Source organism: Pseudomonas sp. RW409 (assembly GCF_003184125.1).
In the GTDB taxonomy this organism is placed as follows: domain Bacteria; phylum Pseudomonadota; class Gammaproteobacteria; order Pseudomonadales; family Pseudomonadaceae; genus Aquipseudomonas; species Aquipseudomonas chlororaphis_I.
Map to the genome: position 1 here is coordinate 514,362 of NZ_QHHP01000041.1, position 55,336 is coordinate 569,697.

The following is a 55,336-nucleotide window of genomic DNA, read 5'->3' on the forward strand; positions in this document are numbered from 1 at the left end:
CCCCATGAGCCGTCATGAACATGGTCACGCCAACCTGCTGCAAGCCTTCAGCTCGCTGACCCTGGAGTTGCAGCGCCTGGCGCAGCACAAGGACATCGAACATTTCCATGGCCATGCGCTGAACCGCATCGGTCAGTTGCTGCCCTTCGACAGCGCCTGGTGGGGCCGCGCCGCGTTGATCGACGGCCTGCCGGAAGAACACAGCTCCTACCTCCACCGCCTGCCCCCGAGCTACCTGCCGGACTGGCAGTCGATCAAGCACGTCGACGTCACTGTCGGCCGGGTCCATGCCCACCCTGGCCAGGCGGTGATCGTCGACATGGGCGACCCGGCCAACGGTCCCGGCCTGAACTGGCTGGGCAAAACCTACGGCATCGGCGAGCTGCTGTGCGTGGTGTACATCGATCCGCAGACTCACCTCAGCGACCACCTGGCGCTGTACCGCGCCCCCGGCGCCAAGCGCTTCGACGCCGACGACTGCCTGCTGCTGAACAACCTGATGCTGCACCTGGTGGCGGCGGTGTCGGCCAACCAGATCCGCACCCTGGTGGCCATGCGCGAAACCCTCACCAGCCCGCGCAACCTGGCGCTGGCGGTGTGCGACCAGCGTGGCACCCTGCATTGCGCCGAACGCGGCTTCGTCGACCTGCTGCTCGGCGAGTGGCCGGACTGGAGCGGCCCCTGCCTGCCCGGGCCCGTGGTCGACGGCGGGTATGAAGGCCGGCACCTGCAAGTCGAGGCCTCGCCGGTGGGCGACCTGTTCCTGCTCGCCGCCCGCGGCCGCACGCTGCTGACCCAACTGAGCCCACGGGAGAACGACGTGGCCCTGGGCTTCGGCGAAGGCAAGACCTACAAGGAAATCGCCCGCGAGCTGGGCCTGTCGCCGAACACCGTGCGCCATCACATCCGCGCCATCTACAACAAGCTCGGCGTCAAGGACAAGACCCGCATCGCCCATCTGCTGCACGCCCCACCCGACTGACGCTTACCAGGCTCTGTACGAAAAGTGGCTGCACGCTGGGCGCCTTCGGCGCTACGCAGGTCATGCTGCGTTAAAAACAGGCTCGGAATGCTCATTTAGGTCCCTAAAGTCGAACGCGACCCCGGCCGTTCCTCGCCTGTTTTTGCCTTGCCTGACCTTCGCTCGCCGACTTTTCGTACAGACCCTCGCTTCCACCACTGACTTTCGCGCTGTCGTTTTGACGGCCACGGGACGCTTTTGCCCTTTTTTCAGCCACTGCCGCGTACCGGCGAGCGCTTCGCCGCACAACAACTCAAAAAAGAGAGGTTACGCCCATGACCACAACGCTTGCGCGCCGCACCGCCCTGGCCTTCACCGGCGCCCTGCTGAGCCTGAACGCCAGCGCCGCCGACCTCAACGCCCGCGACTTCTTCGGCGCCCCCCCGGGCACCAGCCTCGGCGTGCTGTACCTGCCGGCGACTCGCGCCGACGATTTCCACGGCCCCGCCGACAGCACCGGCAAGGCCGAGCTGAAGGTCAACGCCCTGGCCTATCGCCAGGTGTTCTTCAGCGATATCTGCGGCACCCTGTGCACCCCGCAATTCATCGTGCCCTTCGCCGATATCGACGCGCGCCTGCCCGGCGCCGCCCGTCGCACCGGCGAAAGCGGCTTCGGCGACCCGCAGGTCGGCGGCACCCTGTTCTTTATCAACGACCCGGCCAGCCGTACCTACAGCGGCCTGCTGACCCTGATCACCCTGCCGGTGGGCGAATACCACAGCGACAATCCGGATGTCTCGCCGGGCGCCAACCGCTGGGGCGCGACCTTCGTTTACAACTACACCCAGGGCGTCGGCGAGAAGTGGGTGCTGGAAGCCAACCTCGAAGCCCAGCTCTATGCCAAGAACGACGACTATTTCGGCAGCGACCTGAAACAGGACCCGCTGTACCGCCTGCAAGCCTTCGCCTCCTACGACTTCACCACCAGCACCTACGGCGCCCTGCGCCTGATCCACGCCGACGGCGGCGAGCTGCGGATCAACGACCAGCGCATCGACGACACCCACAAGCGCTACACCCAGGTCGGCTTCGAGGTCGGTCATTGGCTGGATAAGCAGAACCAGCTGATGTTCGGCCTCTCGCAAAACGTCGCCACCCGCAATGGCTACCACGGCACCGACGCCTTGCTGCGTCTGGTCCACGTGTTCTGAAGCGCTTTTCCCGGAGCTACCCCACCATGACCACTCCCATGATCGACAAGAGCCAGGCGCTCACCGGCGACCAGCCGAACACCGCGTCCCCCCTGGCCTTGCTGGCGGCCATCGTGCTGTTCGCCGCCATCACCCCGACCATCCTCATGACCGCCCCGGCGGTGGCCGCGCAACTGGCCAGCCAATGGCAACTGAGCCCGTCGCAGATCGGCGACCTGTTCTCCACCGAGCTGGGGGCCATGAGCCTGGCCACCCTGCCCGCCTTCTGGTGGCTCAAGCGCGTCGACTGGCGCCGCGCGGCGCTGCTGGCCGGGGCGTTGTTCATCGTCGCCAACCTGCTGTCGATCTGGGCCCAGGGCTATGGCGCGCTGCTGGCCCTGCGTTTCTGCAGTGCTCTGGCCGGCGGTTCGCTGATGATCATCTGCCTGTCCAGCGCCGCCTCCACCGCCAACCCCAGCCGGACCTATGGCCTGTGGGTCATGGGCCAGCTGGTGGTCGGGGTGCTGGGCCTGGGCATTCTGCCGCGGTTGTTCGAGCACTACGGCCTGGCAGCCTGCTACCTGCTGCTGGCGCTGCTGATGAGCCTGTGCCTGCCCTTGGCGCGCTACTTTCCCCAGGGCGCGCCGGTCAAAAAAACCGCGCAGCAGGCCGCCGCCGTGGCGCAGTGGAAGGTGCTGTGCGGCATTCTCGGCATCCTCGGTTTCTATATCAGCCTCAGCGGGGTCTGGACCTTTATCGGTTCGATCAGCGCCAAGGCCGGCATCTCCGCGCAAGCCAGCGGCGAGCTGCTGGCCGTCGCCACGGTCATGGGCATCGTCGGCGCCGGCTGCGCCTCGCTGATCGGCAATCGCCTGCCGCGCCTGCCGTTGCTGCTGCTCGGCTACGGCCTGATGGCCGGCTCGGTGCTGTTGCTGCTGGGGGCGCCGACCCTGGCGCGCTTCGCCCTCGCCGCCCTGGTCTTCAAGTTCACCTGGACCTTCATCCTGCCGCTGATCCTCGCCTGCCTGGCCGACCTCGACCGGTCCGGCAAGCTGATGAACGCCTCCAACCTGGTAATCGGCGGCGGCCTGGCCATCGGCCCCGCGCTGGCCGGCCGGCTGATCGAAGGCAGCGGCGGCTTCCAGCCCCTGCTGATCGGCGGCGCCTGCCTGACCCTGCTGTCGCTGGCGCTGATCCTCGGCTGCCGGCGCAATCCCTGAACCCCTGAACCCCTGTAGCCGCTGCCGAAGGCTGCGATAGGTCCGAAAGACCTCTGGCGCCCGGGAGATCGCAGCCTTCGGCAGCGGCTACAGATTCCCCCATAGATGGAGATGCCCATGACCCGTAAAACCGCGTTTTTCTTCGATGAACTCAGCCTCTGGCACAGCGCAGGGCCACATGCGCTGACGCTGCCGGTGGGCGGCTGGGTGCAACCGCCTGCTGCGGCCGGGCACGCCGAATCGCCGGAAACCAAGCGCCGCCTGAAAAGCCTGCTGGACGTCTCCGGCCTGACCCGCCAGTTGCAGGTGCGCAGCGCCATGCCCGCCAGCGAAGAGGACCTGCTGCGGGTGCACAGCACCGAGTACCTGCAACGCTTCAAGGCCCTGAGCGAGGCCGGTGGCGGCGAACTCGGCCCACAAGCGCCGATCGGCCCGGGCAGCTACGAGATCGCCCGACTCTCCGCCGGCCTGGCCATGGCCGCGGTGGATGCGGTGCTCGGCGGCGAAGCCGACAACGCCTATTCCCTGTCCCGCCCGCCGGGACACCATTGCCTGGCCGACGGCGCCATGGGCTTCTGCTTCCTGGCCAATATCGCCATCGCCATCGAGGCGGCCAAGGCCAGGCGCGGCCTGGGCAAGGTCGCGGTGATCGACTGGGACGTGCACCACGGCAATGGCACCCAGTCGATCTTCGAGGAGCGCGGCGACGTGCTGACCATTTCCCTGCACCAGGACGGCTGCTTCCCGCCCGGCTACAGCGGCGAGCAGGACCGCGGTCGCGGTGCCGGGCTGGGGGCCAATCTCAATATCCCGCTGCTGCCCGGCAGCGGCCACGATGCCTACCTGCATGCCTTGCAACGCATCGTGATTCCAGCCCTGGAGCGCTTCGAGCCGGAGCTGATCATCGTTGCCTGCGGCTATGACGCCAACGCGGTCGACCCGCTGGCGCGGATGCTGCTGCACAGCGACTCGTTCCGCGCCATGACCCGCCAGGTGCGCGAAGCCGCCGAGCGTCTGTGCCAGGGGCGCCTGGTACTGGTCCATGAAGGTGGTTATTCCGAGGCCTATGTGCCCTTCTGCGGGCTGGCGACGGTCGAGGAACTGGCCGGCGTCAGGACCGCGGTGACCGATCCGATGCTGGAATTCGTGCAGATGCAGCAGCCCAATCCTGGGTTCCAGGCCTTTCAGCGCCAACTGATCGACGATCTGGCGCAAACCTTCCTCAACGACCACTGACCCTGTAGCCGCTGCCGCAGGCTGCGATAAGGCCGAAGGCCTTCAGCGATCTTGAGACCATGCGCCCGCTTCGTCGGTGTGCCGCCCAGGCCGATCGCAGCCTGCGGCAGCGGCTACAGGGAGGCGCGCACTTCGCTTGGGGTCTGGCCGTAATGGGCCTTGAACGCCCGGGCGAAGTGGGCCTGGCTGGTGAAGCCGTGGCGGTAGGCGATTTCGCCGATATCCAGGCCTGTTCCCCGCGGGCTGCCCAGCAGGTCATGGGCCTGCTGCAGGCGTTTTTCCAGGATAAAGCGGCTGGGCTGGGTGCCTTCCAGGGCGAACAGCCGGCTCAGGTGTCGCGGCGAAATGCCGGTTTGCGCGGCCACCCGCTCGCAGCTCAGCTCCGGGTCGGCCAACTGTTCGTTGATGCACTGCTTGGCCGCCAGCAGGTAGGAGGCGCTCAGCGCATTGATCCGCCGCTCGCCCACCTGCCCGGCGATCAGGCTGCCCAGCAACTCCAGCGCCTGGTCCTGATAACCGCCGGCGTCCTGGCTCAGGGGCTGCTGGAAAAAGCCGCGGGTGCGTTCGCCCAGGGTGCGCAGCAACAGGCGCTGCACGCCGCTTTGCCCACCAATCTTCAGCGGACGGTCGAAACGCTTGAGGCAGCGCTCGGCGAACAGCTCCTGGGGAATGTCGAAAATGAACTGGCGCATCGGCCCGGAGAACCCGAACAGATAGGGTTTGTCGGTGCGGTAGACGATCAGCTCGCCCGGTTCGAGCAACTGACAGGCACCGTCCTGATAGAAAAACGAGCCGCTGCCGGTGACGAAGGACACGAACACCGATTCCTTGGGCACCGAGCGGATCATCGAGTTGTCACGCTCGACCACGTGCTCGTTGCCCTCGATCTGCGCCAGGCGCATGCCCTCCAGCTGCAGGTTGTCCTGGCTGGCGGCAAAACCGCTTTCACAAAAGGAGCTGCATTTGAGGCCGACCAGGGTGGAGGCGTTGTAGTCCTCCCAGAAGGCCAGCCGCTGATCCAGGGCGATGTCCTGGGTGCAGGCATGCCGGGTTTCGAGCAAGGCGCATGGAGACATTTTTATTCTTCTCATGGGCAGAAAATTCGCCGGTCGGCAAGGCAGTGACCGGATCCCGAGGCCGTGGAACACACCGGTCGCGGCCGTTCATTAATATATGAAGCTTATGCCCTGTCAACGTGAAACGCAGTGGGCACAAGTCGATTGCCAGGGTAAACGGCGTCCCTGAAACCTGTAGGAAAACGCTCGTCCGATCCAGTCAACAATCCTGTCCGATTCGATAAAACCCCGCCTGCGCGCCGCGCCTAAAGTCGCCTCGACTCCCACAACGAATAGAGGCCGACCATGCCCGAAGCCGCCAGCCGTGAATTCTGGAAAGACCTGCAACCGATCGCCAATTGCTTCAAGCCGGACGCCAAGCCCGAGGTCTACCTGGCCAATGCCGCCAGCGACGACCTGAAACTTTATGTGCCCTTCACCGAAACCGTGTCCTCGCGGCCGCTGTGGATCTCGCCGAGCGAGAACCGCTGGTGCGACATCCTCATGGCCAGCAGCGCCGGGCTGGTGAACCGGCATTACCACCCCCACGAAGTGTTCGCCTACACCCTGTCCGGCAAGTGGGGCTACCTGGAGCACGACTGGACCGCCACCGCCGGCGACTTCGTCTACGAGACCCCGGGCGAAGGCCACACCCTGGTGGCCTACGAGCACGAGCAACCGATGCGCGCGTTTTTCATCGTCAAGGGCCCGCTGATCTGGCTCGACGAACAGGGCGAGCCGGAGGGTTATTTCGACGTGCACTCCTATATCGCCATGTGCCGCGCGCACTACGAAAAGATCGGCCTCGGCGCGGCCTATATCGACACGCTGTTTCGCTGAGCTCGCGACTTTCACCTGTCCCTCCCGCGGAGAACGACCATGGCTTACAACAACAATAAAGCCGGTTACGAGAACATCCTGCTGGGCGTGCTGTTCCTGACGTTCGGTTTCGTCTTTTTCGATCGCCTGGCCCTGGCCTTCCTGTTTCCGTTCATGGCCGACGAGCTGCAACTGAGCAACAGCCACCTGGGCATGCTGTCGTCGGTCCTGGCCCTGGCCTGGGCGGTGTCCGGCGCGCTGGTCGGGGCCTGGTCGGACCGGCGTGGCAAGCGCAAGCCGCTGCTGATCGTCGCGGTAATCCTGTTTTCCCTGTGCTCGGCGCTGTCGGGGCTGGTCACCGGCTTTCTCAGCCTGCTGCTGTTCCGCGGCATCATGGGCCTGGCCGAAGGGCCGATCCTGCCGCTCTCGCAATCGCTGATGGTGGAGGCCTCCTCGCCCCATCGCCGGGGCCTGAACATGGGCCTGCTGCAAGGCTCGGCGGCCGGGCTGCTGGGCGCGGTGATCGGCCCGCCGGTGCTGATCGGCCTGGCCGAGGCCTACGGCTGGCGCCATGCCTTTATCGTCTCGCTGATCCCCGGATTGCTGATCGCCCTGCTGATCTGGCGCTACGTGCGCAACGACGCGCCAGCACCAGCAACCACCAGCGACAACGACAAAGCACCGGTCAATCGCCTGGCCCTGCTGAAAAGCCGCAACATCGTGCTCTGCACCTTGATCAGTTGCGTGTTCCTCACCTGGTTCGTGATCCTCATCTCCTTCACCCCGACCTTCCTGGTCAAGGTCCGCGGCTACAGCCCGGCGAGCATGGGCACGGTGATGAGTTGCCTGGGCGGCGCCTGGGTGCTGTGGGGCTTCGGCGTGGCGGCGATTTCCGACCGCTTCGGCCGGCGCCCGACCCTGGTGCTGTTCTCGCTGATCGCCGCCTGCTGCCCGATCGCCCTGCTCTACGCCAACAGCCCGCTGCTGATGGGCGTGCTGATGCTGCTGACCTACACCGGCCTTGGCTGCTTCACCCTGTTCATGGCGACCATCCCGGCGGAAACCGTGCCCCGGGAAGTCATGGCCACCGCCCTGGGCATGATCATGGGCATCGGCGAGCTGGTGGGCGGCTTCGTCTCGCCGACCATCGCCGGCTTCGCCGCCGACCGTTTCGGCCTGTCCATCGTCATGTGGATCTCCTGTGGTGGCGCCCTGCTGGCCGCGCTGCTGGCGCTGTTCCTCAAGGAAACCGCGCCGGCGGTCCTCGCGCGCGGGCGCCGCGCCGAACCTTCCCTGTCTTCCGCCCTGCAAGGAAACCAGCCATGAAAGCATTGCGTTGGCATGCCGCCCGCGACTTGCGCCTGAGCGATCTGCAACTGCCACAGCCCGGCCCGGGCGAGGTGCTGGTCCAGGTGGCCTACTGCGGTATCTGCGGCAGCGACCTGCACGAATACGCCGACGGCCCGCACTCGATTCCCCAGCAAGAGCCCCACCCGCTGTCCGGTTGCCGCGCGCCGCTGACCCTCGGCCACGAATTCTGCGGCCAGGTGCTGGCGGTGGGCGCGGGCGTCGACCGGGTGCGGATCGGCAGCCGGGTGGCGGTGGAACCGGAGTATCGCTGCGGCGATTGCCAGTACTGCCGCGCCGGCCAGTACAACCTCTGCCAGTCCATGGGTTTCATTGGCCTGATGGGCGACGGCGGTTTCGCCGAACAGGTGCTGGTGCCGGCCTACATGCTGCACCCGCTGCCGGACTCGGTGAGCTTCAAGCAGGCCGCGGTGCTGGAGCCGGCGGCGGTGGCCTTTCACGCGCTGAACCAGAGCAGCCTGCTGGCCGGCGACAGCTGCGTGGTGTTCGGCCTCGGCCCCATCGGCCTGCTGCTGATCCTGTTGGCGCGGCTGCGCGGCGTGGAGCGGATCTTCGCCGTGGACATCAGCCCGGAACGCCGGCGACTGGCCCGCGACTTCGGCGCCCAGGAAGTGCTCGATGGCCACGCCGCCGACCTGTCGCAACGCCTGCACGAACTGAGCGGCGGTGGCGTCGACACCGCCTTCGAGGCCGCCGGCAGCCAGCAGACCCTGAGCCTGGCCCTGCATGCCCTGCGCAAGGGCGGCGAGGTGGTGCTGGTGGGGCTGATGGGCGAGGTCAGCGTCGATGCCTTCCACCTGGTCAATAACGAACTGCGCCTGCTCGGCAGCGTGGGTTATCGCAACGCCTACCCGCCGCTGATCGAACTGCTGGCCAGCGGCCGCCTGGACCTGACCCGCGCCGTGACCCGCTGCGTGACCCTGGACCAGGCCGTGGAGCATGGCTTCGAAGCCCTGCTGCGGGACAAGAGCCAGATCAAGGTGCTGGTCAACCCCAACCCCGAACTGGCCAAGGCGTGACCCTGTAGCCGCTGCCGCAGGCTGCGATCGAGGACGCAGTCCTCGCCAGCACCATCGGCAGCCTCCTGGTAACCCGTTGGCGAACGCTGCGCGTCCGATCGCAGCCTGCGGCAGCGGCTACAGACCTGAACAACTCATTACAAAAACAACAAGAAACGAGTACCGACCATGAAAAGCACTCCCCTGCTGTGCCCGCTGCTGGCGGCTGTCCTGTTCACCCCTTTGTGCCAGGCCGGGACTCCGGCACCCAGCCGCGAAGGCCCGCTGGCCGGGCTCGGCGAGCAACTGGCCGGCTACGGTATCCGCCCCCATGTGCAGTTCTGGAGCCTGTCGATGAACAACCTCGACACCGGTCCGCGCGAACACAGCTTCGGCAACAGTGGCGACCTGTTCGTCGGCGCCGACTTCGACCTCGATACCCTTGCCGGCCTCGAAGGCGCGGCCGTTCATTTCGAGGAAACCTTCTTCATCCTCGACACCGCCACCGGCCAGCCGACCTCGCGCAACTGGCAAGGCGCCGCCGGCAGCTATTTCGCCGGCGCGCCGATCCACAACGACATCACCAGCAACCAGCTGAGCCTGCTGACCTACCAGCAGACCTGGCTCGACGGCCAAGTCGACATGAGCCTGGGGCGCACCAACGCCCGGCGCTACTTCTATATCTACAACTGCGAAACCGTGGTCACCTGCAACGACCCGATCATCGATTCGTCCACCGGCATCCTGCCGCCGCCCTACGGCAGCTGGGGCGGCTACCTGAAGTACCAGCCGACGCCGGGCTTGTATGTGCATGCCGGCGCCTTCGAATCGAACCCGGTGGACTACCTGAAAAAACGCAAGGGCCTGGACTTCAGCACCGACGACGCCAGCGGCACCAGCCTGCTGCTGGGCATCGGCAGCAAGCACGACGGCGCCTATAGCGCCCACTACGAACTCAACGGCTACTACAACACCTCCAGGCAGTACGACCCGCTGACCGGCGCCAGCGAGCACGGCACCGGCGGCGCCTTCTTCAAGTTCCAGCAAGGTTTCTGGCGGGCCGACGGCGGCCAGGGCACCGCGCCCCAGGCCCTGCTGGCGTTCGGTTCGCTGTCCCTGGCCGCCGACGACAAGCAGCCCTTCAGCCACTTCGCCGAAATCGGCCTGACTTACCTGGCGCCCTTCGACCGGCCCCAGGACAAGCTCAACCTCAAGGCCAGCTACCTGCGCCTCAACGACCACCAACTGCGCTTCCAGCAACAGGCGCGGATCGCCAACGGCGGCGACCCCAGCCTGGGCGAACGCAATGTCTACGCCATCGAGGCCAACGGCCACTTCGCCCTGACCCGGCACCTGGCCCTCGAGCCCAGCGTGCAGTACCTGATCAACCCGGACAATTTCTACAACCCCGAGGCCCGCGAGCTCAGCGGCAACGGTTTTGTCGTCGGCCTGCAAGTCATGTACGACGTCGGCGCGGCGCTGGGGTTGTGAACCTGCTTCTCACTGCCAACGAGGTATCTCCCATGACTGACTCTGCCCCGCGTTCGTTCGACTACATCGTGGTCGGGGCCGGCTCGGCCGGTTGCGTGCTGGCCAACCGGCTGTCCGCCGATCCGCAGCTCAGCGTCTGCCTGATCGAAGCCGGCCCCAGCGACCGCAGCCTGTTCCCCGGCGCCTATGTGCGCACCCCGGCGGGCATCATCCGGCTGATCGCCAACCCGAGGTGGAACTGGATGCACCAGTTCAGCGCCCAGGCCGCCAGCGGCGACCGTCCGATCCCCTGCCCCCGCGGCCGGCTCTGGGGCGGCTCCAGCGCGATCAACGGCATGATCTACATCCGCGGCCACCGCAGCGACTACGACCGCTGGGCCGCGGCCGGCAACCAGGGCTGGAGCTACGACGAACTGCTGCCGTACTTCCTGCGCTCGGAGCACTTCGAGCCCGGCGCCTCGCCCTGGCATGGGCAAGGCGGCGAACTCAACGTCGCCGCGCAACGCAGCCCGAGCCCGATCAATGAGGTGTTCTACCAGGCCGCCCAGGAACTGGGCTGGCGCTACAACCCGGACTTCAACGGCGAGGAGCAGGAAGGCTACGGCCCCTTCCATGTCACCCAGATCAACGGCGAACGTTGCAGCGCCGCGCGGGCCTTCCTGCACCCGGCGCTGCCGCGGCCCAACCTCAGCGTCCTGAGCTCGACCCTGACCCACCGCGTGCTGCTGGACGGCAACCGCGCCTGCGGCGTCGAGGTCAGCCAGGACGGCGCGGTGTTCCAGCTCCAGGCCCGGCGCGAAGTGATCCTCAGCGCCGGGGCGATCAACTCGCCGCAGGTGCTGCTGCTCTCCGGCATCGGCCCGGCCGCCGAGCTGGAGCGCCATGGCATCGCCCAGCGCCATGAACTGCCGGGGGTTGGCCACAACCTGCAGGACCATCAGGACGTGGTGCTGATGTACCGCTGCGACAGCGAGCTGACCTACGGCGTGTCGGCCAAGGGCCTGCTGCCCCTGGCGCGCTCGCCCTGGCAGTACCTGAGCCGGCGCAGCGGTCCGCTGACTTCCAATACCGTGGAGTCCGGCGCTTTCCTGCGCCTGCAGGCCGAGGACGCCGCGCCGGAACTGGGCCTGATCGTCGCCCCGGCGCTGAAGAACCAGCCCCAGCGCCTGGTGCCGCTGGGCCATGGCGTCAGCCTGCACATCGCCGTGATGCACCCGCAAAGCCGTGGCCAGGTCCGGCTCAATTCCGCCGATCCCCATGACAAGCCCATCATCGACAGCAACTTCCTCAGCCACCCGGAGGACCTGCGCAAGCTGGTGGCGGGCGTGCGCCTGGTGCGCCAGCTGGCGGCGAGCCAGGCCTTCGCCCGGCGGCTCAAGGGCGAGCTGGTGCCCGGCCCGCACATCGAGAGCCAGGCGCAGATCGAGCAATGGATTCGCGACAGCCTGGGCACCGTGTTCCACCCGGTCGGCACCTGCAAGATGGGCCACGACGAACAGGCGGTGGTCGACGACCAACTGCGGGTCCACGGCGTACAGGGCCTGCGGGTGGCCGACGCATCGATCATGCCGAGCCTGACCACCGGCAATACCAACGCGGCGGCGATCATGATCGGCGAAAAGGCCGCCGACCTGGTGCTGGGTAAGGCGCCGCTGAGCATTCAGGTTCCCGCTCGCCTGGAGGAACAGGCATCCACGCTGGCCATTGGCTGAAAGACGGCCACTTGTAGGAGCGAAGCTTGCTCGCGATGGACTTGAGAGCGCCGCGTTTAGCCAGTCGGTACGCGTTATCGTTAACGATCATCGCGAGCAATCGAGCGTCGACCGGCTGCTCCTACAGGGGATCACCTGCACTCGACTGATCGGTGTTGACCCAGAAGCCCGCGTCCCTATGGATTTTGCCGCAGCCTGAACATATAGTTGTATCGAGCAACCATATATGGAGCCTCGCCATGTCCTCCCCGTCGCCGCTGGTGGATCAGGTCCGTAACGAATCGCGCAAACTGGTGCGCGAGCTGGGCTTCATGGGCGCTACCCTGGCCGGCTCCGACCTTGCGCCTTCGGCGGTGCATGCGCTGATCGAACTCGATCTGTACGCCCCGCTCACCGCCGCCCAGCTGGGCAAGAGCCTGAACCTGGAGAAGTCCTCGGTCAGCCGCCTGCTGGCCAAGCTCATCGAACGCGGCGATATCCAGGAAAGCCCCAGCCCCACCGATGCCCGGGAAAAGCTGCTGGGCCTGACCGCCAGCGGACGCGAACAGGTCGCCGCCATCCATGCCTTTGGCAGCGCCCAGGTGCAACAGGCGCTGCGCTTGCTTGCGCCGCGCGAGCAAAGCCAGGTGGTCGCCGGACTGCGCAGTTATGGCCAGGCGCTGCAGGCTTGCCGCCTGGGCCAGGCGCAGATCACCGCGGCAATCCCTAGCGTGCAGCGTGGCTATCGGCCGGGCATGATCGGCCGCATCACCGAGCTGCATGCACACTACTACTCACGCCTGGTGGGTTTCGGGCAGTTCTTTGAACAGCGCGTCGCGGCCGGTCTGGCGGAGTTCAGCGAGCGCCTGGACCACCCGGATAACGGCATCTGGCTGGCGGTGCTGGACGAGCAGATCGTCGGTTCGATCGCCATCGATCTCGGCGGCGCCCCGGACCACAAGCAGGCCGACAAGAGTGCCCATCTGCGCTGGTTTATCCTCGACGAGGCGGCCCGTGGCACCGGCACCGGTCGCCTGCTGCTCAAGACGGCGCTGGAGCATTGCGACCGGGTGGGGGCAACCTCCTGCTACCTGTGGACCTTCAGCGGCCTGGACGCCGCCCGGCATCTGTATGAAGCCTTCGGCTTCCAGCTGGTGGAGGAACAGCCGGCGGCGCAATGGGGCAAGACCGTGCTGGAACAGAAGTTCGAGCGCCGCCATCCAGGCCTGGCCTGAAACGCCTCAGCGGTTGGCCGGCGGTGCGATGTTCCACAGCCGCGGCCAGTCTTCGGAAGGCAGGCCGTTGCAAGTCGGCATCTGCCGGTAATCGCTGAGCTGGAAGCTTTCGCCGTCGAACAGCCAGCGCCCGCTTTCACCGCAGTCGCCGATGCCGCGGGCCAGATAGAAGGTGGTCAGCACTCCGGTCTTGGGCTCGTAGTGGGCGCCACCCGAGCCGTCCATGTTGTTCATGGGCAAGGCTTGCCGGCGCAGCGCCTCGAGCTTCGGCGGATTGCTGCGCGACCAGCTGCTGATCAGGTAGTCGCAGTTGTAGGCCGCGCAGTCGCTCAGCACCACCGTCAACGCCCGTTGCGCGGTCAGCGGATAGACCTCGACCTGGGGCTCGGCCACATAGTCTTCATCGTCGTTGGGCGTACCCGGCGTGGCGAGCGTCACGGCGGCCGCCGAGATCCGCGTGCGTTCCGCCTCCGTCAGTTCGGGCGCCCCCGGATAAGCCCGCAGCTGGGCCGGCAGCGGCCGCGCCGGCACCTCGCTGGCCGGACGCCGGCCTGGCCGCCACAGCGCCGTCACGCCATCGACCCGGCCCTGCACCGAGTCCATCAGCAGCAGCGCCGCCGACAGACCGGACAACGGCATCCGGGCCTCGTCGTCTCCCGCCAGCTTCAGTTCCTCGGCATTGCGCAGGCGTTCCAGCCACTGGCGGGCCCGGGTCGGGTCGACGATTTCATAACGGGTGACCTGGGTCTGCGCGCCCTTCTTCTCCGGCAACAGCACCAGGGCGTCCAGCAGTTGCGGCTCCAGCGCCTGGCCGTCGAGGCGCAAGGCCGACAGCTCAGCAGGCTCCCCGCGCTGGTCCAGGCGTATCTCCAGCGGGCCGTCGGCGCCGGCGCGACGCTGGATGTGCAGGGTCAGGCTGCTGTACTGCACGCCGTGTTCGCCGTTGGGCGCGCTCAGGGCGTGGCAGCTGCGCAGGTTATCGCAGCCGGTGATCCATTCCTTGGTCTGGCGTAGCAAGGGCACCTTTTCCGCGGCGTTCTGCGCCAGCGCCTGGGCGGCGCTGGCCGTCAGCAAAAGGACCATCAGGGTGCGCTGCAACATAGGACTTTCCTTGTCGGGCAAAAGCGCCGATTGTCCCATGCAGCGCCCCTGCCCTCCCAGTTTTTTTGCCTTCAGGACCAGGGCTTCGCCGCGCCCTGGCGCGTCCGGTATTCCCCCGGCGTCATCTTCGCGTAGCGCTGGAAAAACCGGCTGAAATACGCCGGGTCCTTGAACCCCAGCTGGTAGCAGATTTCGTTCACCGAGCTGGCGGTGAACAGCAGCAGGCGCTTGGACTCCTGCATCAGCCGCTCGTACACCAGGCGTTTCGACGGCAGGTCGGCGATGCGCCGGCAGACATCGTTGAGGCGCGCCTCGGTGACGCCGATCTGCCCGGCATAGCGCGACAGCGGCCAATGCTCCAGGTACTGGGCTTCGATCAGTTCGTTGAAGCGATGGAAGATCTGCAGGTCTTCGTGACGGGCCGGGCGCGCCTTGAGGGAATTGGCCGAGAGCCTGAGCAGGCTGATCAGGATCAAGCGGGTCAGGGCTTCCAGCGCCGGCGCATGCCCGGCGCCCTGCCCGGTGACTTCCTCCTGCAACTCATCGAACAGCAACGCCAGGCGCCGCGCCTCGCCGGCGAATCCCGGGTCCAGGCGCGCCAGGGCCACGCAGGCCGGTGCCACCTGGGGGCCGCTGGCCAGACGGCTGTCGGCTTCGATCAGCTCCCACACCAGTTGCTGGCGCACGGTCAGCACGTGGCCTTCGCTGTCGGCCTCGGTGACGAAGGAATGGGCAATGGTTGGTGGCGTGAGGAAAAACATCGGCCCCGATTCCAGGTACTGCTGGTCGTCGAGGTAAACCCGCACCGCGCCGCTTTTCACATAGTGCACCTGGAAAAACCGGTCGTGGCGGTGCACCGGCATGTTGCGGCCGAAGAACCCGGCCAGGTTGCTCAGCTTGTCGTAATGCACCTGCGAATCGGCGTAACGCTGGTCGTAGACCTGGCCGATGTTGATGTTGGGGATCGGCTGGCGATCGCTCATGGTGGCGTGTCTCTTTTTTTCGCTCGCGGCGCTTTTTATTTCGCCGCAGCGCTTTTTTATTTTTACCCGCGGCAAGCGCCCACATCCTGCGTGATTCGCGGCCTGTTCACCAGTACTCGGCAAACGGGTCAGGGTCGGCGCTTGACGATCGTTAACATATTAAATATAACGTTAACACATTAACGAAATCACCTCGTCTTCCGCGATGCTCAGGAGAAAACCACAATGAGCCGTGCACTGCATGAAGTCGCCACCGGCACCCTGTTCGGCGTCGCGCTGAACTATCAGGGCCTGTTGCGCAGCCACCTGGAATCCTTCACCCAGCCGCCCTACCAGAAGCCACCGGTCAAGCCGGTGCTGTTCATCAAGACCCCCAACACCCGCAACGTCCACGGCGGCGCCGTGATCTATCCGCAGGGTGTCGAGCGCCTGCAACCGGGCCCGGCGCTGGGCGTGGTGATCGGCAAGCGCACAAGCCGGGTCAGCGTGGAAAACGCCCTGCAGCATGTGGCCGGCTACACCATCGTCAATGAATTCAGCCTGCCGGAAGACAGCTACTACCGCCCCGCCGTCAAGGCCAAGTGCCGCGACGGCTTCTGTTCCTTCGGCCCGGAACTGGTGCCGGCGGCCCAGGTGCGCGATCCCCATGAGCTGGAACTGAAGCTGTGGGTCAACGGCGAACTGCTGCAACGCAACAGCACCGCCAACCTGGTGCGCGGCATTCCCCAGCTGATCGCCGAAATCAGCGAGTTCATGACCCTGCACGAGGGCGACGTGCTGATCACCGGCACCCCCGAAGGTCGGGTCGACGTCAAGCCGGGCGACCGCATCGAAGTGGAGATCAGCGGCCTGGGCCGTCTCGCCAATCACGTTGTTGCCGAAAAAACCGCCGAAGCAGCCGCCGAATAAGGAGCCGCCATGAAACACGCCCGCATCCGTTATCAAGGCCAGGTCCACGACGTGCTGGTCAACGCGCCCAACAGCGTGAAACTGGCCGATGGCCGTGTGCTCGCCGAGGATCAGGTCGAGTGGCTGCCCCCGGCCACCGGCAGCATGTTCGCCCTGGGCCTGAACTACGCCGACCACGCCGCCGAACTGGCCTTCAAGCCGCCGACCGAGCCGCTGGTGTTCATCAAGTCCCCCGGCACCTACACCGGCCACAACCAGGTCACCTGGCGCCCGGACAACGTCGCCTACATGCACTACGAGTGCGAACTGGTGGCGGTGATCGGCAAGACCGCGCGCAACGTCAAGCGCGAGGATGCCCTGGACTACCTGGCCGGCTACACGGTTTGCAACGACTACGCGATCCGCGACTACCTGGAAAACTACTACCGGCCCAACCTGCGGGTGAAAAACCGCGACGCCACCACCCCGGTCGGGCCATGGATAGTCGACGTCGCCGACGTGCCCGAGCCGAACCGGCTGAAGCTGCGCACCTGGGTCAACGGCGAGCTGCGCCAGGAAGGCACTACCGCCGACATGATCTTCGACATCCCCTACCTGATCGAATACCTGTCCAGCTTCATGACCCTGCAACCCGGCGACATGATCGCCACCGGCACCCCCGAAGGCCTGTCCGACGTGGTGCCCGGCGATGAGGTGGTGGTGGAAGTCGAAGGCGTCGGCCGGCTGGTCAACCGCATCGTCAGCGAGGCGGAGTTCTTCAGGATCAAGGCACAACACGACACGCAACTGGCGGCCAAGGAGCACGCATAAATGATCAAACACTGGATCAACGGCCGCGAGGTCGAAAGCCAAGACACTTTCGTCAACTACAACCCGGCCACTGGCGAAGCCATCGGTGAAGTCGCCAGCGGCGGTGCCGGGGAAATCGCCCAGGCGGTCGCGGCCGCCAAGGATGCCTTTCCGAAATGGGCCAATACTCCGGCGAAAGAACGGGCACGGCTGATGCGCAAGCTGGGCGAGCTGATCGACCAGAACGTGCCGCACCTGGCGGAGCTGGAAACCCTCGACACCGGCCTGCCGATCCACCAGACCAAAAACGTCCTGATCCCCCGCGCCTCGCACAACTTCGACTTCTTCGCCGAGGTCTGCACCCGCATGGATGGCCACAGCTATCCGGTGGACGACCAGATGCTCAACTACACCCTGTACCAGCCGGTCGGCGTCTGCGCCCTCGTGTCGCCGTGGAACGTGCCGTTCATGACCGCCACCTGGAAGACCGCGCCGTGCCTGGCGCTGGGCAACACGGCGGTGCTGAAGATGTCCGAGCTGTCGCCGCTGACCGCCAACGAACTGGGGCGCCTGGCGGTCGAAGCCGGCATTCCCAATGGTGTGCTGAACATCGTCCAGGGCTACGGCGCCACCGCCGGCGATGCCCTGGTACGCCACCCGGACGTGCGGGCGATTTCCTTCACCGGCGGCACCGCCACCGGCAAGAAGATCATGCAGACCGCCGGGTTGAAAAAGTACTCCATGGAGCTGGGCGGCAAGTCGCCGGTGCTGATCTTCGAAGACGCCGACCTGCAGCGCGCCCTGGACGCCGCGCTGTTCACCATCTTCTCGCTCAACGGCGAACGCTGCACCGCCGGCAGCCGGATCTTCATCCAGGAAAGCGTCTACCCGCAGTTCGTCGCCGAGTTCGCCGCCCGCGCCAAGCGGCTGATCGTCGGTGATCCGACCGATCCCAAGACCCAGGTCGGCTCAATGATCACCCAGGCCCACTACGACAAGGTCACCGGCTATATCCGCATCGGCATCGAGGAAGGCGCCACCCTGCTCGCCGGTGGCCTGGAGCGTCCGGCCAACCTGCCGGCACACCTCGCCCGTGGCCAGTTCATCCAGCCGACCGTGTTCGCCGATGTGAACAACAAGATGCGCATCGCCCAGGAAGAGATCTTCGGCCCGGTGGTCTGCCTGATCCCGTTCAAGGACGAGGCCGAGGCCCTGCAACTGGCCAACGACACCGAGTACGGGCTGGCCTCTTACATCTGGACCCAGGACATCGGCAAGGCCCATCGCCTGGCCCGTGGCATCGAGGCCGGCATGGTGTTCATCAACAGCCAGAACGTGCGCGACCTGCGCCAGCCGTTCGGCGGGGTCAAGGGCTCCGGCACCGGCCGCGAAGGCGGCGAGTACAGCTTCGAGGTGTTTGCCGAGATCAAGAACATCTGTATCTCCATGGGCAGCCACCACATCCCGCGCTGGGGCGTGTAAGGTTGAAAAATCCGCTGTAGCCGTGGCCGCGCGCCGCGATCCGGCGCCTTGTTCACAGTCGATCGAGGTGTCCCGGTTACGACTGCTACGCAGTCGATCGCAGCCTTCGGCAGCGGCTACAAGGTCGAACAATAAGATGTTTCAGGAGAAGCACCATGGGCGAAGTCGTCATGGCCGCCAAGGTCTGCCACGTTCCATCGATGTACCTGTCCGAACTGCCGGGCAAGCACCACGGCTGTCGCGAAGCAGCGATCGCCGGGCACAAGGAAATCGCCCGCCGCGCCCGCGAACGGGGGGCCGACACCGCGGTGGTGTTCGACGTGCACTGGCTGGTCAACAGCGGTTACCACATCAACTGCGGCGAGCACTTCAAGGGCACCTACACCAGCAACGAACTGCCGCACTTCATCAAGAACATGGACTACGACTACAGCGGCTGCCCGGTGCTGGGCGAGCTGATTGCCGCCGAAGCCAATGCCGCCGATGTGCGCACCCTCGCCCACAACATCCCCAGCCTGGAGCTGGAATACGGCACCCTGGTGCCGATGCGCTACATGCACATGGACGTACCGCCGGAGCAGCATTTCCAAGTGATTTCCATCGCCGCCTGGTGTGCCTGGCACAAGCTCGAAGACAGCTTCACCTTCGGCGCCGCGGTGCGCCGGGCCATCGAAAAGAGCGACCGCAAGGTCCTGGTGCTGGCCTCCGGCTCGCTGTCGCACCGCTTCTCCGACGACCGCGAGGCCGAAGCCAACATCCATAACTGGACCCGCGAATTCGACAAGCAGGTGGACCTGCGAGTGGTCGAACTGTGGCAACAGGGGCGCTTCCGCGAGTTCTGCTCGATGCTCCCGGACTACGCCGAACACTGCTTCGGCGAAGGCCGGATGCACGACACCGCCATGCTCCTGGGCCTGCTCGGCGGCCCCGAATACAACCGGCCGGCGGAGATTGTCACCGCGCCTTTCGGCAGCTCCGGCACCGGCCAGATCAACGCCATTTTTGAGATATGAAGCAGCGGCAAGCGGCAAGCTACAAGCCACAAGAGAACCCTCTTGCCGCTTGCAGCTTGCGGCTTGCAGCTGCCTCCAAAGGAGGCCCCATGCCGCACTTCATCGCCGAATACACCGACAACATCGAGCAGGCCGCCGACCTGCCGTGCCTGTTCGAGAAGGTCCACGACTACCTCGGAGCCAGCGGCGTGTTCCCGCTCGGCGGCATCCGCAGCCGCGGCGTGCGCCTGGACACCTGGCGCATGGCCGACGGCAAGCACGACTACGCCTTCGTCCATATGCGCCTGCAAGTCGGCGCCGGGCGCGACCTGGCGACCAGACGCAAGGTCGCCGAGGGTTTGTTCGAGATCATCAAGGCGCACTTCGCCGAGCTCCAGGCCCAGCGCCTGCTGGCGCTGTCGTTCGAGATGAGCGAATTGGATGCCGAGCTGAACTTCAAGCACAACAACGTGCATGAGTTTCTCAAGCGCCAAGCGTGACCTGTGACCTGTAGCCGCTGCCGCAGGCTGCGATCGGCTTGGGCGGCACTTCCGACGAAGCAGTCGTGCTCTTGAGATTGCTGGAAGCCCCTTCGGGGCTTATCGCAGCCTGCGGCAGCGGCTACAGGTCCGAGCCCTATCGACAAGAACAATAAAAGAGACCCGCCCATGTCCAGCTCGACCCTTGCCCTGCCCAGCGCCGCGGAGACGTCCGACACCTATCGGCGGATCACCTGGCGGCTGATGCCCCTGCTGTTCACCTGCTACATCTTCGCCCACCTGGACCGCATCAATATCGGCTTCGCCAAGCTGCAGATGACCCAGGACCTGGGCTTCAGCGACAGCGTCTACGGTTTTGGCGCCGGCCTGTTCTTCATCGCCTACGCGCTGTTCGGCGTGCCCAGCAACCTGGCCCTGGACCGGGTCGGGCCGCGCCGCTGGATCGCCAGCCTGATGGTGGTCTGGGGCCTGCTGTCCAGCGCCATGCTGCTGGTGGACAGCGCCGCCGGCTTCTACCTGTTGCGCTTTCTGCTGGGGGTGGCCGAGGCCGGTTTTTTCCCCGGCATCCTGGTGCTGCTCAATCGCTGGTTCCCGGCCAGCCGCCGGGGTCAGGTGACCGCGCTGTTCGCCATCGCCGTGCCCATGGCCGGGGTGATCGGCGGGCCGCTGTCGGGCTGGATTCTCGAGAGTTTCCACGACCTGGGCGGGATGCGCGGCTGGCAATGGATGTTCCTGATCGAAGGCCTGCCGGTGGTCCTGCTTGGCCTGGTGGTGCTCAAGGCGCTGCCGGAAAGCATCGACAGCGTCGGCTGGCTGAGCGACCAACAAAAGCAGCAACTGCACGCGGCCCTGAGCCAGGAAGAACAGCACAAGCCGATCACCCGCTTCGCCGGCATCCTCCAGGACAAACACATCTGGTTGCTGGTGTGCATCTATTTCGCGGTGATGCTGGCGGTCAACACCATTGCCTTCTGGATGCCGACCCTGATCCATCACGCCGGCATCGCCCGCGACAGCCGCGTCGGCCTGCTCAGCGCCCTGCCGTACCTGGCCGGCTGCCTGTTCATGATCGGCGTCGGCCGTTCTTCCGACCGCCTGCGCGAACGGCGCTGGCACCTGAGCGTGCCGCTGCTGATGTCCAGCGTCGGCCTGATCGTCGCCGGCCTGGCCCCGGACAATGCCTGGCTGGTGATGGCCGGGCTGCTGGTGGCCGGCATGGGCGCCAGCGCCGCGCTGCCAATGTTCTGGCAACTGCCGCCGGCCTTTCTCGCCAGCAACACCCAGGCCGCGGGGATCGCCCTGATCAGCTCCTTCGGCAGCATCGCCGCCTTCCTCGCGCCCTACCTGATCGGCGTGGTCCGCGACGCCACCCAGAGCGCCAGCCTCGCCCTCTATGCCCTGGCCCTGCTGATCGCCGGCGGCGCCTGGCTGGTGCTGCGGGTGCCGGCCCTTATCGTCAATCCCCAGGAGAAGTAACCATGCTCAGCACTTCGGATATCCAGCAGGCCGCCGCCCGCCTCGACGCCGCCGAACGCAACCGGGAACAGATCCCCCAGCTGTCGCTGGAGTTTCCCGAGATAACCATCGAGGACGCCTACGCCATCCAGCGCAGTTGGGTGGAACACAAGATCCGCGCCGGGCGCAAGCTGGTCGGGCACAAGATCGGCCTGACCTCGCGGGCCATGCAGGTGTCGTCGAACATCAGCGAGCCGGACTTCGGCGCCCTGCTGGACGACATGCTGTTCGAGGAAGGCAGCGACATTCCCTTCCAGCGCTTTATCGTGCCGCGGGTCGAGGTGGAGCTGGCGTTCATCCTCGGCAAGCCGCTCAAGGGCCCGAACTGCACGCTGTTCGATGTGCTCGACGCCACCGAGTGGGTAATCCCGGCCCTGGAGATCATCGACGCGCGCATCCAGCAGGTCGACCCGCGGACCCAGGCCACGCGCAAGGTGTTCGACACCATCTCCGATAACGCCGCCAACGCCGGGGTGGTCATGGGCGGCCGCGCGGTGCGCCCTGGCGATATCGACCTGCGCAAGGTGCCGGCGGTGCTGTACCGCAATGGGGTGATCGAGGAATCCGGGGTATCCGCCGCGGTGCTCAACCACCCGGCCAAAGGCGTGGCCTGGCTGGCCAACAAGCTGGCGGCCTACGACGTCGGCCTGGAAGCCGGGCAGATCATCCTCGGCGGCTCCTTCACCCGCCCGGTGGCCGCCCGCCCCGGCGATACCTTCCACGTCGACTACGACCAGCTCGGCAGCATCGCCTGCCGTTTTGTCTGAGGAGCACGCTCATGCAACTGCCGATCAACCATTTCAAGCAACGCCTGCGGCAAGACGCGCCGCAGATCGGCCTGTGGCTGGGCCTGGCCAATGCCTATTGCGCGGAGCTGGCGGCCAACGCCGGTTTCGACTGGCTGCTGCTGGACGGCGAACACGCGCCCAACGACCTCAACAGCCTGCTCGGCCAGTTGCAGGCCATCGCGCCCTACCCGGTGCAAGGCATCATCCGCCCGCCGGTGGGCGACACCGCGCTGATCAAGCAACTGCTGGATATCGGCGCCCAGACCCTGCTGATCCCCATGGTCGAAAGCGTCGAGCAGGCCCGGCAGCTGGTGCGCGCCATGCGTTATCCGCCGGCGGGTATCCGTGGCGTCGGCAGCGCCCTGGCCCGGGCCTCGCGCTGGAACAGCATCCCCAGCTACCTGGACCAGGCCGATGAGCAGATGTGCCTGCTGCTGCAGATCGAGAACCTCGAAGGCCTGGCCAACCTGGATGCCATCGCCGCCCTGGACGGGGTCGATGGTGTGTTTATCGGCCCGGCCGACCTCTCGGCGGCCATGGGCCATCGCGGCAACCCGGGGCATCCCGAGGTGGTCGCGGCGATCGAGGACGCCATCGCACGGATCCGCAAGGCCGGCAAGGCGGCCGGAATCCTCAGTGCCGACCGCACATTGGCGCAGCGCTATATCGAACTGGGGGCGAACTTCGTCGCGGTGGGGGTGGACACCACAGTGCTGATGAAGGGGCTGCAGGGATTGCTGGGGCAGTACAAGGAAGTGGCGGCGCCTACCTCGGGTGGTGGGGTTTACTGAAGTTCTGTGGGCGATCCCTGACGGCGCGGGGTGTCAGGTAGAGCTGATCGCGGGCAAGCCTCGCTCCTACAGAAGCCTGTGTCGATCCGCGAAATGGGGAGGACACAATCCTGTAGGAGCGGCCGGTCGACGCTCGATTGCCCGCGATGGCGTCAGCCCTGGCGCGCCGCCAGGCGCCAGACCCGGGCGATGTCCGCCGCCCTGTCCCGCAGCAAGCGCGGTGCCTCCGCGCAGGCCTGCTCCAGGGTCATGGGGCCGGCGGCCAGGGCAAAGGCCGCATCCACGCCGTGCTCATACATCTGCTCGTAGCCTTCGCCCAGGGTCCCGGCGATCACGATCACCGGCACATTGTGCTGCTTGGCGATGCGCGCCACGCCAAAGGGGGTCTTGCCGCGCAGGGTCTGGGCGTCGAAGCGACCTTCGCCGGTAATCACCAGGTCCGCGCCCTGCACGGCCTCGGCCAGCCCCACCAGCTCCGCCACCACTTCCACCCCCGGACGAAACCGCGCGCCGAGGAAGGCCTTGGCGGCGAACCCCAGGCCACCGGCGGCACCGCTGCCCGGCTCGTCGCGCACGTCCTTGCCCAGCACCCGCGCGGCCTGGTCGGCGAACTGGCCGAGGGCGCGGTCCAGCTGTTCGACCTGCTGCGGCGACGCGCCCTTTTGCGGACCGAAAATCGCCGAGGCGCCGTGAGGGCCACAGAGAGGATTGTTGACGTCGGCGGCGATCTCGAAACGCACCTCGGCCAGCCGTGGGTCGAGGTTACTCAGATCGACCCGCGCCACCCGCGCCAGGGCCAGGCCTCCCAGCGGCAAGGCCTGGCCATCGCCATCCAGCAGGCGCACGCCCAGCGCCTGCAAGGCACCGCTGCCGGCGTCGTTGGTGGCGCTGCCGCCGATGGCCAGGATCACCCGCCGCGCGCCGGCATCCAGGGCCGCGCGGATCAACTCGCCGGTGCCGATGGTGCTGCTGGTGCAGGCATCGCGCTGGCCCGGCGGCACCAGTTGCAAGCCGCTGGCCTCGGCCATTTCGATGATCGCGGTCTGGCTCTGCGGCAGCCAGCCCCAGCGCGCGTCCACCGGTGCCCCCAGCGGCCCCTGGACCCGGGTGGTGCGCAACTGGCCCTCGCAGGCATCGAGGATCGACTCCACGGTGCCCTCGCCGCCGTCCGCCATCGGACGCTGGATCAGCTGCGCGTCCGGCCACACCCGCGCCAGCCCGTCGGCGATGGCGCTGGCCACGCCAGAGGCACTCAGGCTGTCCTTGAAGGAGTCGGGGGCGATGATGATTTTCATGGGCTATCTCCGGTTCTTATGGCGCCCATGCTGCCAGTTGGCCGCGACCTTGACCCCGGTCGGCTGCACAAGTGTGGGGCGGCTTTATTGTTCATTGTCACAATCATAGGAGCGAAGCCGCGAAAACCGGCGCCCAACACAATCTTCTGTAGGAGCGAGGCTTGCCCGCGATCAAGACACCGCGGTGCATCAGACTCACCGCGGCGTGGCCATCGCGGGCAAGCCTCGCTCCTACAGGGGTGGGCGCAAGGTTTTAAGGCGTGGTGGCGGGCGCATCGGTCTGCGGCAACAGCTGCACCCCCAGGTACAGCGCCAGCATGCCGTCGAGCTTGAGCGGGTCGACGCCGCTGAGTTCGGCGATGCGCTCCATGCGGTAGCGCAGGCTGTTGCGGTGGATGCCCAGGGCGTCGGCGCAGGCCTGGCTCTGGCCGTCGTGGTCGCACCAGCTGCGCAGGGTCGCCAGCAGCTGGCCATTGCTGTCCTTGGCGATGACCTTGCGCAAGGGGCTGAGCAACTCGTCCAGGGCATCGTCATTGCGATGGCGCCAGAGCATCACCGGCAAACGGAAACGATTGAGGGTCAGCAAGCGCGACTGGGGCAGCACGTCGCGGCCATAGGCGAGCAAGTCGCCGACCCGCCGGTAGCAGCGGCGCAGCCCTGCCAGCCCATCGGCCTGGCCGCCCACGGCGATGCGCAGGATGTTCCAGCCCAGGCTGTCGAGCTTTTCCAGCAGCCGCGGGTTGTCGACGCTCAGGGTCGCCGGCCGGCACCACAGCAACGAGGACTTGGCCGAGCTGACGCACCAGCTGTCCGGATAACGCGACATCAGCCAGGCGCTCAGGGCTTCGACGGTCTGCCCCGCGCCCTGCGCCGCTCCTTCCCGGTCCAGGCCCAGCTCGAACAGATAAGGCGTGCGCGGCAGCTGCGGCTTGAGCCCCATCTGCTGCGCCTCGTCCACCAGCCGCGGCGAATCCCCGCTGTCGCTGAGCAGCAGCGCCAGCAGGTCGTCGCAACGCTGGCGGCGCCATTGCTGTTCCGCTTGCTGGTGGCGCTGGCCCACCAGCATCTCGGCGGTCATGCGTACCAGCTCGGCATAGGTGCGCAGCAGTTCCGGCTCGCCGGTGATGCCCAGCACGCCGATCAGCCGCTGGTCGTGCAGCAGCGGCAGGTTGATCCCCGGCTGCACGCCCTTGAGGTGCTTGGCGGTCTGCGCGTCGATCTCCACCACCCGGCCGTTGGCCAGCACCAGCTGCGCGCCTTCGTGACGGGTGTTGATGCGTTCGGGCTCGCCGCTGCCAAGGATCAGGCCCTGGCTGTCCATGACGTTGACGTTGTAGGGCAGGATGGCCATCGTCCGGTCGACGATATCCTGCGCCAGGTCGTGATCCAGTTCGAACATAGCGGCGTGATCCTAGGAAAGCGGGCTCGGGGCGATGACAAAGGCTTGTTCACCGGCACAGGGGATGCCGGCAAACCCTGTGCGCCGGCACAAAGACAGCGGCCCATGGGGTGACCGAGACTCTCGGGGCGATCAACGTTAACCTCGCATCGCAAAAAATCATAATAAAGAGAGACACGCCATGTCACAGAGCGCCGCTGCCACCCTGGCCACCGATGACGATAAAAACGCCGTCTACAAGCGCATCACCCTGCGCCTGATCCCCTTCATCTTCATCTGCTACCTGTTCAACTACCTCGACCGGGTGAACGTCGGCTTTGCCAAGCTGCAGATGCTCGATGCCCTGAAATTCAGCGAAACCGTCTACGGCCTCGGTGCCGGGATCTTCTTCATCGGCTACGTGCTGTGCGGCGTGCCGAGCAACCTGGCGCTGAACAAGTTCGGCCCGCGGCGCTGGATCGCGCTGATGATGATCACCTGGGGCACCCTGTCGACCTGCCTGCTGTTCGTCACCACCCCGACCCAGTTCTACACCCTGCGCCTGTTCACCGGCGCCGCCGAGGCCGGCTTCTTCCCCGGCGTGGTGCTGTACCTCTCGCAGTGGTTCCCGAGCTTTCGTCGCGGCCGCATCATGGCCCTGTTCATGTCGGCGATCCCGGTCTCCGGCCTGCTCGGCAGCCCGTTCTCCGGCTGGATCCTCAACCACTTCGCCGCGGGCCAGGGCGGCATGGCCGGCTGGCAGTGGATGTTCCTGTTGCAGGGCATCCCCACGGTGATCCTCGGCGCCCTGGCGTACTTCCTGCTCAATGACAATTTCGCCCACGCCAAGTGGCTGAGCCCGCAGGAACGCGCGCTGCTGGAAGCCGACCAGGCCGAAGACGCCGCGCGCAAGCCGCGGACCACCGGCGACTCCCTGGCGGCGGTGTTCAAGAACCCGGCCATCTGGGCCTTCGGCCTGATCTACTTCTGCATCCAGAGCGGCGTGTACGCCATCAACTTCTGGCTGCCGTCGATCATCAAGAACCTGGGGTTCAGCGACAACCTGGTGATCGGCTGGCTCAGCGCCATTCCCTATCTGCTGGCGGCGCTGTTCATGCTGATGGTCGGGCGCTCGGCCGACCTGCGCCAGGAGCGCCGCTGGCACCTGGTGGTACCGATGCTGATGGGCGCCATCGGCCTGGTGATCGCGGTCAACTTCGCTGCCAACCCGACCATCGCCATCCTCGGCCTGACCCTCGCCACCATGGGCGCCCTCACCGGCCTGCCGATGTTCTGGCCGGTACCGACGGCGCTGCTGAGCGCCGGTGCCGCCGCGGGTGGCCTGGCGCTGATCAACTCCATGGGCCAGATGGCCGGTTTCCTCAGCCCCTACATCGTCGGCTGGGTCAAGGACAGCACCGGCTCCACCGATGCCGCGCTGTACCTGCTGGCCGGGGTGATCGTCGCGGGTAGCCTGCTGGCCCTGCGCATGACCCGCACGTTGAAACGCTGACCGGCTTTACCGGGCTCACCTTCTGGTGGGCCCGGCTTCCCGGGACAAACCACGGGTTTGTTACCGCCTCGCTACAAAAAGCAACAGCCCGCCCGAGCACACCCGTGGTATATCGGACAGACGTCCGGCCGCGGCAGTTTTCCATTGGCTGGATCGATTGATGACTCCCTCGCAGACCTTACCGAAGGAAGACCCACACGATCATGACCGCGCCCATCTCCCTCGCCCGCCTGAGCGACATCCAAGCCCTCGAACAACAGCAGCCCCTGGCCCAGCGCAATCTTCCCGCCAGCACCTATGAACTGTTGCAACGCTCGGCCAGCCGTTTCGGCGAGCGCACCGCCCTGACCTTCCTGCCCCAGGGCAGCCTCCAGGACCAGCCCTGGAACATCAGCTACGCCGAGTTGTTCGCCCAGGTCACCCGCACCGCCAACGCCCTGCACCGGCTGGGCATCCGCCCGGGCAAGGCGGTGTCGTTCCTGCTGCCCAACCTGCCGCAGACCCATTACGTGATCTGGGGCGGCGAGGCCGCCGGGATCGTCAACGCCATCAACCCGCTGCTGGAGCCGGAACACATCGCCGAACTGGTCCGCGCATCCGGCACCACGGTGCTGGTGACCCTGGCGCCCTTCCCCGGCACCGACCTCTGGCAAAAGGTCGCCAACCTGCGCGAGCGCCTGCCGGAGCTGGAAGCCATCGTCACCATTGACCTGGCCAACCTGCTGCCCGAGCCGCAACGCAGTGCGATCAAGAGCCAGCGCCCGGCGATGCCGGAGGGCGTGCTGGACTTCGACACCCTGCTCGCCGCCTGCCCCGCCGGCCACCTGGAAAGCGGCCGGGTGATCCAGCCGGACGACATCGCCTCGTACTTCCACACCGGCGGCACCACCGGCACGCCGAAACTGGCACCCCACAGCCACCTCAATGAAGTGGCGATGGCCGAGATCATTGGCCTGCATGGCGATTACAGCAGCCACGACGTGCTGCTCTGCGGGCTGCCGCTGTTCCACGTCAACGGGGTGATACTCACTGGCCTCGCCGCCTTCCACCGCGGCGCCCGGGTACTGCTGGCCGGGCCCCAGGGCTACCGCAACCCGACGCTGATCAAGGATTTCTGGCACCTGGTGGAGCGTTACCGGATCAGTTGTTTCAGCGGTGTGCCGACCATCTTTGCCGCCTTGCTGCAGGTACCCAACGACGGCATCGATGTCTCCAGCCTGCGCTTTGCGGTGTGCGGCGCCGCGCCCATGCCGGTGGAACTGATCCGTCAGTTCGAGGCGCGCTCGGGGCTGAAGATCATCGAAGGTTACGGCCTCACCGAAAGCACCTGCGCCACCAGTTGCAACCCTCGGGACGGCGAGCGCCGGATCGGCTCCATCGGCCTGCGCCTGCCGTATTGCGAGGTCAAGATCGCCGTGCTCGACAGCGACGGCCATTACCTGCGCGACGCCGCCACCGACGAGCCCGGCAATGTCTGCCTGCGCGGGCCGACGGTGTTCAAGGGTTATCTGCAGGCCGACAAGAACCAGGGCCTGTGGCTCGACGGCGGCTGGTTCAACACCGGCGACCTGGGGCGCATCGACCGCGACGGCTACATCTGGCTGACCGGGCGCAGCAAGGACCTGATCATCCGCGGCGGCCACAACATCGACCCGCAGATGATCGAAGAAGCCCTGCACCGCCACCCGGCCGTGGCCATGGCCGCGGCGGTGGGCAAGCCGGACATCAAGGTTGGCGAGCTGCCGGTGGTGTACGTCCAGCTCAAGGCCGGCGCCAGCGCCGATCCGGCCGAGCTGCTGGAGCACGCCGCGCGGCATATCCATGAACGGGCCGCGCTGCCCAAGGACGTCTGGCTGCTCGAGCAGATCCCCCTGACGGCCGTGGGCAAGACCTTCAAGCCGGCCCTGCGCCTGGACGCCATTCGCCGGGTATTCGAAGACGAGGTGCGCCAGGTTGCCGACGGTATCCGCGTCGAGGCCGTCAGCGACGAGCGCCACGGGCAGCGGGTGGATATCCATGTGCCCGACCTGGATGCGACCCGCCGCGCCGCCCTGGACCAGCGCCTGAGCGGTTACGCGGTGCGCTACCAGTTGCATTCGGCCTGAGTCGCCGGTGGCCCCGGCCATCGGGGTCGCCGCGCTGCAAGGCATTCACCTGTAGCCGCTGCCGCGGGCTGCGATCGGTTTGGGCGGCACTCCGTGCGAAGCGGCCGTGACCGGAGAGAAGCCGTTTTACTGACAGACCGCGTCATGGCTGATGGCGAGTCCTGCGGCCTCGATCGCAGCCTGCGGCAGCGGCTACAGTTTCGGCTTCTGCGCTGACGGACCAGATGCTTGCGCCCCCCATATTGGTACGGCCATGTTTCATTCAGGCGCGCCGCCATCCGCTTCATAGCGATACCCCGGATGCAGGTCGGCGCCCGCCGGCGCATCCAGTTCCAGCACCAGGCCACCCGGCATCTGCACGAAAATCTGCCAGGTGCCGTCCTGCGGCACCTGCGCCACCTGATGCGGCAGGCCGCTGGCCTGAACCCGCTGCAACACCACTGCGGCATCCTCCTCGGTCCTGAAGGCGATATGGCTAAGCGCCGTCTCGGCGAAGGTCGGCTGCTCGATCACATGCACCAGCGCCTGCCCGTCCTGGTACAGCCAGCGCCCGGGAAAGGGAAACGGCGGGCGCCGTCCGGCCTGCAGCCCGAGCAAGGCCTGGAAGGCCTGCTGCAAGGCGTCGCCCTCGGCGGTGTTGAAGGCCAGATGATCGAAATGCCAGGTCATGACGCACCTCCACCGCCGATAACAACGGTGCGATCCGGCAAGAACGTACTGAGCGGTTTCATGAGTTCACCCTGTGCGATGGAAGTGACTGCATATTCACAGCTTGATAAGCGAGGAAAAATCCCGGTAAAACGCAAGGATCTTTAAAGGATTTTTAGCAATGAGCTCGATTCTCGACCTTGAAGTCTTCGTCCGTACCGCCGACTCCGGCAGCATTTCCGCCGCCGCCCGCAGCCTGGAGTTGACCCCCGCCGCCGCCAGCATCGCCCTCAAGCGCCTGGAAACCCGCCTGGGCATGCGCCTGCTGGCGCGCTCGACCCGCAGCATGCGCCTCACCGAAGAAGGCCGGCGCTACCTGGACAGCGTGCGCGTGGCACTGGCGGCCCTGGCGGAAGGCGAGCAGGCCCTGAAGCAGCAGAGCCAGGGCCTCAGCGGTGTGCTGCAACTGGCGGCGCCGTCGGATTTCGGGCGCAACCTGCTGCTGCCCTGGCTGGACGACTTCAAGCGCGAACACCCGCATATCCGCCTGCAATTGTTGCTCAACGACCGGCACAGCGACCTGTTCCGCGAGACCGTCGACGTCGCCCTGCGCTTCGGCGTGCCCAGCGACTCCAGCCTGGTGGCCCTACCGATCCTGCCCCGGCATCACCGGCTGGCCTGCGCCAGCCCCGACTACCTGGCGCGCCACGGCACGCCACAGACCCCCGCCGAGCTGAGCGAGCACAGCGCCCTGATCTATCTGCGCAACGGCCGCCCCTACAACAGCTGGCACTTCAGCCGGGATGGCGAGGTGCAGGAAGTCCAGGTGCGCGGCGACTACCTCAGCGACGACGGCGAAGTGGCGCGACGCTGGGCCCTGGCCGGCCACGGCATTGCCTACAAGGCCTGGCTCGACGTGGCCAGCGACATTCGCGCCGGGCGCCTGGTGCCCCTGCTCGGCGACTGGCAAGGCGAAAGCGTGCCGCTCAACCTGTTGTGCCCGCACCGTTTGCAGGTCTCGGAACGGGTGAAGGTGCTGCAAGGCTTTTTGCAGGCCCGCTGCCAGCTGCTGGCCGGATAATTCAGATTGCTCCCTACGCCCGTTCTGGTATTTGATGGGCGTCCCATGACCGGTCGCTGGCCGCTGTCGCGCCGGCCTTACCTCACGCACAAGGATTTCGTACATGAGCTATCGCATCCTCGGCCATTCCGGGCTGCACGTGTCCCCCCTGACCCTCGGCACCATGATGTTCGGCGAACAGACCAGCACCGAGGACTCCCTGCGCATCATCGACAAGGCCTGGGACCAGGGCATCAACTTCATCGACACCGCCGACGTCTACACCGGCGGCCGTTCCGAAGAGATCGTCGGCGAAGCCATCGCCAGCCAGCGTGACCACTGGGTGCTGGCGACCAAGGTCGGCTTCGGTCCCGCCGATGGCGTGCCCAACCGCAGCGGCCTGAGCCGCAAGCACATCTTCAACGGCATCGACGCCAGCCTGACCCGCCTGGGCACCGATTACATCGACATCTACTACCTGCACCGCGAAGACCACAACACGCCGCTGGAAGTCACGGTGTCGGCCATCGGCGACCTGCTGCGCCAGGGCAAGATCCGCTACTGGGGCCTGTCCAACTACCGCGGCTGGCGCATCGCCGAGGTGATCCGCATCGCCGACCGGCTCGGCGTCGACCGGCCGGTGATCAGCCAGCCGCTGTACAACATCGTCAACCGCCAGGCCGAGACCGAGCAGATCACCGCGGCCCAGGCCTACGGGCTCGGCGTGGTGCCCTACAGCCCGCTGGCCCGCGGCGTGCTCAGCGGCAAGTACGCGCCGGATGTCGCCCCCGACAGCAACAGCCGCGCCGGGCGCCAGGACAAACGCATCCTGGAAACCGAATGGCGCGTCGAGTCGCTGCGCATCGCCCAGCAGATCCAGCAGTACACCCAGGGCCGCGGGGTCGGCATGGTCGAGTTCGCCATCGCCTGGGTGCTGAACAATGCCGCGGTCAGCTCGGCGATCGTCGGCCCGCGCACCGAGGCACAGTGGGACGCCTACACCAAGGCGCTGGAGGTGAAGATCAGCGCCGAGGATGAAGCCTTCATCGATTCGCTGGTCACCCCGGGGCATGCCTCGACCCCGGGCTTCAACGACGTCAGCCACTTCGTCTCCGGACGCACGCCACGCTGATCTCCCCACAGCGGTGGCCCCTTCCGCGGGCCACCCGCTGCCCCACTGCCGGTGAGTGGCGGCAAACGGGATATTTTCCCGCAACTTGCGATAAATCCGAGTAAACGTCTCGCGCCAAACCCTCTATATTCCCCGCAGTTTTTCCCTCCATCCCACTTGCCTGGTTCAGGTCACACGAGGACAGCTTGTCTAAAGGTATTGCTCTATCGGTCTTGGCGTCGGTGCTGTTTGCCGTCATGTATTTCTACACCTCCTTGCTGGCGCCCCTGACCGGGGTGGAGATTTTCGGCTGGCGCATGCTGCTCACCGCGCCGTGCATGACCGTGTTCATGCTGCTGAGCGGCGAATGGCGGCATGTCGGGGCGATCCTCAAGAGACTGCTGGGCCAACCGCTTCTGCTGCTGGCGCTGCCGCTGTCCGCGGCGCTGCTCGGGGTGCAGCTGTGGCTGTTCATGTGGGCGCCGTTGAATGGCTACAGCCTGGATGTGTCGCTGGGGTATTTTCTGCTGCCACTGACCATGGTCCTGACCGGACGCATCGTCTACGGCGAACAGCTGTCGCGGCTGCAAAAGATCGCCGCCGGCCTGGCGACCCTGGGGGTGCTCAACGAGCTGTATCAGGTGGGCAGTTTTTCCTGGGCGACCTTGTTGGTGGCCATCGGTTATCCGGTCTATTTCGTGCTGCGCAAACGCCTGGCCTCCGACAACCTGGGCGGCCTGTGGCTGGACATGGCCCTGCTGCTGCCAATCGCGCTGTGGTTCGTGCAAGGCGGCGAGCAGGGTTTTGCCGTGGTCGATCAACACCCCTGGCTGTACCTGCTGATTCCGTTGCTGGGGTTGATCAGCGCCTCGGCGCTGGTGGCCTATATCATCGCCAGCCGCCTGCTGCCCTTCAGCCTGTTCGGCTTGTTGAGCTATGTCGAACCGGTGTTGCTGCTGGGCGTGGCCCTGCTGCTGGGAGAAAGCATCCAGGCCGGGGAATGGCTGACTTACCTGCCGATCTGGCTGGCGGTACTGGTGCTGGTGTACGAGGGGTTCAAGCATCTGATGCGCCAGCGCAGAAGCTGAACCAGCTGTTGCTGTTGCTGTTGCTGTTGCTGTTGTAGGAGCGAAGCTTGCTCGCGATGAATGCGACGCGGATCACCTGTTGCACCGCGTTGCCGGCATCGCGGGCAAGCCTCGCTCCTACAGAAGAAGATCGGGTCAGGGTTTGATTTGCTTCAGCTCGTTGAGCAGGGCCAGCAGGGCCTGCATCTTCTCTTCGCCGAACTGCTGCTGGATGCGTTGGTAGTTGATTTCCATATCGCCGCTCATGGACTCGAAGCAGGCCTCGCCCTTTTCCGTCAGGGTGATGAACAGGCGGCGCTGGTCCTCGGGGGATTTACGCCGGCTGACGTATTCGTCGCGCTCCAGGCGGGTCAGCACGCCGGTCATGCTCGGCGGCAGGATACAGGCCATTTTCGCCAGCTGATGGCTTTCCAGCTCGCCGTTCTGGCGCAGGATGCGGATCACCCGCCACTGCTGCTCGGTCAGGTCGTGCTGGTTGAGGGACGGGCGAAAGAATGCCATGGCCGCTTCGCGGGCCTGAAGCAGGGTCAATGTCAGGGAAGGTCTTGGGTTGGTCATGTGCGGGTCGTTCACAGGGCTGGATGGCGACGCTCGGCGTCACAAAGGCCGAACATTAACACATTCACAATTGCCAACCGACAGGCAAAACAAAGCCCGGTCGGGAATTCCCCAACCGGGCTTGATCGTCAGGCAGGTGGCGGCTTAGTCGGTGGACAGCACGCCACGGCGGACCTGGTCGCGTTCGATCGATTCGAACAGTGCCTTGAAGTTGCCCTCGCCGAAACCATCGTCGCCTTTACGCTGGATGAATTCGAAGAACACCGGGCCCATCAGGGTTTCCGAGAAGATCTGCAGCAGCAGGCGCTTGTCGCCCTCTTCCGAGGAACCGTCCAGCAGGATGCCCCGCGACTGCAGCTCGTTCACCGGCTCGCCGTGGTTCGGCAGGCGGCCTTCGAGCATTTCGTAGTAGGTGTCCGGCGGCGCGGTCATGAAGCGCATGCCGATCTTCTTCAACTGATCCCAGGTCTTGACCAGGTCGTCGGTGAGGAAGGCCACGTGCTGGATGCCCTCGCCGTTGAACTGCATCAGGAACTCTTCGATCTGCCCGGCGCCCTTGGACGACTCTTCGTTCAGCGGGATGCGGATCATCCCATCGGGCGCGGTCATGGCCTTGGAGGTCAGGCCGGTGTATTCGCCCTTGATGTCGAAGTAACGGATCTCGCGGAAGTTGAACAGCTTCTCGTAGAAGCCGGCCCAGTAGGCCATGCGCCCGCGATACACGTTGTGGGTCAGGTGGTCGATGATCTTCAGGCCCGCACCTTGCGGATGGCGGTCCACGCCTTCGAGGTAGACGAAGTCGATGTCATAGATCGAGCTGCCTTCGCCGAAACGGTCGATCAGGTACAGCGGCGCGCCGCCGATGCCTTTGATCGCCGGCAGGTGCAGCTCCATCGGGCCGGTTTCGATGTGGATTGGCTGGGCACCCAGTTCCAGGGCGCGCTTGTAGGCCTTTTGCGAATCCTTGACGCGGAACGCCATGCCACACACGGACGGGCCGTGCTCGGCGGCGAAGTACGAAGCGACGCTGTGGGGCTCGTTGTTGAGGATCAGGTTGATCGCACCCTGGCGATACAGGTGCACGTCTTTGGACCTGTGGGTCGCGACCTTGGTGAAACCCATGATCTCGAAGATCGGCTCGAGGGTGTTGGGGGTAGGTGATGCGAATTCGATGAATTCAAAGCCCATCAGGCCCATCGGGTTTTCGAAGATATCTGCCATGGTTGGCGCCTCATCATGCTTTTAGAAATTAACGGATCGTTAGTTGCTAGCAATGCTGAGGCAGGCAGGTGGCGCGCAAGAGATGCCCCGCACGCTGCGCGCGAGGAAATCACCGTAAATCAGTTGAAACCCGAGAATCTTCATGTCGACCCTGTCTTACCGGCTGGGGGGCGAGGCTTCTGCTGCCAGAAGACTTTATTATTGTATGCGTAACCAGATTCTACACAGCGTAAAACTGTTTGTCCGCACTCTCTATAAAATCCGCTTTTTTTCCAGGCTCGCAAGGGGTTTGTTGCACTGGTAAATGCCCCACAGGATCAGCACGCCGCCCAGGCACATGGCCAGGCTCAGGCGCTCGTCCAGCAGCAGCGCGCCAAGGATCACCGCGGTCAGCGGATTGAGCGCGATAAACACTCCCGAACGGGTCGCGCCGATCTTGCGCAGGCCGTCGTAATACCAGATATAGGCCAGGGCCGAGCCCAGCACGCCGAGGTACAGCAGGCTCAGGCCCTGCTCCAGGGTCAGGCTCGCCAGTGCCTCGAGGCGCACCTCGCCGCGCAGGGCGGTGGTACTCCAGAGCATTGCCGTGCCCAGCAGGATCGAATAGGTCACGGTCTGCAACGGGCCCAGGGTCTGGTTCAGGTTGCGCGAAAACAACGAATAGACGCCCCAGCCCAGCACACAGCCGAAAATCAGCAGGTCCCCGCGCCCACTGCCCGCTCCACTGGACAAGGCCCCCGGGTCACGACTGAGGATCACCACCCCCGCGCCCCCCAGGCACAAGGCAATGCCGAACAGCTTGGCGCCGCTCAAGCGCTCCTTGAACAGCGCCCAGGACGCCAGGGCAATCACCGCCGGATTGAGCGCGACGATCAACGAGGCGCGCGAGGCATTGATCGACTGCAGGCCCTCGAAGAAACACAGGTTGTAGAAAAAGATCCCGAAAAACCCCAGCACCGCCAACTGGGCGAACTGCGCCAGGCTCGGGCGCACCAGGGCAATCCGGGCGATCGCCATGAACAGCAGCAAGGCCAGGCTGGCCAGGAGAAAACGCAGGCTGGCGGCCAGCAATGGCTCCAAGGTACCCGCCAATAGCCGCCCGGCGACAAAGGTACCGCCCCAGATCATGGTGACCGCCGCCAGCTTGCAATACACCGGCAGATCGGAAGGCTCGGCACAGGTTTGATCGACAGTTTTCATAAGGCCCCGAGGCGCGGATCAAGGAAGGTTCGGGTATTCTTCGACTAATGCCCGATCATCGTAAAATGAGCTTTTACTCATGACCCTGAGCCAACTGCAGATCTTCTCCCTGGTGGCCGAGCTGCGCGGTTTCACCAGCGCCGCCAGCCGCCTGGGCATCAGCCAGTCGGCGGTGTCCCACGCGCTCAAGTCCCTGGAGCAGGAACTCGGGGTCGAGCTGATCCGCCGGCATCAGTCGCTGGTGGAACTCACCGATATCGGCCAGCAACTATTACTGCGAGCCCGCGCCATCCTCGGCCTGGCCGCCACCATGGAACAGGAAGCCGCCGATGCCCGCGGCATGAAACGCGGCACCTTGCGCATCGGCTCGTTCGGCCCGACCTCGTCGATGAAGCTGCTTCCGGCGATCCTCCGGAGTTACCGCGAGGCCCATCCCGGTATCGAGGTGCACATCGACGAGGGGCCCGACCGCCAGGTGCTGCAATGGCTGGAGGAACGGCGCATCGATGTCGGCTTCGTGGTGCTGCCCCAGGAGCGCTTCGACTGCTTCGCCCTGGTGGAAGACCAGATGGTGGCGCTGATCCCCAGCCAACATGGGCTGGCCGCCAAGGACTCGGTGAGCCTTGCCGAGCTGTGCGACGACCCGTTCATCCTCACCGAGGCCGGTTCCGCCGAGCTGGTTTCCCGGCTGTTCCTCGCGGCCAGGCTCAGCCCCAACATCCGCTATCGCAGCTCGCAACTGCTCAGCACCCTGGAGACCGTGGCCCGCGGCGATGCCCTGACCCTGGTCGCCCAATTGTCGCTGCCCGAGGCCAACGACCCGCGTTATCGGATCAAGGCGCTGTCACCCCCCGCCCGGCGCCAGGTAGGCCTGGCGGTGCTGGACCGGCGGCAATCGTCACCGGCGACCCTGGCCTTTATCGAGCAGGCGCGGAGTCTGTATCGCCGTGACTGAGCGCAACCCGGGGCCACCGTCTATCATGCCCATGGACCGGATGCCGCCGTACCGTCCAGCGGCTTTTGAGTGTTTTCTGGCCTCCATTTCGCCACAGGTTTTTCCTCCATGCCATTGACCGCCAAAGGCCCGCTGAAACGCTCTACCCGCAACCTGTGGACCCTGCTGATCGGCTTGCTGCCGGTAGCGCTGGGCGTGGTCATCCTCTATATGCAGGCCGAGCGCGCGCTGATCCACAGCAGCCAGCAGACCGCCGAGGAAGCGATCCGCCAGTTCGACCTGATGCTCGACAACACCGACATCGCCGCCCGGTCGCTGATGGCGCAAGTCGGCCAGCCCTGCGACGATTTCCGGCAACTGGCTCTGCGCGAACAGGTGACTCGCCGCCCGTTCGTGCGCTCGACCAATCTGGTGTGGCGCAATGACAATTACTGCAGCTCGCTGCTCGGCCCGTCCTCGTTCGAGCTGGACCCGGCCAACTATGTCGACGGCAAGCTGTGGTTGATGGACGGCAACCCGGTCACGCCCAACACCGCGCTGCTGGTCTATCGCCTGCAAGAGGGCGAACGCGCGGTCCTGGCCAGCATCGACGGTTATCACCTGAGCAACGCCTTGCGCCTGATCAGCCGCTTTGCCGAGCTGCAACTGCAAGTGGGCCCCTACTGGCTGGCCGACGATGGCCAGGTCCACGAATCCGTCGCCCCGCCGCCCCCGGTAGCCCCTTATCGGATGGCCTCTTCGCGCTTTCCCTACAGCGTCAACGCGGGGTTCCCCGAGGGCGATATCTGGCTCTACATGAAGTCCCAGTACCCTGCCCTGTTCAGCCTGCTGATCTTTTTCGGGGTGCTGGCGGCGGTCCTTGGCCACTGGCTGCAAAAGCGCTCGTCGTCCCCCAGTCATGAACTGCAACGCGCCCTGGAAGCGGCGGAGTTCATCCCGTACTTCCAGCCCGTGGTGCGTGGCGACACCAAGCAGTGGGCCGGCATCGAAGTGCTGATGCGCTGGAAACACCCTCATGAAGGCCTGGTGCGTCCGGACCTGTTCATTCCCTTCGCCGAGCATTCCGGCCTGATCGTGCCCATGACCCGTTCGCTGATGCAGCAGACCGCCCTGCTGCTGGCGCCTCACGCCCATACCTTCATCGACGACTTTCATATCGGCATCAATATCACCGCCAGCCATTGCCAGGACCTGGAGTTGCTCGAGGACTGCCGGGAGTTTCTCGACCTGTTCCCGCCGGGCAAGGTGCGCCTGGTCCTGGAGTTGACCGAACGCGAACTGGTGGAGCCGACCGCGATCACCCACAGCCTGTTCGAGGAACTGCACAAGTTGGGGGTGATGATCGCCATCGACGACTTCGGCACCGGCCATTCAAGCCTGGGTTACTTGCGCAAGTTCAATGTCGACTATCTGAAGATCGACCAGAGCTTCGTGGCCATGATTGGGGTTGACGCCCTGTCCCGCCACATACTCGACAGCATCATCGAACTCTCGGGCAAACTCGAACTGGGGATAGTCGCCGAGGGTGTGGAAACAGCGGAACAACAGGACTATCTGGCCGCCCATGGAGTCGATTTCCTACAAGGCTACTTATTCGGCAGACCGATGCCCGGGGAAGATTTCCTACAAGCGCTGGCGCGCCATTAAATAGCCATTTCTGATGAAAATTTATTGAACTCGGCAATTGTTTCACGCACCAATTTGAATCAGAAGATGACAAATTGTGTGCACCAACAACGCCATGATTTACTTGCGCCAGATTAACTACTACAATTTTTCCAGCCTGTACAAGATTCGCAGGTGGGCCATTATAATCGAGTCGTTCTAAGGCTCTTGGCTTATAGCTTTGTTTGCGGTTGGTATCAGCCAAATACACTATTGGAGTAAAGATATTGTCCAGACTCGCTGAATTTCGTGCAGCAGAAAAGGCCCTTCAAGAACAGCTCGCCCAGCTGGAATCCCTGAAGAACGACGCCGGACTCAAGAAAGAAATCGAGTTCGAGGAAAAGCTCCAGGGCCTGATGAAGACCTACGGCAAAAGCCTGCGCGACATTATCGCCATTCTCGATCCTCATCCGGGCAAATCCGCTCTGCCGCTCTCGGGCGCGCCGAAAACCCGTCGTGCACGCGTGGTCAAGGTTTATCAGAACCCGCACACCGGCGAGTTGATCGAAACCAAGGGCGGCAATCATCGCGGCCTTAAAGCCTGGAAAGAACAGTACGGCGCTGCCACTGTAGATTCCTGGCTGCGCAGTTAAGTAACCGATGTATATAAAAGACCCTGCCTATGCAGGGTCTTTACCTTTAAACGAAGGCCGTTTGTTTCGAAATCGAATAAGTTGCAGCCCATAGATTGCCTGAGCGGCAATAAACACCCAGCCGAAACTGCAGCTGCCCCCCCCAATCCCCCTGCCCGATCCTACAACTTTGTATTTAGTTCAAAGGCGCGAAACGCGCTGGCCGACGTAGCACAATCGTCCTGTTAAAGTTTCAGGCTACTTCGCACCCCGCGGATTTCCTCCTGGCTTTCGGCATAAACCGCAGCCTGTCCGGCATAAGACAATACATAGGCCTTATCGCCATCGACAGCCGCCACCAGTGTTTGCGACAACACATGGCGGCCGTTTTCGGTAATGGTGCAAGTGGTTTCCAGCGCCGCCAGGCGACTCAATGTCGTGTCATGAATGCGCGTGCACACACTTTGATAACCGCCGCGCCCAAAGTCCTTCTGCACCGACTTGCGCATCTCCAGCAAGACCGCCTGCAAATTGACCTGATGCCCGCTTTCAACTTGAGTCATGGTCAACTCCATGACCATCAACGGTGTGCCGCCGGCATCGTTCTTCACCGCGCGCTGGCGGAATACCTTGGCCGGTTGTTCTTGCGCCTGTGGCAACTCTTCGATCTGCCAGCCGCTGGGCCAGGTGATCACCGGGTCCGCCGCCTCGGCCAGGGCCGGAAGCAGAAGCCAGGACGCAAGCAGGCACAGGGTTTTGAACGATAAGCGCATGGTCATGAACACGTAGGGGACGGGCCCTGAAGTCTGAGGCTGGCAGGAGTATCGAGCAACAGGTTCGTAGCTTTGTGTTTGGTGCGCCCTGCCGCTCTTGCGTATCATTGCCCGACCGCAAGGACGCCCGAAGCCCTGCAAGCCAAGGGACTGCTCGTCAGCGCGAGCGCCGTTTGCCCCACTTCTTTTCCGGAGGGCCCATGAGCCTGCACGAACTCAATACTTTCCCCGGCGTGACTGCCCAGCCTGACACCGCCACTACCAACTTCGTGTTCAACCACACCATGTTGCGGGTCAAGGACATCACCCAGTCCCTGGATTTCTACACCCGCGTCCTGGGCTTCTCTCTGGTGGAAAAACGCGACTTCCCCGAAGCCGAATTCAGCCTGTACTTCCTCGCCCTGGTGGACAAGGCGCAGATCCCGGCCGACGCCGCGGCCCGTACCGAATGGATGAAATCGATCCCCGGCATCCTCGAGCTGACCCACAACCACGGCACCGAGAACGACGCGGATTTCGCCTATCACAACGGCAACACCGACCCGCGCGGCTTTGGCCATATCTGCATTTCGGTGCCGGATATCGTCGCCGCCTGCGAACGCTTCGAAGCCCTGGGCTGCGATTTCCAGAAGCGCCTGAACGACGGCCGCATGAAGAGCCTGGCCTTTATCAAGGACCCGGACGGCTACTGGGTGGAGATCATCCAGCCGGCGCCGCTGTAACCCACCTGTATTGCCCGTGATAGGCACAACGCGGTTTGCCTGACTCACTGCGTTATCGTTGATCGCGAGCAAGCTTCGCTCCTACAGAAGCGACGGGTACCAACAAAAAACCCCATGAGCCAAGGCTCATGGGGTTTTGTTTTTTCCGCTGTCGACTCAGGCCGGCGCGGAGGTGCGGATCAGGTGGTCGAAGGCACTCAGCGAGGCCTTGGCGCCCTCGCCTACCGCGATCACGATCTGCTTGTACGGCACGGTAGTCACGTCACCGGCGGCAAACACGCCGGGCAGCGAAGTCTCGCCACGGGCATCGACAATGATCTCGCCACGGGGCGACAGCTCGACAGTGCCCTTGAGCCAGTCGGTGTTCGGCAGCAGACCGATCTGCACGAAGATCCCTTCCAGGTCGACGGTGTTGAACTCGCCCGAATCGCGGTCCTTGTACACCAGGCCGGTGACTTTCTGGCCGTCACCCTTGACTTCGCTGGTCAGCGCGCTGGTGATCACCTTGACGTTCGCCAGGCTGTACAGCTTGCGTTGCAGCACGGCGTCGGCGCGCAGCTTGCTGTCGAACTCCAGCAGGGTCACGTGGCTGACGATACCCGCCAGGTCGATGGCCGCTTCGACGCCGGAGTTGCCGCCACCGATCACCGCCACACGCTTGCCCTTGAACAGCGGACCGTCGCAGTGCGGGCAGAAGCACACGCCCTTGGCCTTGTATTCCTGCTCGCCGGGCACCCCCATCTCGCGCCAGCGGGCACCGGTGGCCAGGATCAGCGACTTGGCCTTGAGGCTCGCGCCGCTTTCGAAACGCACTTCGTGCAGGCCGCCGACTTCCTTGGCCGGCACCAGCGCGCTGGCGCGCTGCAGGTTCATGATGTCGACGTCGTACTGGCGAACGTGCTCTTCCAGGGCGCTGGCCAGTTTCGGCCCTTCGGTTTCCTGGACCGAGACGAAGTTCTCGATCGCCATGGTGTCCAGCACCTGGCCGCCGAAACGCTCGGCCGCGACACCGGTGCGGATGCCTTTGCGGGCCGCGTAGATAGCCGCCGACGCACCGGCCGGGCCACCGCCGACCACCAGGACATCGAAGGCGTCCTTGGCGCTGATTTTTTCCGCCTGCTTCTCGATGGCGCTGGTGTCGAGCTTGCCGAGGATTTCTTCCAGGCCCATGCGGCCCTGGCCGAAGTTCACGCCATTGAGGTAGACACTGGGAACCGCCATGATCTTGCGATCGTTGACTTCGTCCTGGAACAACGCGCCGTCGATGGCGACGTGGCGGATGTTCGGGTTCAGCACCGCCATCAGGTTCAGCGCCTGGACCACGTCCGGGCAGTTCTGGCAGGACAGCGAGAAGTAAGTCTCGAAGTTGAACTCGCCTTTGAGGGCGCGGATCTGTTCGATCACTTCGACACTGGCTTTCGAGGGGTGACCGCCGACTTGCAGCAAGGCCAGCACCAGGGAAGTGAATTCGTGACCCATGGGAATGCCGGCGAAACGCAGGCTGATGTCGGCACCCGGGCGATTGATCGAGAACGATGGTTTACGTGCATCGTTACCGTTGTCGAGCAAGGTAATCTGGCTGGAAAGACTGGCAACGTCTTTCAGCAATTCGAGCATTTCCTGGGATTTCGCACCGTCGTCGAGAGAGGCAACGATCTCGATCGGCTGGGTGACCCGTTCCAGGTATGACTTCAACTGGGCTTTAAGATTGGCGTCCAACATACGGGCGATTTCCTTTTATTCAGATCGAAAAAAAACGCCCGAGCGAATCTCGCCCGGGCGTTCTTGAGGGCGGTGCAGCTGACTTAGGTGCGGCGGTCCGCCCTGCTGTAGCGAGTCACAGGCTTAGATCTTGCCGACCAGGTCCAGGGAAGGAGCCAGGGTAGCCTCGCCTTCTTTCCACTTGGCTGGGCAGACTTCGCCTGGATGGGCAGCGACGTATTGAGCGGCCTTGATCTTGCGCAGCAGCTCGGAAGCGTCACGGCCGACACCGCCGTCGTTGATTTCAACGATCTTGATCTGGCCTTCCGGGTTGATCACGAAGGTGCCACGGTCAGCCAGACCGGCTTCTTCGATCAGCACGTCGAAGTTGCGGGAGATGGCCAGGGTCGGGTCGCCGATCATGGTGTAGCGGATCTTGCCGATGGCTGGCGAAGTGTTGTGCCAGGCGGCATGGGCAAAGTGGGTGTCGGTCGAAACGCTGTAGATTTCCACGCCCAGTTTCTGGAATTCGGCGTAGTTGTCTGCCAGGTCTTCCAGCTCGGTTGGGCAAACGAAGGTGAAGTCGGCCGGGTAGAAGAACACGACGGACCATTTGCCTTTCAGAGTGGCGTCCGACACTTCGATGAACTCGCCATTTTTGAAAGCGGTTGCTTTGAACGGTTTGACTTGGCTGTTGATGATAGGCATCGGTGATTCTCCATCAGTGGGTAAAAACTTGGGTTGAAAACTTGATGGGGAGAATCCTAACCAATGATCCCAGCCGAGGCTCATTGGCAAAGCTGATGCTGCTGATTAGGTTTGGCTATTAGCGCGCAGTATTAATAGAAGAAATGCGTATTTACTCGGCGACCGGCTTTTCCTGGGTCAGGGCCATGCCGAGAAACGGACTGGCTTCGACGTAACGCATAGCCGACTTGATGTCCTTCCAGCCGACATAGCTCATCAGCGACTTGAGGTCCCAGCCACTGCGATGGGCCCAGGTGGCAAAGCCGCGGCGCAAGGAGTGGCTGGTGTATTGCTCGGCGGCGACCCCGGCGCGCTCCAGCGCCTGGCGCAATAACGGGATCACGCTGTTGGCGTGCAGGCCCTCCTCGCTCAGATGGCCCCAGCGGTCGATGCCACGGAACACCGGACCGCGCACCAGGGCGGCGGCGTTGATCCATTCGATATAGGCCTGGACCGGGCATAGCCGGCGCAGCGCCGGGGTGTGCCAGGTCTTGCCGAGGTTGTCGCGGTCGCTCTTGCTGCGGGGCAGATACAGGCTGATGCCGGAGCCCGCCACTGCTTGCACATGCTCGATCCGTAGCCGGCACAATTCGTCGCTGCGAAAGCCGCGCCAGAATCCCAGGAGAATCAGCGCGCTGTCACGCCGCGCGCGCAGCAGGACCGGTTGATTGTCATCGAGCCGGGCCTGGCTGGCTTCCTGCTCCAACCAGGCGATTACCTGCTCCAGATGCTGCAACTGCAAGGGTTCGGCCTGTTTCTCCTGGGCCGGGTGCAGCGCGCGAATGCCCTTGAACACCTGGCGCACCACTGGCGCCTTGGTCGGGTCGACGAAACCCTGGCTGTTGTGCCACTGCGCCAGGGCCGAGAGCCGCAGCTTCAGGGTGTTGATCGACAGCTCCCCCGCGTACGCCACCAGATAACGCGCCACGCTGTCGCTGGTCGCCGGCAGAAACCCGCCCCAGGTCACCTCGAAATGCTCGATGGCTGCCCGGTAACTACGCCGGGTGTTGTCGCGGGTCGCGGCGTGCAGGTAACGATCCAGCTCACTCATGGCTTGCTCGACTCGTGTTGCGGTACGGAAATGGCGGGCTGAAACAGGGCGATCTAGCTATGACACGGGGTAATACCAGTATATCCCATGTCAATAATTCGAATATTTATCTTTGTTTTTATTGTACAATTACACTTTATACATACCACGTAAAATAGTACGTAATCGTAGGAGATCCCATGGCTCGTGGCGGCGTTAACAAGGCGGTGGTGCAAATCGCCCGTTCGGCAATCCTCGCCCGCGGCGAACACCCCAGCATCGATGCGGTGCGCATCGAAATGGGCAATACCGGCTCGAAGACCACCATCCATCGCTACCTGAAGGAGCTGGAGCAGAGCGAAGCCCGCCGCGCCGCGCCCCAGGAAGCCCTGGAAGAAGAGCTGACGGAACTGGTCCAGCGCATGGCCCAACGCCTGCGCGAACAAGCCCAGGAGCCTGTGGAGCAGGCACAGGCACAGGTGGAGGAAATGAATCGGGAGCTGGTGGCGCAGCAGGCCACAGCCGAGCAGGCACAGGCCCAACTTCGGCAACAACTGCAGACCCAGGCGTCAGCCCTGGCCAGCGAAAGCGCGCTGCTGCAGGAGACCCGCTCCATGCTGCAGAGCGAACAGACGCGCAATGCCGGGCTGAACCAGGCCCTGGCGGACTTCGAGTTACGCCTGAAAGACAAGGACGAGCAGATTCGCTCGCTGGAAGAAAAGCACCTGCACGCCCGGGACGCCCTCGAGCACTACCGCAGCGCGGTCAAGGAACAGCGCGAACAGGATCAGCGCCGCCATGAAGGCCAGCTACAACAGGTGCAACAGGAACTGCGCCAGGCCCAGCAAAGCGCCCTGGTGCGCCAGGACGAGATCACCCAGTTGCACCGCGACAACGAACGCCTGACCAGCGAGCAGCGCGCCACCCAGAAGGAGCTGCGCCAGGCGCAGGAGCAGGCACAGAAGACCGACAGCAAGCTTGGCCAGTTGATGGAGCAATCCAGCCGCCTGAACAGCGAACACACCCTCCTCCAGGAACGCCTGCGCGTCGCCTTGCTGGAGAGTCATGAGTTCAAGCAGAACCTGGAGCAACAGCTGCAGGACAACCGACAACTGGAACTGCGCGCCGCCAAGGCCGAGGCCAGCCTGGAGGCCCTGCAACTGGCTACCGCCGCAAAGGCCGAGGCGCAGCCAGCAACAGAAGAACAGCGGCCGGAGCCGCCAGAACAGGCTTAACCGGCGACCGGCGTGCGCATGGTGACGAACTCTTCGGCGGCCGTCGGGTGGACCCCGATGGTTTCGTCGAAGTCACGCTTGGTGGCGCCGGCCTTCAAGGCAATCGCCAGGCCCTGGACGATCTCGCCGGCGTCCGGGCCGACCATATGGCAGCCCAGTACCTTGTCGGTGTCGGCATCCACCACCAGCTTCATCAGCGTGCGCTCCTGGCACTCGGTCAGGGTCAGCTTCATTGGCCGGAAGCGGCTTTCGAAAATCTGCACCTTGTGCCCGGCTTCACGCGCCTGCTCTTCGGTCAGGCCGACGGTGCCGATATTCGGCAGGCTGAACACCGCGGTCGGGATCATGTTGTAGTCCACCGGACGATACTGCTCCGGCTTGAACAGACGCCGCGCCACGGCCATGCCTTCGGCCAGGGCCACCGGCGTCAACTGCACACGCCCGATCACGTCGCCAATCGCCAGGATCGACGGCTCGGCACTCTGGTACTGCTCATCGACCTCGATGAAGCCACGCTTGTCGAGCTTCACCCCGGTATTTTCCAGCCCCAGGTTGTCGAGCATCGGCCGCCGGCCGGTGGCGTAGAACACGCAATCGGTGGCCAACTCGCGGCCATCCTTGAGGGTGACCTTCAGGCTGCCATCGGCCTGCTTTTCGATACGCTCGATATCGGCGTTGAACTGCAGGTCGAGCCCACGCTTGGTCAGCTCTTCCTGCAAGTGCTTGCGCACCGCGCCGTCGAAGCCACGCAGGAACAACTCACCGCGATACAGCAGCTTGGTGTCCGCGCCCAGGCCGTGGAAGATCCCGGCGAATTCCACCGCGATATAACCGCCGCCCACCACCAGGATGCGCTTGGGCAGTTCCTTGAGGAAAAACGCCTCGTTGGAGCTGATGGCGTGTTCGCGCCCCGGAATATCCGGGATCTGCGGCCAGCCGCCGGTGGCGATCAGGATGTGCTTGGCGCTGTAGCGCTGGCCATTGATCTCCACCTGATGCGGATCGATCAGCTTGGCGTGGCCTTCGTGCAGGGTCACGCCGCTGTTGACCAGCAGATTGCGATAGATGCCGTTCAGGCGATTGATCTCGCGATCCTTGTTGGCGATCAGCGTGGTCCAGTCGAAATCGGCCTCGCCCAGGGTCCAGCCAAAGCCTGCGGACTGTTCGAAGTCCTCGGCGAAGTGAGCGCCGTACACCAGCAGTTTTTTCGGCACGCAGCCGACGTTGACACAGGTACCGCCCAGATAGCGGCTTTCGGCGACCGCGACTTTCGCGCCAAAGCCCGCGGCGAACCGCGCCGAACGCACACCGCCGGAACCGGCGCCAATTACATAAAGATCAAAATCGTAGGCCATTTCACTCTCCCAGGCAGGCTGACAGCATAACCGCAGATGCGCATGCGGTCAGCGCTAGAGGATTTACATAGGGGCATAAAACGAAAAAGCCACCCGAAGGTGGCTTTTCAGTACAAGGACCAAGCGGGCTATCAGTAAGCCTTGCCGGTCTTGTAGAAGTGTTCGAAGCAGAAGTTGGTCGCTTCGATGTAGCCTTCGGCGCCACCGCAGTCGAAACGCTTGCCCTTGAACTTGTAGGCAATCACACAACCGTCCTGCGCCTGCTTCATCAGGGCGTCAGTGATCTGGATCTCGCCGCCTTTGCCTGGCTCGGTCTGTTCGATCAGGCTGAAGATGTCCGGGGTCAGGATGTAACGACCGATGATCGCCAGGTTCGACGGAGCGTCTTCCGGCTTCGGCTTCTCGACCATGTTGCGCACGCGGTAGAGGTCGTCACCGATCAGGTCACCGGCGATCACCCCGTACTTGTTGGTTTCCTGCGGGTCGACTTCCTGGATCGCGACGATGGTGCAGCGATACTGCTTGTACAGCTTGACCATCTGGGTCAGGACGCCGTCGCCTTCCAGGTTCACGCACAGGTCGTCCGCCAGGACCACGGCGAACGGCTCGTCGCCGATCAGTGGACGGCCGGTCAGGATCGCGTGGCCCAGACCCTTCATTTCAGTCTGACGGGTGTAGGAGAACGAGCACTCGTCCAGCAGCTTGCGGATGCCGACCAGGTATTTTTCCTTGTCGGTGCCCTTGATCTGGTTTTCCAGCTCGTAGCTGATGTCGAAGTGGTCTTCCAGGGCGCGCTTGCCGCGACCGGTGACGATGGAGATTTCGTTCAGGCCGGCGTCCAGTGCTTCTTCAACGCCGTACTGGATCAGTGGCTTGTTCACCACCGGCAGCATTTCTTTGGGCATGGCTTTAGTCGCTGGCAGGAAGCGAGTACCGTAACCGGCTGCTGGGAACAAGCATTTCTTGATCATATGAGTCCTTAAAAGGGCTGTACGTACGAATTTCGGCGCAGTCTAATCAGGCCGCGTGCACCTTACAATGGGCCGCGCTGGCTAACCGCTGCCATCTAAGAGAAATATTGCCGCGGATAGTTCCGCACTGGCTGCGAACATAGCTGCGCAGCATCGTACAGATAACCCGCGCCGTAAACCGCCATCTGGCCGCAAAGCCTTGATTTTCTGCGTTTGAACCCTCCTCCGCACTCTTGCAGCGGCTCGTTTACCGCTATCATGGCGCCCTTGAACCCCGCCAACGAGGCAGATAGATGTCGGCAACAAAAAGCGTAAACGGTTACCAGATCAAGCAGTTGAAAGACGGCCAGTGGTGGCTGGTCAGTGCCCAGGGCGAGAACGTCGCCGGGCCTTTCGCCAGCGAGGCGATGGCGGTCGAAGTGGCATCGGTGTTCGAGGACTCGGCTGGCCACGCCTCGGCGCGTCGCAGCCCCAAGTCCTGAGACTGTCCCCGCACCGAAGAGCCCTGCCCCGCGCAGGGCTTTTTCATGCCGATCTGTACCGCAGTGGCGGTTCGCTATAGCATCTTGTCCCAGACGCTCGCCAAGGGTGTCCAGCCCTCCCCCGGGGCTCAAACTTCTCGACGACGACCACACCCATGCACAAACTTCTGGCACTGACTGCGGTACTGGCCCTGAGCGGATGCGCCACCGTTTCCGATACCTACCTGGAAAACGGCGAACAAGGCCTGAGCATCGATTGCTCCGGCGAAGCCAGCTCCTGGGCCAGCTGCTATGAAAAGGCCGACGCCTCCTGTGCCGGCACCGGCTATCGGATCATCGGCACCGACGGCACGCCGTCACTCAAGGAAAGCGACAAGACCCTGGGGGCGGATGTCGGCAACTACAAAAGCCGCAGTGTCGTAGTGGTCTGCAAGTAACAGACGCCCTGCCTACATATGAATCTCGGCAAACTTGATGCCCAGGTTACGAATGGTTTCGATCAGGTCGTCTAGCCGGTCGAATGACTCGACTTCATCGTTATCATCCACAAGAAAATAGCTGCGCCCCGCGCTTTTCTTGAAGAACACGATCCATTCCCCGGAATTCGCCGGATTCTGAATCACATGGGTCGCAGAGATATGCCCCTCTGCATGCCTCTCCCGGACTGTTTCGCGCTTCATGCTTTCTCCCAAAAAACGATGCCGCCGAAACCTGGGTTTCGACGGCATCTTTGACAATGGCCGACAGTTTATCGGATGCCCTGGCCAATCAGCACGCCATCTACCGTCTGGCCATACAGATTGACCCCGTCGTTGGCGTGGAACTTGAGCCGGGTCTTCTCGATGGAGCCCTCCACCAGCCGCGGATCCTGCGGCCGCTCATGGCGATTGACGAACGCCGCCACGTCCCAGGCCTGCTGGTCGCTCAGGCTGCCGGCCTTGCCCAGGGGCATGTTGTATTTGATAAAGGACGCGGCGGTGTTGATCCGGTGCATGCCAGCGCCCCAGTTGTACGAGTCCTTGCCCCAGAGCGGCGGCATGACATAGTCGGCGCCGACCTTCTGGCCCTGGCCGTTATCGCCATGGCAGACCGCGCATTGCGCCCGGTACACCTGCTCGCCACGGGCCAGGTCGTAGCCCTGGGCCGGTTGCGGCACCTCGGGATAACCACGCCCGGGCAACTCGACACCGATCGGTGCCTTGCTCGCCAGCCAATAGGAGTACACCGACAACGCGGAGATCTCGTAGCTGTCGGCAGCCGGCGGCGTGCCGTTCATGCTGAACTGGAAGCAGCCCTGCAAGCGCTCGGCGTAGGTGTTCACCTTGTTGTTCTTCTTGCGATACGCCGGGTACATCGGATAGGCGCCCCACAGCGGCGCGGAGTTGGCCAGCCGCCCCTGATCCAGGTGGCAATTGCTGCAATTGAGCCCATTACCGACGAACTTCGGCGCCAGGCGTTTGGTATCGACGAACAGCGCATAACCGTCGCGGACCATCTTGCCGTAGGCATTGTCTGGCAGTTCGCTCTCTGCTGGTGGCTGGAAATACTGGGGATGGACAGCACTCGCTGCCGGCTCCCGCAACTGTGATTGGTCTTCCATGGTGACCGCGGCGCCATGAACCTGGGTCGCCAGCAAGACGAGGGAAAAGCCCAATAGAAGATCACGGCTCATGGCTTGGGCTCCTGGTTATCGGCCTTGGCGGACAGGCTGCCGACCTTGGCAAAGTAGTCGGCCACCGCCGTGATTTCCTCGGGGCTCAGGGCCTTGGCGATGTGTCCCATCAGATCGTTCGGGTCGTTGCGGCGCGTGCCGTCGCGCCAGGCATTCAACTGCCCGATCAGATAAGCCGCGGGCTGCCCGGCCAACGGCGGAAAGGCGTCTCCGACACCCACGCCACCCGGTCCATGGCAAATCACGCACTCCGGAACCTGCCGCTCCCAGGCGCCACGCAGGGCCAGCCTTGCACCGACCCCCTCGGCCATGGCGCTGCGGTTGATCGGCGCTGGCGTCACAGCCGGCATGGCCGCCAGGGTCTGGCTGACCGCGTCTATCTCGTCATCGCTCAGGGCCTTGGCCAGTGGCTGCATGACCGGATTGCTGCGCGCACCGCTGCGAAAATCTTCCAGCTGCTTGCGCAGGTAACCCGCCGACAATCCCGCCAGACGTGGAAATCCGGCGGCTGCCAAACCCAGGCCATCACCACCGTGACAGGCCAGGCAGGCCGTGGCGCCGGGCTGCGCTCCACCCTGGGTAAACACTTTCTGCCCATCCACGGCCTGGGCACTGGCGACAAAAAACAGCATCAGGCTGCTCAGCAGTATTCGATCCATGGGGATCATGGCGAACTCCATTTTTCTAGTTATATCCTTAGGCTTATTTTATATAAGCCTACAAAGAGTAGGCCAATAGACCTTTGGCTACAACGCGAAACCCACCGAGCCTGCCTTGTCACCGGGCACAAAAAAGCCCGCCCTCGCCACGGAAATCCGGGCCAGGGCGGGCTCTTGAAAAATCCCTCGGCGATCAGCCGGAAATGCAGTCCTCCGCCGCCTTGCGGATATCGCCCGGACGCATGGGCACATTGGACATGCTTTCATGCAGCTTGATGCTGCTGCCGCCGGAACGCTCCTCGATATCGAACACCGCGGTCGGCCCTGCCGACAGTTTCTGCGGAACGATAACGCGCATACCGTCCTTATGCGGTTCGACCTGCAACTGGCCACGGCTGTCAGCCAGTTTGTCGCTGACGCACTTGGCGTACTCCTGCGGTTTTTTCCCTGAAATCACGTTCAGGGTGGGCAGTGTCTGGTTAATGTCCGAGACTGTCGCACAACCACTGATCGCCAAGGCCAGAATCAACACACCCCACTTCATACATTTCCTCCGATAAAGACCGTCCGACCGCAGAAATGGCATTTTTCTCCGGATCAGTCAGATTTATCCTAAATAATCGGCAAATAACTGTTTTAAATTGTCAAAGCCGCCGGCCGCGGCCTGATAAACTGCGCCATCGTTTTGATTTTGTAGCAAAAGCCCTTCTGGAGGCGCCCATGAAATTTATCCACCAGCGCGAGCACCTCAACGAAGACGATATCGTCGTCATCGAATGCTCCCAGGTCTGCAACATCCGCCTGATGAACGACGCCAACTTCCGAAGCTTCAAGAACGGCGGACGTCACACTTATCATGGCGGCGCGTTCGACAAGTTCCCGGCCAAGATCACCGCACCGAGCACCGGCTTCTGGAACATCACCATCGACACCGTCAACCGCCGGCCCATCAGCGTCACCCGCAAGCCGAACCTGACCCATTCGATCAAGATCATCCGCCGGTCCAGCTCGAAACTGCGCTGAACCCCGCCCCAGTCCGCGACAAACAGGTATCACCGTGGCCCAAACGACCAAGTACGTCATCAAATACAAACTCAACGGCGAACGCCGTTTCGAGTTCGCCCAGTTGGAAAGCGGCACCCAGGAAGAAGCCAAGGCCGCACTGGAAGCCCTGCACGGCCAGACCGACGACGTCATCAGCGACGTCAGCGTGAGCAAGGCGCTGTAAGCCCCTGCTTCTGTGACGAATTCGAGCGCAAGCAGCGGAGTGTGAGCGGCCCGCGCGCTTCCTAGACTGGCGGATATCAGCCTCTGCCTCAGGAACGCCAGGATGTCCGCCCCCTCCCTCGCACAACGTCTTGCCTGCCTGGACTGGCCCTCGATCGAGCAGCAGCTCGACCAGGACGGCAGCGCCATGATCGGCAACCTGCTCAGCGCCGATGAATGTCATGAGCTCAGCAGTTTGTATCCGCGCAGCGAATGGTTTCGTTCGCGAGTGGTCATGGCCAGGCACGGTTTCGGCCGCGGCGAATACCAGTATTTCGCCTACCCCTTGCCGAAGCTGGTCGCCGAACTGCGCGGCCAGTTCTATCCGCACCTGGTGCCGCTGGCCAACCGCTGGAACCAGCTGATGAATATCCCCGTGCAATATCCGCCCCGGCACGAAGACTTTCTCCAGCGCTGCCACGCCGCCGGTCAGCAGCGGCCGACGCCCTTGTTGCTGCAATATGGCCCGCAGGATTACAACTGCCTGCACCAGGACTTGTATGGCGACAACGTATTCCCCTTGCAGGTGGCGATCCTGCTGTCACGCCCCGGCGCCGACTTCAGCGGCGGCGAATTCGTCATCACCGAACAGCGCCCGCGCATGCAGTCGCGGCCGCAGGTCATCGATCTGAAGCAGGGTGATGCGCTGATCTTCGCCGTGCATCATCGTCCGGTACCCGGCGTGCGCGGCCATTACCGGGTGACGTTGCGCCATGGCGTCAGCCGCCTGCACAGCGGCCGCCGCCATACGCTAGGAGTGATCTTCCACGATGCCCAGTAACGCTAACTTCACCGCCGAGCTGTTCGGCGAACCCGAACTGCAACAGGCGCCCCACACCGAACAGGTCGGCCCGCAGTCCTTCGTGTTCCGTGGCTTCGCCCTGCCCTGGGTCGAGCGCCTGCTGCCAGCCCTGCGTGACGTACTGCGGGCCGCGCCGTTCCGGCAGATGGTCACGCCGGGCGGCTTCACCATGTCGGTCGGCCTGAGCAGTTGCGGCGAGCTGGGCTGGACCACCGACCGCAGCGGCTACCGTTACACCGCCATCGATCCGCAGAGCGGCCAGCCCTGGCCGGCGATGCCCGAAGTGTTGCGCGAACTGGCCCAGGCCGCCGCGACCCAGGCCGGTTTTGCCGGGTTCGATCCGGACGCCTGCCTGATCAATCACTATGTGCCCGGCGCCCGCATGTCCCTGCACCAGGACAAGGATGAGCGCGACTACGACGCGCCGATCGTCTCCGTCTCCCTGGGCTTGCCGGCGGTGTTTCAGCTGGGTGGCGAGCGGCGCAGCGACCGCCCGTTGCGGGTGCCGCTGCTGCATGGCGATGTGGTGGTCTGGGGCGGCGTCGACCGCCTGCGCTATCACGGCGTGCTGCCGCTCAAGGACGGCACGCACCCGCTGCTGGGCCCACGGCGCATCAACCTGACCTTTCGCCGGGCCGCTTGATCCCGCGGGAATTCAAGCGCAAGACTCGGAGTGCCAGGCCCCCTGCCCTTGGTTAATCTGAGCGACAACCGCCACCGAGTAGAGTCCATGACCATGGTCCAGCCCAAGCCCACCACCGCAAGCGATCCCCGCTGGCTCGCCGTCCTGGCCCGTGATGCGCGCGCCGATGGCCAGTTCGTCTATGGGGTGAAAACCACCGGGGTCTACTGCCGCCCCAGCAGCCTGTCGCGCCTGCCCCGGCCGGAGAACGTCGAGTTCTTCGACACCGCGGAACAAGCCGAGGCCGCCGGTTACCGGCCGAGCAAACGCAGCGCCAGCGACCAGACCCAGGTAGCCGCGCACCATGCCAGCCTGGTAGCGGCCGCATGCCGGCAGATCGAGTCGGCCGAAGCACCGCCCAGCCTGAAACAGCTGGCCGAGCAAGCCGGCATGAGCAGTTTCCACTTTCACCGGGTGTTCAAGGCCGCCACCGGGCTGACCCCCAAAGGCTACGCCAGCGCCCACCGTTCGCGGCGGGTGCGGCGCCAGCTGGAGCACGGCCATTCGGTGACCGACGCGCTGTACGACGCAGGCTTCAACTCCAACAGCCGCTTCTACGAAACCGCCGACCAGTTGCTCGGCATGAAACCCAGTGACTACCGCGCCGGCGGCCTGAACGCCGATATCCGCTTCGCCGTCGGCCAGTGTTCCCTGGGCGCGATCCTGGTCGCCCAGAGCAATCGTGGGGTCTGCGCGATCCTGCTGGGCGACGACCCCAATGCCCTGGTGCAGGACCTGCAGGACAAATTCCCGCGGGCCAACCTGATCGGCGCCGACCAGGACTTCGAGCAACTGGTGGCCAAGGTGGTGGGGTTTATCGAAGCGCCGGCCATTGGCCTCGACCTGCCGCTGGACCTGCAAGGCACGGCCTTCCAGGAGCGGGTGTGGCTGGCCCTCAAGGAGATTCCGCCGGGCAGCACCGCCAGCTACGCCGAGATCGCCCAGCGGATCGGCGCGCCGAAATCCTTTCGCGCCGTGGCCCAGGCCTGTGGCGCCAACAGCCTGGCGGTGGCGATCCCTTGCCACCGGGTGGTGCGCAGCGACGGCCACCTGTCCGGCTACCGCTGGGGCGTGGAGCGCAAGCGTCAGTTGCTCGAACGCGAGGGCTCGTCCGAGGCTTGAATGCCGATGTACACCGACACCGATTCCGGCCCGGTGTACACCTCGAAGTCCGTGGCGAAGCGCCGACGGACCTGCGGGTTGTCCTCGAAGTAGGCCCAGACCAGGCCCCAGGTCTGGATCACCACCTGCGGCATCGGCCCCTTGGCGGAGAACGCCAGGTACTCGCCACCCTGCACCTGCACCAGCGGATAGTCGGCATTGCCTTCGCCCACCGCCACACCGGCGGTGACATCGAAGTGCCCCGAGGCATCGGACTCGTAGTTGGAGTACACGCCGTAGATGAACGAGTCCGACTGCCGGTGGCCGATGCTGTCGAACAGGCCTTCGACAAAAAACCGCTTCCACATCGGCCCGATTCGCGCGCTGTCCGCTTGTTGCTCATCGGCATTGCAGGTACGCACCTGCAAGCCCGAAACGCAGAAAGGCTGAACCTCTCGCAGTTTGACATCCATGCTTCGTACTCCTGTCTGGCGTTTATCTGGGTGACCGGCGCGCACGGTATCAGCGATTTACATCCACCACCACGCGCCCGCGCAACTCGCCGGCCAGCAGGCGCGATGCGGCAGCGATGGCTTCGCTGAGGCCGATCTCATGGCTGATCAACGGCAACAGGGCCGGGTCCAGATTACGCGCC

The 55,336-nt window shown here is 64.4% G+C and carries 56 protein-coding genes (1 of these 56 running past the window's edge); 35 read left to right on the forward strand and 21 right to left on the reverse strand.

The window, feature by feature from the left end:
• Positions 1-4: 4 nt before the first annotated feature.
• The 4 genes from DK261_RS22800 to DK261_RS22815 all read left to right on the forward strand — a co-directional run bounded on the left by DK261_RS22800 (position 5) and on the right by DK261_RS22815 (position 4,607).
• On the forward strand, positions 5-982 hold the full coding sequence (locus DK261_RS22800; RefSeq protein ID WP_110176455.1) for a helix-turn-helix transcriptional regulator: 978 nt from the start codon (positions 5-7) through the stop codon (positions 980-982).
• Positions 983-1,296: 314 nt separating this feature from the next.
• The gene (locus DK261_RS22805) at positions 1,297-2,172 is read left to right on the forward strand and encodes a transporter (RefSeq protein ID WP_038632800.1); all 876 of its coding nucleotides are present in this window, start codon (positions 1,297-1,299) and stop codon (positions 2,170-2,172) included.
• Between the two features lie 38 nt (positions 2,173-2,210).
• Positions 2,211-3,371, forward strand: coding sequence for an MFS transporter (locus DK261_RS22810; protein WP_038632803.1), 1,161 nt, complete (start codon positions 2,211-2,213; stop codon positions 3,369-3,371).
• 117 nt (positions 3,372-3,488) lie between these two features.
• The gene (locus tag DK261_RS22815; RefSeq protein WP_009049304.1) at positions 3,489-4,607 is read left to right on the forward strand and encodes a class II histone deacetylase; all 1,119 of its coding nucleotides are present in this window, start codon (positions 3,489-3,491) and stop codon (positions 4,605-4,607) included.
• Between the two features lie 113 nt (positions 4,608-4,720).
• Here DK261_RS22815 and DK261_RS22820 read toward each other — a convergent pair whose 3' ends face one another.
• The gene (locus DK261_RS22820) at positions 4,721-5,683 is read right to left on the reverse strand and encodes an AraC family transcriptional regulator (protein ID WP_009049305.1); all 963 of its coding nucleotides are present in this window, start codon (positions 5,681-5,683) and stop codon (positions 4,721-4,723) included.
• Between the two features lie 285 nt (positions 5,684-5,968).
• On the opposite strand from DK261_RS22820, the gene DK261_RS22825 reads away from it, so the two are divergent.
• The 6 genes from DK261_RS22825 (at position 5,969) to DK261_RS22855 (ending at position 13,264) form a co-directional block, all read left to right on the forward strand.
• A complete protein-coding gene (locus tag DK261_RS22825; protein WP_009049306.1) occupies positions 5,969-6,502 on the forward strand; it encodes a 2,4'-dihydroxyacetophenone dioxygenase family protein in 534 nt (177 codons plus the stop codon).
• Positions 6,503-6,541: 39 nt separating this feature from the next.
• Positions 6,542-7,807: an MFS transporter gene (locus DK261_RS22830; RefSeq protein WP_110176457.1), complete on the forward strand. Its 1,266-nt coding sequence runs from the start codon at positions 6,542-6,544 to the stop codon at positions 7,805-7,807.
• Complete coding sequence (locus DK261_RS22835; protein WP_110176459.1) at positions 7,804-8,868, forward strand: 2,3-butanediol dehydrogenase; 1,065 nt, start codon at positions 7,804-7,806, stop codon at positions 8,866-8,868. Before DK261_RS22830 ends, DK261_RS22835 begins: the two co-directional genes overlap by 4 nt.
• Before the next feature lie 168 nt (positions 8,869-9,036).
• Positions 9,037-10,338, forward strand: coding sequence for a carbohydrate porin (locus DK261_RS22840; protein WP_028682550.1), 1,302 nt, complete (start codon positions 9,037-9,039; stop codon positions 10,336-10,338).
• A gap of 32 nt (positions 10,339-10,370) precedes the next feature.
• Positions 10,371-12,050: a GMC family oxidoreductase gene (locus tag DK261_RS22845; RefSeq protein WP_110176461.1), complete on the forward strand. Its 1,680-nt coding sequence runs from the start codon at positions 10,371-10,373 to the stop codon at positions 12,048-12,050.
• Positions 12,051-12,289: 239 nt separating this feature from the next.
• Entirely contained in the window at positions 12,290-13,264 is a 975-nt protein-coding gene (locus DK261_RS22855) for a bifunctional helix-turn-helix transcriptional regulator/GNAT family N-acetyltransferase (protein ID WP_110176463.1), read from the forward strand.
• Between the two features lie 6 nt (positions 13,265-13,270).
• Here the strand turns inward: DK261_RS22855 and DK261_RS22860 are convergent, their stop codons facing one another.
• Both DK261_RS22860 and hpaA read right to left on the reverse strand, forming a co-directional pair.
• Positions 13,271-14,365, reverse strand: coding sequence for a DUF1176 domain-containing protein (locus DK261_RS22860; protein ID WP_110176465.1), 1,095 nt, complete (start codon positions 14,363-14,365; stop codon positions 13,271-13,273).
• Between the two features lie 71 nt (positions 14,366-14,436).
• Entirely contained in the window at positions 14,437-15,348 is a 912-nt protein-coding gene (gene hpaA / locus DK261_RS22865) for a 4-hydroxyphenylacetate catabolism regulatory protein HpaA (RefSeq protein ID WP_009049313.1), read from the reverse strand.
• A 225-nt stretch (positions 15,349-15,573) separates the two neighbouring features.
• Here hpaA and DK261_RS22870 point away from each other — a divergent pair, with 225 nt between their 5' ends.
• The 8 genes from DK261_RS22870 to hpaI all read left to right on the forward strand — a co-directional run bounded on the left by DK261_RS22870 (position 15,574) and on the right by hpaI (position 23,114).
• Complete coding sequence (locus tag DK261_RS22870) at positions 15,574-16,257, forward strand: fumarylacetoacetate hydrolase family protein (RefSeq protein ID WP_110176467.1); 684 nt, start codon at positions 15,574-15,576, stop codon at positions 16,255-16,257.
• A 9-nt stretch (positions 16,258-16,266) separates the two neighbouring features.
• Positions 16,267-17,067: a fumarylacetoacetate hydrolase family protein gene (locus DK261_RS22875; RefSeq protein ID WP_016702470.1), complete on the forward strand. Its 801-nt coding sequence runs from the start codon at positions 16,267-16,269 to the stop codon at positions 17,065-17,067.
• On the forward strand, positions 17,068-18,528 hold the full coding sequence (gene hpaE / locus DK261_RS22880) for a 5-carboxymethyl-2-hydroxymuconate semialdehyde dehydrogenase (protein WP_009049316.1): 1,461 nt from the start codon (positions 17,068-17,070) through the stop codon (positions 18,526-18,528). It abuts the gene before it with no gap.
• A 155-nt stretch (positions 18,529-18,683) separates the two neighbouring features.
• Positions 18,684-19,541, forward strand: coding sequence for a 3,4-dihydroxyphenylacetate 2,3-dioxygenase (hpaD, locus tag DK261_RS22885; protein ID WP_103331548.1), 858 nt, complete (start codon positions 18,684-18,686; stop codon positions 19,539-19,541).
• Positions 19,542-19,630: 89 nt separating this feature from the next.
• Positions 19,631-20,020, forward strand: a complete 390-nt coding sequence (locus DK261_RS22890) for a 5-carboxymethyl-2-hydroxymuconate Delta-isomerase (RefSeq protein WP_110176469.1) — start codon at positions 19,631-19,633, stop codon at positions 20,018-20,020.
• 168 nt (positions 20,021-20,188) lie between these two features.
• Positions 20,189-21,496: an MFS transporter gene (locus tag DK261_RS22895; protein ID WP_110176471.1), complete on the forward strand. Its 1,308-nt coding sequence runs from the start codon at positions 20,189-20,191 to the stop codon at positions 21,494-21,496.
• A gap of 2 nt (positions 21,497-21,498) precedes the next feature.
• The gene (hpaH, locus tag DK261_RS22900; protein ID WP_009049320.1) at positions 21,499-22,302 is read left to right on the forward strand and encodes a 2-oxo-hept-4-ene-1,7-dioate hydratase; all 804 of its coding nucleotides are present in this window, start codon (positions 21,499-21,501) and stop codon (positions 22,300-22,302) included.
• Positions 22,303-22,313: 11 nt separating this feature from the next.
• On the forward strand, positions 22,314-23,114 hold the full coding sequence (hpaI, locus tag DK261_RS22905) for a 4-hydroxy-2-oxoheptanedioate aldolase (protein WP_110176473.1): 801 nt from the start codon (positions 22,314-22,316) through the stop codon (positions 23,112-23,114).
• Positions 23,115-23,266: 152 nt separating this feature from the next.
• Here hpaI and DK261_RS22910 read toward each other — a convergent pair whose 3' ends face one another.
• Positions 23,267-24,409: a glycerate kinase gene (locus DK261_RS22910; RefSeq protein WP_009049322.1), complete on the reverse strand. Its 1,143-nt coding sequence runs from the start codon at positions 24,407-24,409 to the stop codon at positions 23,267-23,269.
• Positions 24,410-24,662: 253 nt separating this feature from the next.
• A complete protein-coding gene (locus DK261_RS22915) occupies positions 24,663-25,808 on the reverse strand; it encodes a sugar diacid recognition domain-containing protein (RefSeq protein WP_110176475.1) in 1,146 nt (381 codons plus the stop codon).
• Between the two features lie 181 nt (positions 25,809-25,989).
• Here DK261_RS22915 and DK261_RS22920 point away from each other — a divergent pair, with 181 nt between their 5' ends.
• The gene (locus DK261_RS22920) at positions 25,990-27,300 is read left to right on the forward strand and encodes an MFS transporter (protein WP_009049324.1); all 1,311 of its coding nucleotides are present in this window, start codon (positions 25,990-25,992) and stop codon (positions 27,298-27,300) included.
• 203 nt (positions 27,301-27,503) lie between these two features.
• Positions 27,504-29,405, forward strand: a complete 1,902-nt coding sequence (locus DK261_RS22925) for an acyl-CoA synthetase (RefSeq protein ID WP_110176477.1) — start codon at positions 27,504-27,506, stop codon at positions 29,403-29,405.
• A gap of 258 nt (positions 29,406-29,663) precedes the next feature.
• Here DK261_RS22925 and DK261_RS22930 read toward each other — a convergent pair whose 3' ends face one another.
• On the reverse strand, positions 29,664-30,074 hold the full coding sequence (locus DK261_RS22930; protein WP_009049326.1) for a hypothetical protein: 411 nt from the start codon (positions 30,072-30,074) through the stop codon (positions 29,664-29,666).
• A gap of 160 nt (positions 30,075-30,234) precedes the next feature.
• Here DK261_RS22930 and DK261_RS22935 point away from each other — a divergent pair, with 160 nt between their 5' ends.
• From DK261_RS22935 to rarD, 3 genes are all read left to right on the forward strand, one after another.
• Complete coding sequence (locus tag DK261_RS22935) at positions 30,235-31,134, forward strand: LysR family transcriptional regulator (protein WP_038578565.1); 900 nt, start codon at positions 30,235-30,237, stop codon at positions 31,132-31,134.
• Between the two features lie 103 nt (positions 31,135-31,237).
• Positions 31,238-32,245 carry an aldo/keto reductase gene (locus DK261_RS22940; RefSeq protein ID WP_023965756.1) on the forward strand — a complete coding sequence of 336 codons (1,008 nt, stop codon included), beginning with the start codon at positions 31,238-31,240 and terminating at the stop codon, positions 32,243-32,245.
• Positions 32,246-32,430: 185 nt separating this feature from the next.
• Positions 32,431-33,312, forward strand: a complete 882-nt coding sequence (gene rarD / locus DK261_RS22945) for an EamA family transporter RarD (RefSeq protein WP_009049329.1) — start codon at positions 32,431-32,433, stop codon at positions 33,310-33,312.
• 135 nt (positions 33,313-33,447) lie between these two features.
• On the opposite strand, the gene hpaR is transcribed toward rarD, so the two are convergent.
• The 3 genes from hpaR to DK261_RS22960 form a co-directional block, all read right to left on the reverse strand.
• A complete protein-coding gene (hpaR, locus tag DK261_RS22950; RefSeq protein ID WP_007921772.1) occupies positions 33,448-33,870 on the reverse strand; it encodes a homoprotocatechuate degradation operon regulator HpaR in 423 nt (140 codons plus the stop codon).
• A gap of 144 nt (positions 33,871-34,014) precedes the next feature.
• Positions 34,015-35,091 (reverse strand): 4-hydroxyphenylpyruvate dioxygenase, encoded by a 1,077-nt coding sequence (gene hppD / locus DK261_RS22955; RefSeq protein ID WP_016702457.1) that lies wholly within the window; start codon positions 35,089-35,091, stop codon positions 34,015-34,017.
• A gap of 252 nt (positions 35,092-35,343) precedes the next feature.
• Positions 35,344-36,291 (reverse strand): DMT family transporter, encoded by a 948-nt coding sequence (locus DK261_RS22960; RefSeq protein ID WP_110176479.1) that lies wholly within the window; start codon positions 36,289-36,291, stop codon positions 35,344-35,346.
• 79 nt (positions 36,292-36,370) lie between these two features.
• Between DK261_RS22960 and DK261_RS22965 the strand changes: the two genes are divergently transcribed.
• The 3 genes from DK261_RS22965 to DK261_RS22975 all read left to right on the forward strand — a co-directional run bounded on the left by DK261_RS22965 (position 36,371) and on the right by DK261_RS22975 (position 39,504).
• On the forward strand, positions 36,371-37,246 hold the full coding sequence (locus tag DK261_RS22965) for a LysR family transcriptional regulator (RefSeq protein WP_101282639.1): 876 nt from the start codon (positions 36,371-36,373) through the stop codon (positions 37,244-37,246).
• 108 nt (positions 37,247-37,354) lie between these two features.
• The gene (locus DK261_RS22970; RefSeq protein ID WP_110176481.1) at positions 37,355-38,893 is read left to right on the forward strand and encodes an EAL domain-containing protein; all 1,539 of its coding nucleotides are present in this window, start codon (positions 37,355-37,357) and stop codon (positions 38,891-38,893) included.
• Between the two features lie 245 nt (positions 38,894-39,138).
• Positions 39,139-39,504, forward strand: coding sequence for a histone-like nucleoid-structuring protein, MvaT/MvaU family (locus DK261_RS22975; protein ID WP_009049335.1), 366 nt, complete (start codon positions 39,139-39,141; stop codon positions 39,502-39,504).
• A gap of 224 nt (positions 39,505-39,728) precedes the next feature.
• Here DK261_RS22975 and DK261_RS22980 read toward each other — a convergent pair whose 3' ends face one another.
• Positions 39,729-40,256, reverse strand: a complete 528-nt coding sequence (locus DK261_RS22980; protein ID WP_009049336.1) for a DUF4946 domain-containing protein — start codon at positions 40,254-40,256, stop codon at positions 39,729-39,731.
• A 200-nt stretch (positions 40,257-40,456) separates the two neighbouring features.
• Here DK261_RS22980 and gloA point away from each other — a divergent pair, with 200 nt between their 5' ends.
• Positions 40,457-40,978, forward strand: a complete 522-nt coding sequence (gene gloA, locus DK261_RS22985) for a lactoylglutathione lyase (protein ID WP_110176483.1) — start codon at positions 40,457-40,459, stop codon at positions 40,976-40,978.
• 156 nt (positions 40,979-41,134) lie between these two features.
• Here the strand turns inward: gloA and ahpF are convergent, their stop codons facing one another.
• From ahpF to DK261_RS23000, 3 genes are all read right to left on the reverse strand, one after another.
• A complete protein-coding gene (ahpF, locus tag DK261_RS22990) occupies positions 41,135-42,700 on the reverse strand; it encodes an alkyl hydroperoxide reductase subunit F (protein ID WP_041983424.1) in 1,566 nt (521 codons plus the stop codon).
• A gap of 123 nt (positions 42,701-42,823) precedes the next feature.
• Positions 42,824-43,387, reverse strand: coding sequence for an alkyl hydroperoxide reductase subunit C (gene ahpC, locus DK261_RS22995; RefSeq protein WP_007921754.1), 564 nt, complete (start codon positions 43,385-43,387; stop codon positions 42,824-42,826).
• Positions 43,388-43,538: 151 nt separating this feature from the next.
• Entirely contained in the window at positions 43,539-44,477 is a 939-nt protein-coding gene (locus DK261_RS23000; protein ID WP_110176485.1) for a site-specific integrase, read from the reverse strand.
• Between the two features lie 179 nt (positions 44,478-44,656).
• Here DK261_RS23000 and DK261_RS23005 point away from each other — a divergent pair, with 179 nt between their 5' ends.
• The gene (locus tag DK261_RS23005; protein ID WP_009049340.1) at positions 44,657-45,691 is read left to right on the forward strand and encodes a DNA-binding protein; all 1,035 of its coding nucleotides are present in this window, start codon (positions 44,657-44,659) and stop codon (positions 45,689-45,691) included.
• Here the strand turns inward: DK261_RS23005 and gorA are convergent.
• Complete coding sequence (gene gorA / locus DK261_RS23010; protein ID WP_110176487.1) at positions 45,688-47,046, reverse strand: glutathione-disulfide reductase; 1,359 nt, start codon at positions 47,044-47,046, stop codon at positions 45,688-45,690. The two genes, DK261_RS23005 and gorA, sit on opposite strands and share 4 nt — an antisense overlap.
• A gap of 131 nt (positions 47,047-47,177) precedes the next feature.
• Positions 47,178-48,017 (reverse strand): UTP--glucose-1-phosphate uridylyltransferase GalU, encoded by an 840-nt coding sequence (galU, locus tag DK261_RS23015; RefSeq protein ID WP_009049342.1) that lies wholly within the window; start codon positions 48,015-48,017, stop codon positions 47,178-47,180.
• 293 nt (positions 48,018-48,310) lie between these two features.
• On the opposite strand from galU, the gene DK261_RS23020 reads away from it, so the two are divergent.
• On the forward strand, positions 48,311-48,499 hold the full coding sequence (locus DK261_RS23020) for a hypothetical protein (protein ID WP_007921742.1): 189 nt from the start codon (positions 48,311-48,313) through the stop codon (positions 48,497-48,499).
• Positions 48,500-48,654: 155 nt separating this feature from the next.
• On the forward strand, positions 48,655-48,936 hold the full coding sequence (locus DK261_RS23025) for a hypothetical protein (RefSeq protein ID WP_007921741.1): 282 nt from the start codon (positions 48,655-48,657) through the stop codon (positions 48,934-48,936).
• Positions 48,937-48,948: 12 nt separating this feature from the next.
• On the opposite strand, the gene DK261_RS23030 is transcribed toward DK261_RS23025, so the two are convergent.
• From DK261_RS23030 to DK261_RS23045, 4 genes are all read right to left on the reverse strand, one after another.
• A complete protein-coding gene (locus tag DK261_RS23030) occupies positions 48,949-49,179 on the reverse strand; it encodes a hypothetical protein (RefSeq protein ID WP_007921740.1) in 231 nt (76 codons plus the stop codon).
• A gap of 68 nt (positions 49,180-49,247) precedes the next feature.
• Entirely contained in the window at positions 49,248-50,171 is a 924-nt protein-coding gene (locus DK261_RS23035; RefSeq protein ID WP_110176490.1) for a c-type cytochrome, read from the reverse strand.
• Entirely contained in the window at positions 50,168-50,839 is a 672-nt protein-coding gene (locus tag DK261_RS23040; protein WP_038636667.1) for a cytochrome c, read from the reverse strand. Before DK261_RS23040 ends, DK261_RS23035 begins: the two co-directional genes overlap by 4 nt.
• Positions 50,840-51,023: 184 nt before the next feature.
• On the reverse strand, positions 51,024-51,374 hold the full coding sequence (locus DK261_RS23045) for a hypothetical protein (RefSeq protein ID WP_009049346.1): 351 nt from the start codon (positions 51,372-51,374) through the stop codon (positions 51,024-51,026).
• Positions 51,375-51,550: 176 nt separating this feature from the next.
• On the opposite strand from DK261_RS23045, the gene DK261_RS23050 reads away from it, so the two are divergent.
• From DK261_RS23050 to ada, 5 genes are all read left to right on the forward strand, one after another.
• Entirely contained in the window at positions 51,551-51,853 is a 303-nt protein-coding gene (locus DK261_RS23050; RefSeq protein WP_007921735.1) for a DUF1883 domain-containing protein, read from the forward strand.
• A gap of 34 nt (positions 51,854-51,887) precedes the next feature.
• Positions 51,888-52,058 (forward strand): hypothetical protein, encoded by a 171-nt coding sequence (locus DK261_RS33225; protein ID WP_007921734.1) that lies wholly within the window; start codon positions 51,888-51,890, stop codon positions 52,056-52,058.
• A 102-nt stretch (positions 52,059-52,160) separates the two neighbouring features.
• Positions 52,161-52,877 (forward strand): 2OG-Fe(II) oxygenase, encoded by a 717-nt coding sequence (locus tag DK261_RS23055; RefSeq protein ID WP_110176492.1) that lies wholly within the window; start codon positions 52,161-52,163, stop codon positions 52,875-52,877.
• The gene (gene alkB / locus DK261_RS23060) at positions 52,867-53,541 is read left to right on the forward strand and encodes a DNA oxidative demethylase AlkB (RefSeq protein ID WP_028682529.1); all 675 of its coding nucleotides are present in this window, start codon (positions 52,867-52,869) and stop codon (positions 53,539-53,541) included. Before DK261_RS23055 ends, alkB begins: the two co-directional genes overlap by 11 nt.
• A gap of 87 nt (positions 53,542-53,628) precedes the next feature.
• Positions 53,629-54,702: a bifunctional DNA-binding transcriptional regulator/O6-methylguanine-DNA methyltransferase Ada gene (gene ada, locus DK261_RS23065; protein WP_028682528.1), complete on the forward strand. Its 1,074-nt coding sequence runs from the start codon at positions 53,629-53,631 to the stop codon at positions 54,700-54,702.
• On the opposite strand, the gene DK261_RS23070 is transcribed toward ada, so the two are convergent.
• Positions 54,666-55,154: a GyrI-like domain-containing protein gene (locus DK261_RS23070; RefSeq protein WP_053269229.1), complete on the reverse strand. Its 489-nt coding sequence runs from the start codon at positions 55,152-55,154 to the stop codon at positions 54,666-54,668. The genes ada and DK261_RS23070 overlap by 37 nt on opposite strands.
• Positions 55,155-55,203: 49 nt before the next feature.
• Positions 55,204-55,336 carry the 3' end of an MDR family oxidoreductase gene (locus tag DK261_RS23075; RefSeq protein WP_110176494.1) on the reverse strand. The gene runs 851 nt beyond the window's last position, so 133 of the gene's 984 nt are visible here — the last part of the coding sequence; its start codon lies off the right edge, out of view — the gene reads right to left on this strand; its stop codon occupies positions 55,204-55,206.

Bases quoted from the DNA above. Each gene is read 5' to 3' on its own strand.
- DK261_RS23040 (WP_038636667.1), bottom strand. From the start codon at position 50,839: ATGATCCCCATGGATCGAATACTGCTGAGCAGCCTGATGCTGTTTTTT.
- alkB (WP_028682529.1), top strand. From the start codon at position 52,867: ATGCCCAGTAACGCTAACTTCACCGCCGAGCTGTTCGGCGAACCCGAA.
- DK261_RS23035 (WP_110176490.1), bottom strand. From the start codon at position 50,171: ATGAGCCGTGATCTTCTATTGGGCTTTTCCCTCGTCTTGCTGGCGACC.
- DK261_RS23000 (WP_110176485.1), bottom strand. From the start codon at position 44,477: ATGAGTGAGCTGGATCGTTACCTGCACGCCGCGACCCGCGACAACACC.
- DK261_RS22815 (WP_009049304.1), top strand. From the start codon at position 3,489: ATGACCCGTAAAACCGCGTTTTTCTTCGATGAACTCAGCCTCTGGCAC.
- DK261_RS22960 (WP_110176479.1), bottom strand. From the start codon at position 36,291: ATGAAAACTGTCGATCAAACCTGTGCCGAGCCTTCCGATCTGCCGGTG.
- DK261_RS22920 (WP_009049324.1), top strand. From the start codon at position 25,990: ATGTCACAGAGCGCCGCTGCCACCCTGGCCACCGATGACGATAAAAAC.
- DK261_RS22930 (WP_009049326.1), bottom strand. From the start codon at position 30,074: ATGACCTGGCATTTCGATCATCTGGCCTTCAACACCGCCGAGGGCGAC.
- DK261_RS22820 (WP_009049305.1), bottom strand. From the start codon at position 5,683: ATGTCTCCATGCGCCTTGCTCGAAACCCGGCATGCCTGCACCCAGGAC.
- DK261_RS23030 (WP_007921740.1), bottom strand. From the start codon at position 49,179: ATGAAGCGCGAAACAGTCCGGGAGAGGCATGCAGAGGGGCATATCTCT.
- DK261_RS22835 (WP_110176459.1), top strand. From the start codon at position 7,804: ATGAAAGCATTGCGTTGGCATGCCGCCCGCGACTTGCGCCTGAGCGAT.
- DK261_RS22830 (WP_110176457.1), top strand. From the start codon at position 6,542: ATGGCTTACAACAACAATAAAGCCGGTTACGAGAACATCCTGCTGGGC.
- gloA (WP_110176483.1), top strand. From the start codon at position 40,457: ATGAGCCTGCACGAACTCAATACTTTCCCCGGCGTGACTGCCCAGCCT.
- hpaE (WP_009049316.1), top strand. From the start codon at position 17,068: ATGATCAAACACTGGATCAACGGCCGCGAGGTCGAAAGCCAAGACACT.
- DK261_RS23055 (WP_110176492.1), top strand. From the start codon at position 52,161: ATGTCCGCCCCCTCCCTCGCACAACGTCTTGCCTGCCTGGACTGGCCC.
- gorA (WP_110176487.1), bottom strand. From the start codon at position 47,046: ATGGCCTACGATTTTGATCTTTATGTAATTGGCGCCGGTTCCGGCGGT.
- hpaI (WP_110176473.1), top strand. From the start codon at position 22,314: ATGCAACTGCCGATCAACCATTTCAAGCAACGCCTGCGGCAAGACGCG.
- ahpF (WP_041983424.1), bottom strand. From the start codon at position 42,700: ATGTTGGACGCCAATCTTAAAGCCCAGTTGAAGTCATACCTGGAACGG.
- DK261_RS22925 (WP_110176477.1), top strand. From the start codon at position 27,504: ATGACCGCGCCCATCTCCCTCGCCCGCCTGAGCGACATCCAAGCCCTC.
- DK261_RS22800 (WP_110176455.1), top strand. From the start codon at position 5: ATGAGCCGTCATGAACATGGTCACGCCAACCTGCTGCAAGCCTTCAGC.
- hppD (WP_016702457.1), bottom strand. From the start codon at position 35,091: ATGGCAGATATCTTCGAAAACCCGATGGGCCTGATGGGCTTTGAATTC.
- DK261_RS23005 (WP_009049340.1), top strand. From the start codon at position 44,657: ATGGCTCGTGGCGGCGTTAACAAGGCGGTGGTGCAAATCGCCCGTTCG.
- DK261_RS23025 (WP_007921741.1), top strand. From the start codon at position 48,655: ATGCACAAACTTCTGGCACTGACTGCGGTACTGGCCCTGAGCGGATGC.
- DK261_RS23050 (WP_007921735.1), top strand. From the start codon at position 51,551: ATGAAATTTATCCACCAGCGCGAGCACCTCAACGAAGACGATATCGTC.
- ada (WP_028682528.1), top strand. From the start codon at position 53,629: ATGACCATGGTCCAGCCCAAGCCCACCACCGCAAGCGATCCCCGCTGG.
- hpaA (WP_009049313.1), bottom strand. From the start codon at position 15,348: ATGAGCGATCGCCAGCCGATCCCCAACATCAACATCGGCCAGGTCTAC.
- ahpC (WP_007921754.1), bottom strand. From the start codon at position 43,387: ATGCCTATCATCAACAGCCAAGTCAAACCGTTCAAAGCAACCGCTTTC.
- DK261_RS22980 (WP_009049336.1), bottom strand. From the start codon at position 40,256: ATGCGCTTATCGTTCAAAACCCTGTGCCTGCTTGCGTCCTGGCTTCTG.
- DK261_RS22940 (WP_023965756.1), top strand. From the start codon at position 31,238: ATGAGCTATCGCATCCTCGGCCATTCCGGGCTGCACGTGTCCCCCCTG.
- DK261_RS22855 (WP_110176463.1), top strand. From the start codon at position 12,290: ATGTCCTCCCCGTCGCCGCTGGTGGATCAGGTCCGTAACGAATCGCGC.
- DK261_RS22910 (WP_009049322.1), bottom strand. From the start codon at position 24,409: ATGAAAATCATCATCGCCCCCGACTCCTTCAAGGACAGCCTGAGTGCC.
- DK261_RS23020 (WP_007921742.1), top strand. From the start codon at position 48,311: ATGTCGGCAACAAAAAGCGTAAACGGTTACCAGATCAAGCAGTTGAAA.
- galU (WP_009049342.1), bottom strand. From the start codon at position 48,017: ATGATCAAGAAATGCTTGTTCCCAGCAGCCGGTTACGGTACTCGCTTC.
- DK261_RS22805 (WP_038632800.1), top strand. From the start codon at position 1,297: ATGACCACAACGCTTGCGCGCCGCACCGCCCTGGCCTTCACCGGCGCC.
- DK261_RS22840 (WP_028682550.1), top strand. From the start codon at position 9,037: ATGAAAAGCACTCCCCTGCTGTGCCCGCTGCTGGCGGCTGTCCTGTTC.
- DK261_RS22860 (WP_110176465.1), bottom strand. From the start codon at position 14,365: ATGTTGCAGCGCACCCTGATGGTCCTTTTGCTGACGGCCAGCGCCGCC.
- DK261_RS22810 (WP_038632803.1), top strand. From the start codon at position 2,211: ATGATCGACAAGAGCCAGGCGCTCACCGGCGACCAGCCGAACACCGCG.
- DK261_RS23045 (WP_009049346.1), bottom strand. From the start codon at position 51,374: ATGAAGTGGGGTGTGTTGATTCTGGCCTTGGCGATCAGTGGTTGTGCG.
- DK261_RS22970 (WP_110176481.1), top strand. From the start codon at position 37,355: ATGCCATTGACCGCCAAAGGCCCGCTGAAACGCTCTACCCGCAACCTG.
- hpaD (WP_103331548.1), top strand. From the start codon at position 18,684: ATGGGCGAAGTCGTCATGGCCGCCAAGGTCTGCCACGTTCCATCGATG.
- DK261_RS22895 (WP_110176471.1), top strand. From the start codon at position 20,189: ATGTCCAGCTCGACCCTTGCCCTGCCCAGCGCCGCGGAGACGTCCGAC.
- DK261_RS22845 (WP_110176461.1), top strand. From the start codon at position 10,371: ATGACTGACTCTGCCCCGCGTTCGTTCGACTACATCGTGGTCGGGGCC.
- hpaH (WP_009049320.1), top strand. From the start codon at position 21,499: ATGCTCAGCACTTCGGATATCCAGCAGGCCGCCGCCCGCCTCGACGCC.
- DK261_RS22935 (WP_038578565.1), top strand. From the start codon at position 30,235: ATGAGCTCGATTCTCGACCTTGAAGTCTTCGTCCGTACCGCCGACTCC.
- DK261_RS22870 (WP_110176467.1), top strand. From the start codon at position 15,574: ATGAGCCGTGCACTGCATGAAGTCGCCACCGGCACCCTGTTCGGCGTC.
- DK261_RS22965 (WP_101282639.1), top strand. From the start codon at position 36,371: ATGACCCTGAGCCAACTGCAGATCTTCTCCCTGGTGGCCGAGCTGCGC.
- DK261_RS23070 (WP_053269229.1), bottom strand. From the start codon at position 55,154: ATGGATGTCAAACTGCGAGAGGTTCAGCCTTTCTGCGTTTCGGGCTTG.
- DK261_RS22890 (WP_110176469.1), top strand. From the start codon at position 19,631: ATGCCGCACTTCATCGCCGAATACACCGACAACATCGAGCAGGCCGCC.
- DK261_RS22915 (WP_110176475.1), bottom strand. From the start codon at position 25,808: ATGTTCGAACTGGATCACGACCTGGCGCAGGATATCGTCGACCGGACG.
- DK261_RS22825 (WP_009049306.1), top strand. From the start codon at position 5,969: ATGCCCGAAGCCGCCAGCCGTGAATTCTGGAAAGACCTGCAACCGATC.
- hpaR (WP_007921772.1), bottom strand. From the start codon at position 33,870: ATGACCAACCCAAGACCTTCCCTGACATTGACCCTGCTTCAGGCCCGC.
- DK261_RS22875 (WP_016702470.1), top strand. From the start codon at position 16,267: ATGAAACACGCCCGCATCCGTTATCAAGGCCAGGTCCACGACGTGCTG.